This is a genomic window from Paenibacillus alvei DSM 29, from assembly GCF_000293805.1.
GTDB classification, from domain to species: domain Bacteria; phylum Bacillota; class Bacilli; order Paenibacillales; family Paenibacillaceae; genus Paenibacillus_B; species Paenibacillus_B alvei.
Genome location: NZ_AMBZ01000002.1, coordinates 373,358 through 431,028, shown reverse-complemented (window position 1 = coordinate 431,028; position 57,671 = coordinate 373,358). Strand labels below are relative to the sequence as shown.

General features: G+C 47.4%; 49 protein-coding genes (2 of these 49 running past the window's edge). 34 read left to right on the top strand and 15 right to left on the bottom strand.

Going from position 1 to position 57,671, the window contains the following annotated elements:
• A protein-coding gene (gene qoxA / locus PAV_RS08325) for a cytochrome aa3 quinol oxidase subunit II (RefSeq protein WP_005545120.1) crosses the window boundary here: on the bottom strand, positions 1 to 350 show its start. Its footprint begins 703 nt before the window's first position; the window shows 350 of its 1,053 coding nt (coding positions 1-350); the start codon lies at positions 348 to 350; its stop codon lies off the left edge, out of view.
• 617 nt (positions 351 to 967) lie between these two features.
• Between qoxA and PAV_RS08320 the strand changes: the two genes are divergently transcribed.
• Positions 968 to 1,915, top strand: coding sequence for a prenyltransferase (locus PAV_RS08320; RefSeq protein ID WP_005545118.1), 948 nt, complete (start codon positions 968 to 970; stop codon positions 1,913 to 1,915).
• A gap of 110 nt (positions 1,916 to 2,025) precedes the next feature.
• On the opposite strand, the gene PAV_RS08315 is transcribed toward PAV_RS08320, so the two are convergent.
• The 5 genes from PAV_RS08315 to PAV_RS33255 form a co-directional block, all read right to left on the bottom strand.
• Entirely contained in the window at positions 2,026 to 2,394 is a 369-nt protein-coding gene (locus PAV_RS08315; protein WP_005545117.1) for an MmcQ/YjbR family DNA-binding protein, read from the bottom strand.
• Positions 2,395 to 2,569: 175 nt separating this feature from the next.
• Entirely contained in the window at positions 2,570 to 3,778 is a 1,209-nt protein-coding gene (locus tag PAV_RS08310) for a cytochrome P450 (protein WP_005545115.1), read from the bottom strand.
• Complete coding sequence (locus tag PAV_RS08305) at positions 3,762 to 4,307, bottom strand: PadR family transcriptional regulator (RefSeq protein WP_005545112.1); 546 nt, start codon at positions 4,305 to 4,307, stop codon at positions 3,762 to 3,764. The genes PAV_RS08310 and PAV_RS08305 overlap by 17 nt, the downstream gene beginning before the upstream one ends.
• Positions 4,308 to 4,421: 114 nt before the next feature.
• Positions 4,422 to 5,135, bottom strand: coding sequence for a GNAT family N-acetyltransferase (locus PAV_RS08300; RefSeq protein WP_005545110.1), 714 nt, complete (start codon positions 5,133 to 5,135; stop codon positions 4,422 to 4,424).
• A 257-nt stretch (positions 5,136 to 5,392) separates the two neighbouring features.
• Positions 5,393 to 5,524, bottom strand: coding sequence for a DUF4023 family protein (locus PAV_RS33255; protein WP_005545108.1), 132 nt, complete (start codon positions 5,522 to 5,524; stop codon positions 5,393 to 5,395).
• 560 nt (positions 5,525 to 6,084) lie between these two features.
• Here PAV_RS33255 and PAV_RS08290 point away from each other — a divergent pair.
• Positions 6,085 to 6,651, top strand: coding sequence for a hypothetical protein (locus PAV_RS08290; protein ID WP_238555781.1), 567 nt, complete (start codon positions 6,085 to 6,087; stop codon positions 6,649 to 6,651).
• A 330-nt stretch (positions 6,652 to 6,981) separates the two neighbouring features.
• Here the strand turns inward: PAV_RS08290 and PAV_RS08285 are convergent, their stop codons facing one another.
• Complete coding sequence (locus PAV_RS08285; RefSeq protein ID WP_005545104.1) at positions 6,982 to 8,190, bottom strand: MGDG synthase family glycosyltransferase; 1,209 nt, start codon at positions 8,188 to 8,190, stop codon at positions 6,982 to 6,984.
• A 315-nt stretch (positions 8,191 to 8,505) separates the two neighbouring features.
• Here PAV_RS08285 and PAV_RS08280 point away from each other — a divergent pair, with 315 nt between their 5' ends.
• The 11 genes from PAV_RS08280 (at position 8,506) to PAV_RS08230 (ending at position 22,188) form a co-directional block, all read left to right on the top strand.
• Positions 8,506 to 9,210 (top strand): response regulator transcription factor, encoded by a 705-nt coding sequence (locus tag PAV_RS08280; protein WP_005545102.1) that lies wholly within the window; start codon positions 8,506 to 8,508, stop codon positions 9,208 to 9,210.
• Positions 9,211 to 9,219: 9 nt separating this feature from the next.
• On the top strand, positions 9,220 to 10,155 hold the full coding sequence (locus PAV_RS08275) for a sensor histidine kinase (protein ID WP_040735717.1): 936 nt from the start codon (positions 9,220 to 9,222) through the stop codon (positions 10,153 to 10,155).
• Positions 10,156 to 10,265: 110 nt separating this feature from the next.
• Positions 10,266 to 11,189, top strand: a complete 924-nt coding sequence (locus PAV_RS08270; protein ID WP_005545099.1) for an ABC transporter ATP-binding protein — start codon at positions 10,266 to 10,268, stop codon at positions 11,187 to 11,189.
• Positions 11,182 to 11,874 (top strand): ABC transporter permease, encoded by a 693-nt coding sequence (locus PAV_RS08265; RefSeq protein ID WP_005545097.1) that lies wholly within the window; start codon positions 11,182 to 11,184, stop codon positions 11,872 to 11,874. Before PAV_RS08270 ends, PAV_RS08265 begins: the two co-directional genes overlap by 8 nt.
• Positions 11,875 to 12,242: 368 nt before the next feature.
• The gene (locus PAV_RS08260) at positions 12,243 to 13,646 is read left to right on the top strand and encodes a cytochrome ubiquinol oxidase subunit I (protein WP_005545095.1); all 1,404 of its coding nucleotides are present in this window, start codon (positions 12,243 to 12,245) and stop codon (positions 13,644 to 13,646) included.
• Positions 13,633 to 14,649 (top strand): cytochrome d ubiquinol oxidase subunit II, encoded by a 1,017-nt coding sequence (gene cydB / locus PAV_RS08255; RefSeq protein WP_005545093.1) that lies wholly within the window; start codon positions 13,633 to 13,635, stop codon positions 14,647 to 14,649. The genes PAV_RS08260 and cydB overlap by 14 nt, the downstream gene beginning before the upstream one ends.
• Positions 14,649 to 16,379, top strand: coding sequence for a thiol reductant ABC exporter subunit CydD (gene cydD, locus PAV_RS08250; RefSeq protein ID WP_005545091.1), 1,731 nt, complete (start codon positions 14,649 to 14,651; stop codon positions 16,377 to 16,379). Before cydB ends, cydD begins: the two co-directional genes overlap by 1 nt.
• Entirely contained in the window at positions 16,376 to 18,142 is a 1,767-nt protein-coding gene (cydC, locus tag PAV_RS08245) for a thiol reductant ABC exporter subunit CydC (RefSeq protein ID WP_005545090.1), read from the top strand. The genes cydD and cydC overlap by 4 nt, the downstream gene beginning before the upstream one ends.
• A 459-nt stretch (positions 18,143 to 18,601) precedes the next feature.
• Positions 18,602 to 19,165 carry an alkyl hydroperoxide reductase subunit C gene (gene ahpC / locus PAV_RS08240; protein WP_005545086.1) on the top strand — a complete coding sequence of 188 codons (564 nt, stop codon included), beginning with the start codon at positions 18,602 to 18,604 and terminating at the stop codon, positions 19,163 to 19,165.
• Between the two features lie 12 nt (positions 19,166 to 19,177).
• The gene (ahpF, locus tag PAV_RS08235; RefSeq protein WP_005545084.1) at positions 19,178 to 20,707 is read left to right on the top strand and encodes an alkyl hydroperoxide reductase subunit F; all 1,530 of its coding nucleotides are present in this window, start codon (positions 19,178 to 19,180) and stop codon (positions 20,705 to 20,707) included.
• Positions 20,708 to 21,033: 326 nt separating this feature from the next.
• Positions 21,034 to 22,188, top strand: a complete 1,155-nt coding sequence (locus tag PAV_RS08230) for a multidrug effflux MFS transporter (protein ID WP_051135090.1) — start codon at positions 21,034 to 21,036, stop codon at positions 22,186 to 22,188.
• Positions 22,189 to 22,606: 418 nt separating this feature from the next.
• Here the strand turns inward: PAV_RS08230 and cobO are convergent, their stop codons facing one another.
• Positions 22,607 to 23,149: a cob(I)yrinic acid a,c-diamide adenosyltransferase gene (cobO, locus tag PAV_RS08225; protein ID WP_005545081.1), complete on the bottom strand. Its 543-nt coding sequence runs from the start codon at positions 23,147 to 23,149 to the stop codon at positions 22,607 to 22,609.
• Positions 23,150 to 23,383: 234 nt separating this feature from the next.
• On the opposite strand from cobO, the gene PAV_RS08220 reads away from it, so the two are divergent.
• The 12 genes from PAV_RS08220 (at position 23,384) to PAV_RS08160 (ending at position 38,572) form a co-directional block, all read left to right on the top strand.
• Positions 23,384 to 25,021 (top strand): spore germination protein, encoded by a 1,638-nt coding sequence (locus PAV_RS08220; RefSeq protein WP_005545079.1) that lies wholly within the window; start codon positions 23,384 to 23,386, stop codon positions 25,019 to 25,021.
• Between the two features lie 33 nt (positions 25,022 to 25,054).
• Positions 25,055 to 26,260, top strand: coding sequence for a Ger(x)C family spore germination protein (locus tag PAV_RS08215; protein ID WP_005545077.1), 1,206 nt, complete (start codon positions 25,055 to 25,057; stop codon positions 26,258 to 26,260).
• Positions 26,261 to 26,418: 158 nt separating this feature from the next.
• The gene (locus tag PAV_RS08205; RefSeq protein WP_238555780.1) at positions 26,419 to 27,795 is read left to right on the top strand and encodes a GerAB/ArcD/ProY family transporter; all 1,377 of its coding nucleotides are present in this window, start codon (positions 26,419 to 26,421) and stop codon (positions 27,793 to 27,795) included.
• A 69-nt stretch (positions 27,796 to 27,864) separates the two neighbouring features.
• A complete protein-coding gene (gene cls / locus PAV_RS08200) occupies positions 27,865 to 29,316 on the top strand; it encodes a cardiolipin synthase (RefSeq protein ID WP_005545074.1) in 1,452 nt (483 codons plus the stop codon).
• 77 nt (positions 29,317 to 29,393) lie between these two features.
• Complete coding sequence (locus PAV_RS08195; protein ID WP_005545072.1) at positions 29,394 to 29,807, top strand: BlaI/MecI/CopY family transcriptional regulator; 414 nt, start codon at positions 29,394 to 29,396, stop codon at positions 29,805 to 29,807.
• Positions 29,808 to 29,811: 4 nt separating this feature from the next.
• Positions 29,812 to 30,660 carry a M56 family metallopeptidase gene (locus tag PAV_RS08190; RefSeq protein ID WP_005545071.1) on the top strand — a complete coding sequence of 283 codons (849 nt, stop codon included), beginning with the start codon at positions 29,812 to 29,814 and terminating at the stop codon, positions 30,658 to 30,660.
• A gap of 96 nt (positions 30,661 to 30,756) precedes the next feature.
• On the top strand, positions 30,757 to 31,161 hold the full coding sequence (locus PAV_RS08185; protein ID WP_005545069.1) for a DoxX family protein: 405 nt from the start codon (positions 30,757 to 30,759) through the stop codon (positions 31,159 to 31,161).
• A gap of 129 nt (positions 31,162 to 31,290) precedes the next feature.
• Complete coding sequence (locus tag PAV_RS08180; protein ID WP_005545067.1) at positions 31,291 to 32,391, top strand: AI-2E family transporter; 1,101 nt, start codon at positions 31,291 to 31,293, stop codon at positions 32,389 to 32,391.
• Positions 32,392 to 32,649: 258 nt separating this feature from the next.
• Complete coding sequence (locus tag PAV_RS08175; RefSeq protein ID WP_005545065.1) at positions 32,650 to 33,303, top strand: hypothetical protein; 654 nt, start codon at positions 32,650 to 32,652, stop codon at positions 33,301 to 33,303.
• A 94-nt stretch (positions 33,304 to 33,397) separates the two neighbouring features.
• Positions 33,398 to 33,973, top strand: a complete 576-nt coding sequence (locus PAV_RS08170) for a putative ABC transporter permease (RefSeq protein WP_005545064.1) — start codon at positions 33,398 to 33,400, stop codon at positions 33,971 to 33,973.
• Between the two features lie 326 nt (positions 33,974 to 34,299).
• Positions 34,300 to 37,374, top strand: a complete 3,075-nt coding sequence (gene ebgA / locus PAV_RS08165) for a beta-galactosidase subunit alpha (protein ID WP_005545062.1) — start codon at positions 34,300 to 34,302, stop codon at positions 37,372 to 37,374.
• Between the two features lie 112 nt (positions 37,375 to 37,486).
• On the top strand, positions 37,487 to 38,572 hold the full coding sequence (locus PAV_RS08160; protein ID WP_005545060.1) for a LacI family DNA-binding transcriptional regulator: 1,086 nt from the start codon (positions 37,487 to 37,489) through the stop codon (positions 38,570 to 38,572).
• Between the two features lie 389 nt (positions 38,573 to 38,961).
• Here PAV_RS08160 and PAV_RS08155 read toward each other — a convergent pair whose 3' ends face one another.
• From PAV_RS08155 to PAV_RS08145, 3 genes are all read right to left on the bottom strand, one after another.
• Positions 38,962 to 39,918 (bottom strand): cation diffusion facilitator family transporter, encoded by a 957-nt coding sequence (locus PAV_RS08155; RefSeq protein ID WP_005545059.1) that lies wholly within the window; start codon positions 39,916 to 39,918, stop codon positions 38,962 to 38,964.
• Positions 39,919 to 40,126: 208 nt separating this feature from the next.
• Positions 40,127 to 41,002 carry an SDR family oxidoreductase gene (locus PAV_RS08150; RefSeq protein ID WP_005545057.1) on the bottom strand — a complete coding sequence of 292 codons (876 nt, stop codon included), beginning with the start codon at positions 41,000 to 41,002 and terminating at the stop codon, positions 40,127 to 40,129.
• Between the two features lie 210 nt (positions 41,003 to 41,212).
• The gene (locus PAV_RS08145) at positions 41,213 to 41,698 is read right to left on the bottom strand and encodes a hypothetical protein (protein WP_005545055.1); all 486 of its coding nucleotides are present in this window, start codon (positions 41,696 to 41,698) and stop codon (positions 41,213 to 41,215) included.
• 173 nt (positions 41,699 to 41,871) lie between these two features.
• Here PAV_RS08145 and PAV_RS08140 point away from each other — a divergent pair, with 173 nt between their 5' ends.
• The 3 genes from PAV_RS08140 to PAV_RS08130 all read left to right on the top strand — a co-directional run bounded on the left by PAV_RS08140 (position 41,872) and on the right by PAV_RS08130 (position 45,708).
• A complete protein-coding gene (locus PAV_RS08140) occupies positions 41,872 to 42,093 on the top strand; it encodes a YwbE family protein (RefSeq protein WP_005545053.1) in 222 nt (73 codons plus the stop codon).
• Between the two features lie 81 nt (positions 42,094 to 42,174).
• Positions 42,175 to 43,638 carry a DEAD/DEAH box helicase gene (locus PAV_RS08135; RefSeq protein WP_005545052.1) on the top strand — a complete coding sequence of 488 codons (1,464 nt, stop codon included), beginning with the start codon at positions 42,175 to 42,177 and terminating at the stop codon, positions 43,636 to 43,638.
• Between the two features lie 570 nt (positions 43,639 to 44,208).
• On the top strand, positions 44,209 to 45,708 hold the full coding sequence (locus PAV_RS08130) for a diguanylate cyclase domain-containing protein (protein ID WP_005545048.1): 1,500 nt from the start codon (positions 44,209 to 44,211) through the stop codon (positions 45,706 to 45,708).
• 135 nt (positions 45,709 to 45,843) lie between these two features.
• Here the strand turns inward: PAV_RS08130 and PAV_RS08125 are convergent, their stop codons facing one another.
• From PAV_RS08125 to PAV_RS36835, 3 genes are all read right to left on the bottom strand, one after another.
• A complete protein-coding gene (locus tag PAV_RS08125) occupies positions 45,844 to 47,280 on the bottom strand; it encodes an erythromycin esterase family protein (RefSeq protein ID WP_005545046.1) in 1,437 nt (478 codons plus the stop codon).
• A 107-nt stretch (positions 47,281 to 47,387) separates the two neighbouring features.
• The gene (locus PAV_RS36840) at positions 47,388 to 48,020 is read right to left on the bottom strand and encodes an erythromycin esterase family protein (protein WP_274517664.1); all 633 of its coding nucleotides are present in this window, start codon (positions 48,018 to 48,020) and stop codon (positions 47,388 to 47,390) included.
• Positions 47,984 to 48,823 (bottom strand): erythromycin esterase family protein, encoded by an 840-nt coding sequence (locus PAV_RS36835; protein ID WP_274517663.1) that lies wholly within the window; start codon positions 48,821 to 48,823, stop codon positions 47,984 to 47,986. The genes PAV_RS36840 and PAV_RS36835 overlap by 37 nt, the downstream gene beginning before the upstream one ends.
• 680 nt (positions 48,824 to 49,503) lie before the next feature.
• On the opposite strand from PAV_RS36835, the gene PAV_RS08115 reads away from it, so the two are divergent.
• On the top strand, positions 49,504 to 50,793 hold the full coding sequence (locus PAV_RS08115; protein ID WP_005545045.1) for an NCS2 family permease: 1,290 nt from the start codon (positions 49,504 to 49,506) through the stop codon (positions 50,791 to 50,793).
• Positions 50,794 to 51,105: 312 nt separating this feature from the next.
• On the top strand, positions 51,106 to 52,599 hold the full coding sequence (locus PAV_RS08110; RefSeq protein ID WP_005545043.1) for an amino acid permease: 1,494 nt from the start codon (positions 51,106 to 51,108) through the stop codon (positions 52,597 to 52,599).
• An 18-nt stretch (positions 52,600 to 52,617) separates the two neighbouring features.
• On the opposite strand, the gene PAV_RS08105 is transcribed toward PAV_RS08110, so the two are convergent.
• The gene (locus PAV_RS08105) at positions 52,618 to 52,962 is read right to left on the bottom strand and encodes a DUF1360 domain-containing protein (RefSeq protein WP_005545042.1); all 345 of its coding nucleotides are present in this window, start codon (positions 52,960 to 52,962) and stop codon (positions 52,618 to 52,620) included.
• Between the two features lie 103 nt (positions 52,963 to 53,065).
• Here PAV_RS08105 and PAV_RS35240 point away from each other — a divergent pair, with 103 nt between their 5' ends.
• From PAV_RS35240 to hrpB, 4 genes are all read left to right on the top strand, one after another.
• Complete coding sequence (locus PAV_RS35240) at positions 53,066 to 53,206, top strand: hypothetical protein (protein ID WP_005545040.1); 141 nt, start codon at positions 53,066 to 53,068, stop codon at positions 53,204 to 53,206.
• Positions 53,207 to 53,511: 305 nt separating this feature from the next.
• Positions 53,512 to 54,087, top strand: coding sequence for a TetR/AcrR family transcriptional regulator (locus PAV_RS08100; protein ID WP_040735708.1), 576 nt, complete (start codon positions 53,512 to 53,514; stop codon positions 54,085 to 54,087).
• A 168-nt stretch (positions 54,088 to 54,255) separates the two neighbouring features.
• Entirely contained in the window at positions 54,256 to 55,518 is a 1,263-nt protein-coding gene (locus PAV_RS08095; protein WP_005545036.1) for an MFS transporter, read from the top strand.
• Between the two features lie 123 nt (positions 55,519 to 55,641).
• Positions 55,642 to 57,671: the 5' portion of an ATP-dependent helicase HrpB gene (gene hrpB / locus PAV_RS08090; protein WP_005545035.1), read on the top strand. It continues 589 nt past the right edge of the window; only the first 2,030 of its 2,619 coding nucleotides appear in the window; the start codon lies at positions 55,642 to 55,644; the stop codon falls past the right edge of the window.

The following is a 57,671-nucleotide window of genomic DNA, read 5'->3' as shown; positions in this document are numbered from 1 at the left end:
ATAACCGGGATTAACGTCCATGTAATCTCCAGCCACTTGCTTCCTTCCTCGTGAGGAGGCTCATAATCAGGTGCTGCTTTGGAAGCGCGATACTTCGTTAACATGAAAATATAAAGTGCATACACGACGAACAAGATTCCCGCCATGACAATCATGGAGAAAATAATGACGTCGGATTGCGTCTTGGCCATCGGACCTTTCGGATTCATAACATCTAATGAATCACAACCGGTCAAGAGGACAAGAAGAGCTGCGAATAAGGTGAATAACAACCCTTTCTTTTCATCAAGGTACCCCTTTCTCTGTTGGTTGGCTTTATATATGGAAGGAAATCGGGATATTGTAATCATGCTATATCTTATTAGGAAGCTCTCAGAATTACAAATGACATAGTGCTCCTTTGTTTACATTGATATCCAAATTAGGGTTTAGTTTTCCTGTCTGAAATGTGCCCAAAATCCGAAAAAGTGATAAATATCATTGAATTTCCGCCAAAATCGCCGTTTTTGAAATTTGTTCATAATTGCCCCTAAGACCATCAAGTGTACCAATACTGTCACAATTGAGAGGCCGATTACAGCCCGAAAACCCACATTATTCCTCAATTTTTAAGGGTTTGTGTACAGTGGAAGCGATCGATCGTACATAATTGAACAAGCGCTTCATTTTGCCTTGCAGTAACAATCAGGTCCCGATTTCTCGCTCTAGCGCACGCTCACTCCATTTTGTATAAACCGCATTTCGAAGGCGGAGAATAACCAATCATATCGATTGTTAGGAAATAATTCTAGTTTTAAGTTGAATATTGACCTTCTTGCTTGCATTTCCTCTTAATTGCGCCGGATTTGGCGGAATTACAATTTCCCCTACTACCCGAATAAGCAGGATTTTGATATATTTTACGAAGTATCGGGAACTCTGTCGGTACATAGACCAACCCATTGGGACATGTAAAGGATGTCATAACGTGAAAGTCGGACAATTTCTGAAGCTGGTCGAAATTCAAACGAAGGTCGCAAGCATGATTCCGTTCTTTATTGGGACATTGTACGCGTTGTTTCGATTCCATGAATTCCGGCCGGTTCATTTCCTACTTATGTTCGTCTCCCTATTGTCCTTTGACATGGCGACGACGGCCATCAACAACTATATTGATTACAAAAAGGCAATTAAAACGCACGGATATGGCTACGAGATTCATAATGCGATTGTTTCCTATGGGCTGAAGGAATCAACAGTAGTATGGGCGATTGCATCGCTGCTTGTGGCGGCCATCAGTTCTGGAATCGCGTTGGTGCTGCAGACTGATATTCTGATTCTCGGGTTAGGGGGCTTATCTTTCCTTGTCGGGTTTCTGTATTCGCTTGGACCGATTGCAATATCGCGCATGCCGCTAGGTGAGCTGTTCTCGGGATTATTTATGGGGTTCGTGATCATTTTTATTTCTGCATACATTCATGTGGATAAAGAGCAGCTTGTCTCATTGACACTGGATCTTCGGATGGCGCATCTCGACATTAATATCATGGAGGTCCTGCTTGTATTTGTGATATCTATTCCAGCAATTCTAGGTATCGCCAATATTATGCTGGCGAACAACATCTGTGACATTGAGGATGACTTGGTGAATAAGCGGTATACCTTGCCTGTATATATTGGGAAGCCAAGTGCGCTAGTGTTGTTTCAATGGCTGTATGCGGCGGCGTACCTGGATGTCATTGTCCTCTATATCATTGGGGTGCATCCAGTGCTGCTGCTACTAATTGCAGCGACATTCGTTCCCGTGAGTAAAAATATGAAGGGGTTCATACAGGAGCAGACGAAGGAACGCACCTTCGTATTGGCAGTGAAGAACTTCGTTCTGATGAATGTGACTCGCATACTTGTGTTCGGGCTGGCTATTTTATTTGCCTGAAATAAGACAAGGGATGTGCCGCTTGGCACATCCCTTGTCTTATTGTCCGCAAAAAGACGTCATCCATGTAGGACATTGACGTCCTCCGAACCGTAAAGGTGATTGCTCACCTACACTCGCCCCATTAATTGATTCGCGGTAATGATTGCTTTCTCTTCCCTCGTCAATGACTTATAAACGAGATCATAAGAATGGTCAATGAGCATCTTAATATCCTGCTCACTCAAGCTGCCATTGAGCGCCACCGTGTTCCAATGCCGTTTGTTCATGTGATAACCCGGTGTAATCTCGGCGAATTGCTCGCGCAGGGACTCGGCACGGAAGGGGTCACACTTCAACGTAACACTTGGAGAACCGTCCGTTTCACGGAACAAAGCAAACATTTTGCCGCCTACGCGAAATACGGGAACTTCGTCACCGAACGGGTAGGTTAGACGAGCGCCTTGTTTGTCAAAACAATAGTCAATCCAATCCTGCATGTCGAAACATTCCTTTTCATAGATGAAGATAGTTATCTTTAGCATATCGAAAGGTTGATAGAAATGCAACGGGGCGGATTGACTTCTGTAGGTTCATTTAAAAAAATGTCGAATTTGCTAAAAATACGGATCCTTTTGTCGGGGAAGGAAAGCCAGAGTTGAAGAAGGAAATGGGCTATTCATAAATACGAATCGGCAGGCTGGAGAGTTTGTGGCTGTGATCAGGCATATGCTCGTCAAGGCGGAAGGTCTCCGATACGGAAGCGGAAGGGAACCGTTTAAGGAAGGATGTTAGCGCATATTCTGCCTCTAGCCGGGCAAGCGGTGCACCGAGACAGAAATGATGGCCGCTGCCGAAGGTCAAATGCTTGTCGTTGCCTGTGCGATGAATATCAAATTTCTCCGGGTGGGCAAATTGTCTGTCGTCCCGATTTGCGGAACTCATCCAAGCGATCACGATCTGCCCCTTTTTCATAGGCGGGCCGAATACATTCGTATCCTGCGTAATCGTTCGATCTATGCATATGTGGAACCGGTAGCGCAGCGCTTCATCGATTGCTTGCGGGACAAGCGCGGGATGTTGGCACAGTTCTTCGAAAGCAGACGGTTGATCGTAGAGCAGGCAATAAAAGCAATTCGTGATGAGCGTAGTTGTCGTTTCATTGCCGGCACCCAGCAGGCCGATTCCGGTTCTTACAATCTCCTCATCGGTCAATCGGCTTCCTTCGTATTCTGCCATAGTCAGGTCGGATAAGATGTCGTCTTGAGGGTGAGTGCGTTTCTCCAGAACCAGGGGGCGTAAATATTCCGAGAACTCCTTCATGGCCATGTCTTTTTGAAGCTTCTGATGTTCAATGCTGCCCCGGTGATGGCCCATGAACAGAATGTTGGACCAACGCTTAATCTGAGCCCAATCGCGGGATGGCACGCCAAGCAGATCGGCAATTACCGTCACAGGCAGCGGGACAGCGTATGCCTTCACAATGTCCACCGTGCTTTGTGTTTGCATGTTGTCGAGCAATCCATCGACGATTGCCTGAATTTTCGGCTTCCAGTGCTCCAAGCTGCGTGGAACGAATGCTTTGGCAATAAGCGCTCGGCGCTTTCGATGAATCGGCGGATCCGAGAGGGTCAGGCTGATACCGCTGTTATCCCTCGGCACGGGGACGATGCTGCGCTCACGTACGCTGGAGAAGAGCTGATGATCCGAGAGAACTCGTTTTGCATCCTCATAGCGGAATACATTCCACACATCCTGCTCCGCGTCATAGTAGACCGGGTTCTTTTCACGCATATGTTGAAACCAGGCATACGGATTCCACAACTGCTCTTTCGTTTTGAACCCGGTAATCTCATGAATAAAGATTTCACCCTTTGTTTTCAATCGAATTCCCTCCTTTGTAACTGTATAGCTGGTCGTTAAGAGTTTCGATCCAGTTCAGTTCGTCTCGCAGCTTCTTGATCAAGAATTGAAATGTGCTTATGGCGAAAGGTTTGCCTTCGGTGAGCGATTGTCCTTGAGTAATGATTTCGAGTTGGCTGCGAAGATAATCGGTTCGGGCGTTCAAAATCGCCTCCTGTTCGGGAATCTGCAAATATTCGAACAAACTGACGCGAACAATGAATTCATTTTCATGAGCTGCAAATTCCGGGGGAAATTCTCGCAGCAGCTTATGGAACATCTTTTTACCTAGCTCAGCAATGGCGTACATGTGGCGGGAAGGCTTACCAGGCCGGGTGTCCACTTCTTTCGTAATGGCCCCTATTTGTTCGAACTTGCGAAGGGAGGGGTAGAGCATGTTGTTGTTCACTCGGATGGTGTCAGCGAACAGACGCTCCAACTGCTTCTTTACCTCATAGCCGTGCTTGGGCTTAATCATGAGATGATGAAGCAACAGAATATCAATATACATATGTCCTCCTGTTCGTATATAAATTAGAGCATAGGTTATTTTAACCTATGCTCAATGGATAATTGATTATATGCAGCTCAGTAATTGCGAATACATGAAAAAGATGTAAACGATTTATTTATCGGGACGATACACCATGCAATATTGTTGGGATGCGCTGTTCCCGGGCATTGGGATTGTATCCACCACTTCGAATCCATAATGTCCATACAAGGAAATGTTGCTCGGGTTATGTGTCTCCAGAGTGCAAGGGATCCCGCGCGCATTGCATTCGGTGAGCAAGGGCCTCATCAATAGGCTGACGAAACCTTGACCGCGGTATTGCGGCTGCACGACAAGCATGTCTAAATGGATATAGTCATGCTCATTTAGTTCGGATAGCCAGGCGGAGCTCATGGCGTTCAGCGTAGACAATCCGCGTATGAATTGAGAGAAGCGGATATAACGGCACATCGGAATTGATTTGATAATTGCAATAGCAATTCGGTACAGATACCTTACATGAGAGAGCTGAGACACTCCGGCCCGCTCAGAGCGGAACACGAGGGCAACCGCTTCCAGCCGTTCGGACGTTGCATACAGGTCGGCTTCCTCATAAAGCATGGTGATATAGTTGCGGAAGAAGATGGTAAGCACCTCCAGGCGGGTTGTCCGTTCTGGAAGCATGTGCTCATATAACGGGTCATCCATAAATCCTTGTGCAAGGACGGCGGCAGCTTGGCGGATATCAGTACGGCGTAGTCTTACGTGGTTAGTTTCGGCAGTTCTGTTCGTTGTATTGTTAGCGTAACTTGCTTTTGAATTACAAATGGTTCCACCCCGGATCATGATTCAGTGTACTAAGTCTGTAAGGCTCCAAATTGGACTTCCCTAGCTTGTCCATTTAGTCGGCCGAATATTGAAAGCCTCCTGTCTATCGTACTGCTGCGTGTTCGTATAAGTCAACGATGCGCCCGTCATTCCGTTTGCCATTGTGGATGAAGTTCGATGATGCAGGTTTAATGATATCCCTTATATAGTAAATAAGCCGTGCATGAATCCTTGCTGCATGAATGCGGCTCTGGATTTATGCGCGGCTATCCTTTTTATTTGTTCGTGCTGTGCTGCTTTCCTGGCAAGCTCGATCCCGGGTTACCTTCGCCATGGCGCTGCTGGTTGCGCTTTGTCTTCTGCTGATCCTCGTGCAGCTTTTCTACAAATTGCTTGGTGTCCTCCATTGCACAGATCCCTCCTCGTTTGGTATTCCATGATACTATAACCGGTTAAAGGGGAAATCATGTCCACATCGAGGGGGATTTATTGAATTACGGCTTCCGTTACTTGTTCCTCTTTACTAAATAGATAATACCCAAAATGGCGGCATAGGTATATGTGAATACCCTAGAAGTAATTTTCATGATCTCATCATCGGAAAATAGTTGAATGAAAAAATTAATGCCCAGAACGATACCGAAACCGATGTAAACTCCTCTGTAAAATTCGGAGTAAATGCCCGTCTTTTTATTCGCTCTATCTGGATGCTCCTTATCGTCCTTTATTCTTAGTAAGAGCATCATAATTGCGAAATATAAAATGCAGCCAGAAACAGCAATCTCCTTTACGAACGGATAGGGGATGAAAAAGTAAGCGAAAATAGCGAATGCTACAATGATTGCTAGAATAATATAACCTATTGTCAGTTTTTTAATTTAAATCACTCCTGTTTAATAAATCCATAATTGAAAGCATTATGCAAAATGATAACATGGAAAATGTATGATATTTTCTGTATGGAAGGGTGATTGTACCATGTTTTGGAATGAAGGCACTGTCGCTGGTCACCGCAATTACGGTCAGTGTGTTTTCGTGGGGGAGCGCGGCAAGCGCAGCGGCAAGTCAAGCGAGCCCGCCTGTCAGTACGAAAATTTCGCAAGCCAATCCGAATTTCGTTGAAGTGGAAAGAGCTCTTGCTGCAATCGAAAGAATGCCTAATGATGTTATTCAGCGCGGTCCTGATGCGATCATGGAATGGTTCAATGCGAATACGGAATTTCGCGTCTCCGAGTATGCCACGAGTGGAGCTATTGGGTGCTTGTCTGCAGTAGGATTGGCTGTGGCAGCTCTTGTTTTTGCGCCAGCTAAGATTACCAAAATAAAAGACGCCATTAAGGCAGCCGGTGGAACTGTGAAGTTCGTGACAAAAGTTCTGGAAACCTACAAAGTAGCCAAAGGAATGGGCATATCTACGACGGAGGCTATCAAAATGGGTGTACAAGATGCCGCTAACACTGCTGGCAAAGAAGTGATAAGCGCACTGATAGGGATTTTTGGTGTAGGAGAAGTCTATTCCGCGTGTTTTGAATAAATCGGACTTATACATATAGGCCTCACATGGTGAGGTCTATTTTTATTTGGTTGAATCAATCAGTCAGTACTCATAATCAGTAATATTTTGTGATTATTTCTTTTCTGTCAAATGTATGATTGCAAAAAAATGGAAACTATATTATACCTGACAAGGTTTTACCAAAATAGAAACTGATGATTATGTATTTATGATATGTGATCATGCAAAATAAAGCAAAATTGCCCGAACCAATTCCTATACAAAAAGAGCTATTCTGCTTCATACGATGTATAAAGCGAATAGCTCCCTATGTGGTAGGTGAAGATCATTTGTAAAGCAATGAATAAGTTACACAATCGTTTCGTTCAACCAATGCTCCATCTTGTGGCGCCGTGACATTGAATACTTCTGTGCGTTTACGATGGCATCGAATGCATGGAATGGGGAATGCTGATGCTCGCTTCTTGCGCGCTCGCGCATCCACTCTAATGTCTCGGGATGGCGGGAGAAGATGGAGAGTTGTGCAACCAACTCCTCTGCATCCTCAGCACGGCACGCTACTCCGCTGCGGAGCAAGTAGCGGATATTATCCTGCTCTTGGCCAGGAAGCGGCTTATACACAAGCAGCGGAAGTTGCTGAACGACAGCCTCAGTCGTTGTAACGCCACCGGACTTCGTAATCATCAGATCAGACATCGCCATATACTCATGTACCGGCTTCACATATCCCTCAACGCGAACGTGGAGCGGACTGGCTTCAGCCCAGCGCTCTAACTGAGTTCGAAGCTTATCATTACGGCCGCAGATGACGATGAACTGCATCTCTTGTGCCCAGGAAGCATGTTCAATGAGCTCCAGCATGGATGGATCCAACAATCCGCAGCCGCCGCCCATAAGAAGAACGGTCATTTTAGATGGATTAAGCTCGTATTTCTTACGCAGTTCTGTTTTCGAATAGGATTCGTAAAAATCAGGACGTACTGGAATGCCTGTCATTTCAATGCGGGATTGCGGCACTCCCTGCTCAATTAATCTCGTCTTGGCATCATGAGAGCCAACCAAATACTTATCTGTATAGGGATGAAGCCAGAAGCTGTGATCCGTATGGTCTGTAATGACCGTTACGGCCGGGCAACCGATAATGCCGCGTTCCTTCAGCTTCGAGACGGCTGCACTGGCAGCAGGGAACGTACTGACAATCACGGTAGGCTTCATCTGCTCGATCAGCTTCATCAGCGGCCGCAAGCTTGTAAAGCGAACACCCTTCAACAGTTGTGCAAGCTTCCGATCTTTGCGTGTCATGTTGAATAAGTACCCGTACATGCTAGGGAACAGCTTCACCCATTGTACGAAGCAATACGTGCCTACACTGTGCAGATGAGGAGATACTTGCTCCATATAATCAACTACGTGAACGTCTGCTTCTGTACCATACCAGCGTTCAGCGGTTTCTTTAATTGCCTGTGCAGTTTGCATATGGCCGTGGCCAATCGATCCTGATAGAACCAGCACCTTCGCCCTGTGCGGTGTGGACGGTGCTTCCATCCGTTCGAACATGTTTGATAACACTCCTTCTTCGTGTTTGAATTCTCGTCTATATATATTCGATTGATTAACTATGCCAATCGTTTCCTTGTGATCTGGTACTAATATCGTATCCGATCTCCATTTTCTATAAAATGGCCCTCAGTTCGGTTATATACTAGACCTGAGTCGGGTATTCCGACTGGACTTTCTTCCAACTATATCCGCTAATAGTCCTATCTCCGTGAATATGACTATTACAAAAAGGTATTCTCTTCAGTTGTTGAACCAGATTGGTAAAATTGTTCTATAATGAACGAGAAGGTTTGAGAAGGGTGTGAGTCTAGCATGCAGCACAAGCTGTTAATCGTAGAAGACGATGCCTCCATCGTAGAGATGGTGTCGGATTATTTGACGAGAGAAGGATTCTATGTAACGACTGCCAGCAATGGCGAAGAGGGCATGGCCATTTTCGCTTCCGATACATTTGACATGATGATTGTAGACTTAATGATGCCGAAGCTGGATGGATTTGAGCTGATTAAGCTTGTACGGGAACGTAGCGCGATCCCCATTCTTATCATGTCTGCAAAGGACAGCGATGTGGATAAGGCGCTTGGTCTTGGCTTCGGGGCGGATGATTATATTGCGAAGCCGTTCTCTATGATAGAGATTTCGGCAAGAATCAAGGCGGCAATCCGGCGGGCGACCAAGTATGTTCAGATCGAGATGTCGAAGCCCCCTGCTGAGCAGAATATCATTAAGATGGGTCATTTATTCATTGATCTCGATAACTATTTAGTACAGAAGCATGATGAAGCTATGAAATTGACTTCCAAAGAGTTCGATATTTTAAAATTATTCGTGACCAATCCAAATCGTGTGTTCACAAAAGCACAAATCTATAGTTTTGTATGGAATGATGAGTACTATGGAGATGAAAATGTTATTAACGTCCACATTCGCCGACTGCGAGAGAAGATAGAGGACGATCCGTCGAATCCAACCCATATTAAGACTTTGTGGGGGATCGGCTACAAGTGGGAAGGTTAAGCGATGATGATGACTATTCTCTTATCTATATGTATGGCGCTCCTATTGATCGTAGTCTACACGCAGTATGCGAATCGATCAAGACGAAATAAGCAATTAGTGGAAATTCGGAAGAAGTTAGAGCAAATTCATCAAGCGCAATCTGCTGAGAAGCTGTTGCTATTCACGGACGACAAACCGTTGATTGCAGTGATCGAGCAAATCAATCGCTTGCTTAATGATCATGAGAAGGCGTTGGCGGATTATGCGAGGACTGAGATGGCGATGAGGAAGATGATCTCGAACATCTCTCACGACCTCAAGACGCCGCTTACCGTAGTGCTTGGTTATTTGGAGACGCTTCGCATGAATAGTGAGCGTATGAGTGAAGAAGAGCGGAAACGCCTGTTAGCTCGGGTACACGGCAAAGCATTGGAAGTGCTGGACTTGATACATACCTTTTTTGATTTGGCGAAGCTGGAATCTGGAGATAAACATGTGGAGCTGACTCGTGTGGATATGAGTGAAATATGCCGCAAGAACATTCTTCAATTTTATGAGCGGCTAACGATGAAGGGGTTCGATGTTGATATTCAGATTCCGGAAGGCTCTCTCTATGCAAGGGGCAATGAGGATGCGCTTGATCGCATGCTGAACAATCTCATTTCCAATGCTATTCATTATGGCGGGGAGGGGCTTATGCTGGGATTGTCCTTGCGCAGTGATGATACCCATGTATTCGTCGATGTATGGGATCGCGGCAAGGGGATACCGGAAAAGCATCAAGACCGCGTATTCGAACGAATGTACACCTTGGAAGATTCCCGAAATAAAAATTATGAAGGCAGCGGCCTTGGTTTAACCATTACGAAGCGGCTTGCCGAATCGATGGGCGGATCAATATCGCTCTGGAGCAAGCCCTATGAAAAAACAATCTTTACAATTAAGCTCATGCGTATGTCTTGAGGTAAAGGTCAAACCGGATGAACGTAAGGAATTTGTAAGGGTTATATAAGAAATAAGAAATAGCTCATCTGTACAATGAGAACATCAGAAGAGATGAGAGGGGCAAGACAATGAGTTGCATTGTACGGACGCATCGAGTAACGAAGACTTATCAAGGCAGGGATGTCGTGTCAAATGTCAGCATGAATATAAAGAAGGGCGAGATATACGGATTCCTTGGTCCCAATGGCGCAGGGAAGACAACGATTATGAAAATGATGACGAACCTCATTCAGCCGACGAGCGGTGAGATTGAGATGTTTGGTGAGAAGCTGACCCCTTCGTCTTATTCTCTGCTGGCACGCATGGGAACCATTATTGAGCAGCCCATTTTCTATGACAGGCTTACTGCTCAAGAGAATCTGGAGCTTCATTGTGAATATATGGGCTATCATAACAAGAAGGCGATTGGCGAAGCGCTGGATCTCGTAGGGCTGCGCGGTATTGAACGCAAGTCCGTGAAAGATTTTTCTTTAGGAATGAAGCAGCGTCTGGGCATTGCTCGGGCTATAACGGTAAAGCCGGAGCTGCTGCTTCTCGACGAGCCTATCAACGGGTTGGATCCGATTGGCATTAAGGAAATTCGCGACCTATTCAAGAAGCTGTCGCATGAGTTCGGCATCACAATCTTGATATCCAGTCATATTTTAGGGGAAATGGAGCTGATAGCCGACACGATTGGGGTTATCAACCATGGCGTCCTGCTGGAGGAGGTATCGATGGAGCGGGTTCGTGCCCAGCAATCCGAATTCATTGAAGTTGTGACAGATCATGCGAATAAGGCAGCTTACGTGCTGGAAGAGACCATGCATATTTCAAATTTCCGTATCATCGACAATCGATTGATTCGAATTTATCAACGGGGTGTCTCTCAACAGGATATCACCAAGGCATTTGTCATGAATGACGTCTCTGTAGAGTCCGTGCATAAGAAGCACCATTCCTTGGAGGATTATTTTATGAAGTTACTGAATGGGGGGGCGCTTCATGAATAAGCTCATTCGATTGGAACTCCAGAAGTTTCGCTTCGGCACCTATATTCGTACGGCCATTTATATCACGATTGGTATTTTTCTCTTTATTATGCTAGGAATCTATGGGGCGGATGCTGGTGATAAAGCGTTCAAGGGTGTGTCAGACGTATTCAATCTCATCGATACGTTTGTAAAGATAGCCTTCATTATTACAGCTTCCGCACTGCTGAGCCGAATGGTTATTGATGAATTTAAAAGCAAGTCTATCACGGTCATGTTCATGTACCCGATTCCGCGAAAAAGAATGATAACAGCCAAGCTGATTATTGTTGTGCTATACACGTTCATATCTATGATACTGTCGAATATTGTCCTAATGTGCGGATTCCTCTTGTACAACTCCTACGCACATACAGTGGCAGGTACTGCGACGATAGGCGTTCTGACGCATCATGTGGCAAGCAGTGTCATTAGTGCCTTAGCAGCAAGCTGCTTAAGTCTCATTCCGTTATGGTTCGGTATGCGCAAATATTCATCGGTGGCGACCATTACGAGCTCTATCCTCATTGCAGCAATATTATGCTCGAATAATGGCGGGATGACGCTGTGGTCCATTCTCGCGGTACCATTCGCATTTGCGGTAATTGGTGTAGGGATAGCCTATTTGACTATTTGCAAGATCGATACGATCGACCTATACAAATAAGCCCAGAATCACTCATAACCATGATGTGGCAGCGTTGTGACACGTGATAAACCGTGACAAATTTCAGAATCGAAATGGAAAAAAGCTGCAGCACATTATAAGCTGCTTGTAAAGAGGAAAGAAGGCTCAATGCCTTTTTCTTCTTTTTTCACTTTTTTCGACAGAATTGTGAAATTTGACACAATGTTCTTATTTTGATCAAGTTATTGCTTTAAAATTGTGATTAATATCACATTTCAGCGATCCCGCATCTGACAGAATACAACTGGAACATGTAATGAACATCATTGATCCCGTGTTCAACGAGGCATTACAGCCTATTCAACATAGAAATGAGAGTATAAATAGAAAGGTGGAAGGACAACGATATGTGGGATACGATCTTATTATCGCGCATTCAGTTTGCATCGACGACAATTTTTCACTTCTTCTTCGTACCAGTATCGATTGGTCTCGCATTGCTGATCGCAATGATGGAGACGATGTATGTTGTAAAGGGAAATGAAGAATACAAGAAGATGACGAAGTTCTGGGGGAAGCTGTTCCTCATTAACTTTGGAGTTGGTGTCGTAACAGGTATTATTCAGGAATTCCAGTTCGGGATGAACTGGTCGAACTATTCTCGCTTCGTCGGGGACGTGTTCGGTGCTCCGCTTGCAATTGAAGCATTACTGGCATTCTTTATGGAGTCAACGTTCATCGGCTTATGGATATTTGGGTGGGATCGTTTATCGAAAAAGGTGCACTGCTTGTGCATCTGGTTAGTTGCCATCGGTACAACGCTGTCTGCCTTGTGGATTTTGGCGGCGAACTCTTTCATGCAGCGTCCGGTCGGTTACGCGATTAACAACGGCCGTGCAGAAATGAACGATTTCTTCGCGCTTCTGACGAACGGGCAGCTGCTTGTGGAGTTCCCACATACCGTATTCGGTGCATTCGCGACAGGCGCATTCCTGATTACAGGGGTGAGTGCTTATAAACTGCTGAAGAAGCAGGACGTTCCTTTCTTCAAAAAATCGTTCAAGATTGGTGTTATCGTGGCTACGATCTCATCCATTTTGGTTGCGGTCTTCGGTCACCAGCAGGCACAATATTTGATGCATACCCAACCAATGAAGATGGCGGCAAGCGAAGGCTTGTGGGAAACAAGTGACGACCCTGCTCCATGGACGGTATTTGCAGCAATCAATACAGATAAGCAAGAGAACAGCATGGAATTCAAAGTTCCATACTTGCTTAGCTTTCTATCTTATAGTAAATTCTCCGGTGAAGTCCGCGGGATGAAGGAATTGCAAGCGGAATATGAACAGTCGTATGGCCCAGGCAATTACATTCCACCAGTGAAGACAACATTCTGGAGTTTCCGCATCATGGTTCTTGCCGGAACATTGATGATTCTGCTTGGCATGTATGGATGGTACTTGGCAGCGCGCAAGAAGCTGGACAATCCAAATAAGTGGTTTATGCGCTTCATGCTCTATGCAATTTCGTTGCCGTTCATTGCGAATACAGCAGGCTGGATTATGACAGAAATTGGTCGCCAGCCATGGACAGTATTCGGTCTCATGCGTACAGAAGACAGTATATCGCCGAGTGTGTCGGGCGGTCAGGTGCTATTCTCGCTCATCGCGTTCTCGACAATTTATACTGTGCTTGCTATCGTGCTTGTCTATTTGTTCGTTCGTGTAATCAAAAAGGGTCCGAATGAAGTCATGAAGGACGAGCATTCGAATGATCCGTTTGATCAGGAGGGACAACATGCTATCGCTTAATGAATTATGGTTTCTACTAGTTGGAGTGTTGTTTGTCGGATTCTTCTTCCTGGAGGGCTTTGACTTCGGTGTCGGCATGTCAACGAAGTTCTTGGCTCGTACGGATGGAGAGCGTCGCGTCTTAATTAATTCGATCGGTCCATTCTGGGATGCGAATGAAGTATGGCTGCTTACAGCGGGCGGTGCGATGTTCGCTGCCTTCCCGAACTGGTATGCTACGCTATTCAGCGGGTATTATACACCGCTTGTCGTTGTACTGCTTGCTTTGATCGGGCGCGGTGTCGCATTCGAATTCCGCGGCAAGAAAGAAACGGAACGTTGGAAGAATACATGGGATTGGGCGATTTTCCTAGGCAGCCTGCTTCCTCCATTCCTGTTCGGTGTTGTATTTGCGGGTCTAATCCAAGGCTTGCCGATTGACGGACAGATGGAAATGAAGGCTGGACTGTTCGATATGGTGAATGTGTACACCTTGCTTGGCGGGGTAACGGTTACGGTTCTGTGCCTTGTGCATGGCTTGATGTTCACTACACTGCGTACAATTGGCTCCCTGCAGGAGCGTGCCCGCAAGCAAGCGAAGATGCTGCTTGTTCCTCTGGCGGTATTGCTTGTCGCGTTCGGTGCGATGACGTACTTCAAGACAGATGTATTTGAGGTTCGCGGCGGTATTTTGGCGGCTGTGGCTGTTGTTGGGGTTATTGTTTATTTGCTAGCCGGTTTCTTCATGGCGAAGAAGCGGGATGGCTGGGCATTCGGTATGACAGGCGGCGTTATCATTTTAGCGATTGCATCTGTGTTTATCGGATTGTTCCCACGTGTTATGATCAGCTCGTTAGACAAAGCATTTGATCTGACGATTCATAACGCGGCTTCAGGGCCATACTCGCTTAAGGTCATGACGATTGTAGCATTAACCTTGCTGCCGTTTGTGCTTGGTTATCAAATTTGGAGTTACTTTGTCTTTCATAAACGGGTTCACGAGAAGGAGCATTTAGAATACTAATGGATAAAAATTTGCTCAAGTATAAGGGGGCAAGGCCGGCGATGTTCATCATTGCCGCCCTTACTCTCGTGCAAACATTATCCATCATAGGTCTGGCAATCAAGCTGGCGGAGGTTATCTCCGCCCTGTTTGCCGGCGCGTCGCTGCAGGAACAAGCCGGAAATATGGGTCTGTTCCTGCTTGCGTTTACCGTCCGTCAAGTGACGACCTTACTCATGCAGAAGGTAGCCTATAACTTCGCCGAGAAGACAGGGGTAAACTTGCGGCGTCAGTTGATGGATAAGCTGTTTCAATATGGACCTCGTTTCGCCAAGTCGGAGGGAACGGGTAATCTCGTTACGCTCGTGCTTGAAGGGCTCTCTCAGTTCCGCACCTATGTGGAACTGATTCTTCCTCGGATGATCGGTACAGGCATTACACCGATCCTTATTCTGCTTTATGTACTCACGCTAGATACAGCGTCCGGCATTATCTTGATTGTGACGCTGCCGATTTTGATTGTATTTCTGATACTGGTTGGTCTTGCTGCACGCAAACAGATGGATCGGCAATGGGAATCGTACCGCATTTTATCGAATCACTTTGTCGATGCGTTGCGAGGATTGGAGACGCTCCGCTTTTTGGGGCAAAGCCGCAAACACAGTGATACGATCGGGCAAGTGAGTGACAAGTACCGCTCTGCCACAATGCGTACGCTGCGTGTTGCCTTTCTCTCTTCCTTTGCGCTTGATTTCTTTACGATGCTGTCCGTTGCCTCTGTTGCAGTTGGACTGGGGCTTCGTCTTATTAATGGAGAAATGACGTTGGTTACTGGGCTTACCGTATTGATTCTAGCTCCAGAGTACTTCCTGCCTGTTCGCATGGTTGGTGCGGATTATCATGCGACATTGAACGGGAAAGAGGCGGGCAAAGCGATTGATTCGATCATTAAGCATGAAGAGGAAGCAAGGGGTAATAACACACAGCTTCCATCTTGCATGGTTTGGACGCAGGAGAGCGCCATCTCCTTGTCAGGCATAGGTGTTAAGCACGAGGTAGAGGGGCCTTCTTCATTGGAGGACGTCTCGTGTGAGGTGAAGGGTCTTTTGAAGGTTGGCATTGTCGGGGAGAGTGGGGCAGGCAAGTCCACACTCATTGATGTGCTTGGCGGATTCCTTCGGCCGACATCAGGGAAGTTTTCATTGAATGGCGTTGACGTTCCATCACTTGATGGGGAAGCTTGGCGTCAATTGACGACCTATATTCCGCAGCATCCGTATATTTTCAATTTGTCGCTTGCGGACAACATCCGATTCTACGTCCCTGATGCCTCTGATGAAGAAGTGGATCGCGCTATTGCAGAAGCAGGCTTATCTTCGCTTGTAGCGGAATTGCCGGACGGACGTAACGAGCTTATTGGTAATGGCGGCCGCTCGCTCAGTGGGGGGCAGGAGCAGCGTGTGGCGCTTGCTCGTGCATTCCTAAGCGACAGACCCGTTATGATGCTGGATGAGCCGACAGCGCATTTGGATATCGAAACCGAATATGAACTGAAGCAGACGATGCTGTCACTATTTCAGGGCAAGTTAGTCTTCCTGGCGACACATCGATTGCATTGGATGGAAGATATGGATTGGATTATTGTTATGGATCAAGGAAGGGTGGCCGAAACGGGCACACACGAGCAACTGCTTGAACGCCAAGGCGTGTATTACAGCATGTTGATTTCGCAGCAGGAGGGGATAGCGTGACACGTGAACAGAATCAATGGCTGCGTCCTTATTTGCGGCGCTACAGTGGTCGCTTCGCGCTCATTATATTCCTTGGCATGCTGACAGTGCTGTGCGCGAGCGCGCTTATGTTTACTTCTGGATTCCTGATTTCGAAATCAGCAGCACGGCCTGAAAATATATTAATGGTATATGTGCCGATTGTACTTGTGCGCACCTTCGGAATTGGCAGAGCCGCTGTGCATTATGTAGAGCGGCTTGTAGGCCATGATGCCGTGCTTCGTATTTTGTCGAAGATGCGAGTGCGCTTGTACCGGATTTTGGAGCCGCAAGCTTTGTTCATCCGCTCCCGATTCCGTACAGGCGATGTGCTGGGCGTATTGGCGGATGATATCGAACATTTGCAAAATGTATATGTACGCACCATATTCCCGAGTATTATCGCGATTGTGATGTATGCGGCCTGCATTGCAGCGCTAGGATGGTTCGATCTTCCGTTCGCATTGCTGATGGCGCTGTACATTGCCATTCTCGTCTTCATTTTGCCATGGATATCGCTCTGGTTCACCCGGCGGAAGCATCGCCTGATGAAGCAGGAGCGCAGTGGACTATACCGGAAGCTGACAGATGCTGTCCTTGGCATGAGTGATTGGGTGATTAGCGGACGTGCGTCCCAATTTGTCGCTTCCTATGAAGCAGATGAGGCGCGTGTTGCACGCATTGATTCTGATCTGCGGGCATGGGCACGGTGGCGGACATTGATCGCCCAATCGGTCGTCGGCTTGACGGTCATTACGATGGTGTACTGGGCAGGAGGGCAAGCAGCAGATGGGAATATGGCTGCTGTCATGATCGCAGCATTCGGGCTTGTCGTCTTCCCACTCATGGATGCCTTCCTGCCGGTATCGGAAGCGGTAGAGAAGCTGCCCCAATATGAGGATTCCCTTGACCGATTATCAGGCATGGGGGAGGCCGAGGTCGAGTCATCCGCAGGCTCTGAATCGAATATTTCGTCTGAGCAGCTGCAAAAGTCGCGTGAACAAGCGCATATCCGCTTGGATGAGGTGCGCTTCCGGCATGAAGGCTCTGCATCCTTAACGATAGATGGGATTACACTCGATATTCCACAAGGCAAGAAGGTGGCGTTGATTGGCCGAAGCGGCGCCGGAAAATCTACGCTGTCGACCCTGATTCAAGGGGCAATTGTGCCGGTGTCAGGAGACGTAACGATTAACGGCATTCGTGCTGATGAATTCGGAGCGCATATTCCTGAAATTCTGTCAGTGCTCAATCAGCGTCCGCATCTGTTCGATACGACAGTAGCCAACAATATACGTTTAGGACGTCGCAATGCATCTGATGAAGAAATTCGTCAAGTTGCAGAGCGGGTTAAGCTGGATGGACTGATTGCTTCCCTACCGAAAGGGTATGATACAGCGATGATGGAGACGGGGCAGCGTTTCTCCGGTGGAGAGCGGCAGCGCATTGCGTTGGCACGCGTGCTGCTGCAGCGTACGCCAGTCGTCATTCTCGATGAGCCGACTGTCGGACTTGATCCGAAGACAGAGCGCGATTTGCTTGCGACGATGTTCGAGACAATGGAAGGCAAGTCGCTGATCTGGATTACACACCATTTGGTTGGTGTCGAGCACATGGATGAGATTGTCTTTATCGAAAATGGCCAGATTGAAATGCGCGGTACTCATGCCGAACTCATGGAACATTACCCGCGGTATCGCAACCTGTATCATCTGGATCGTCCAGGTAAAGGGCCGCTGCAGTAGAAATAGAGCTGGTGCTTCTTAACTATAAAGAGGCACATAACAACCAAGATAGCATCAGGGGGAAGCGTCCTGGTGCTATTTTTATAGGGAAATTCGTTTCTACTGTGAACGATTTGAAATGTTCTTGATGAAGAGGAAGGAAGATAGACAAATTGAGCGAATTTCTTTTAATGAAAAGAGATTGCTAACTGCTGAAAAGGGGTAATAAAGAAGAGTGGCCCACTGTAGCTTGTCCTTAAATTCGAATACTTTGCCTTCAATAGCAGCATAATGAAGAAGGTATGTATGAAGTATGTCCTAAATGAGAAAGAATATCATTTTTATTTTATAATTATTATAAAATGGGTTGACAGATTGGATCGTTTAGTTAATAATAATTATTATAAAGTGTGTAACCGAGCTTGTTGTTCTCAACACGCTCTAAATAAACTATAAATTGAAGCAGAGGAGATAGGATCTATGTCACTTATCGGTAAAGAAGTACTTCCATTCAAAGCAAATGCATTCCAAAAAGGCAAATTCCTCGAAGTTACAGAAGAGAACTTCAAAGGCAAATGGAGCGTAGTTTGCTTTTACCCGGCAGACTTCACATTCGTGTGCCCAACTGAGCTCGAAGACTTGCAAAACCAATATGAAGAGTTGAAGAAATTGGGCGTTGAAGTGTACTCCGTATCTACAGACACTCACTTCACGCACAAAGCTTGGCATGAAAGCTCCCAAGCTATCGGCAAGGTTGAATATATTATGATCGGCGACCCATCCCATATCGTGTCCCGCAACTTCGACGTATTGATCGAAGAAGCAGGTCTGGCAGACCGCGGTACGTTCATCATCGACCCAGATGGCGTTATCCAAGCGGCTGAAATTAACGCTGGCGGCATCGGCCGTGATGCAAGTGCTCTTATTAACAAAATCAAAGCGGCTCAATACGTTCGCAACAATCCAGGTGAAGTGTGCCCAGCGAAATGGCAAGAAGGCGGACAAACATTGAAGCCTAGCCTTGACCTTGTAGGTAAAATCTAAGGAGTCCTGACAATGGCATTAGATCAAGATATCAAAGCACAACTCGAACAATATCTCCAGCTTCTTGAGGGAGATATTGTTCTCAAGGTCAGTGCAGGCTCTGATGATGCGTCCTCAGAGATGCTGTCCTTGGTAGAGGAACTCGCTAACATGTCGTCTCGGATCACTGTGGAGAAGACACAGTTGTCCCGTACTCCTAGCTTTAGTGTGAACCGTGTAGGCGAAGAGACAGGCGTTACTTTTGCCGGTACTCCGCTAGGACACGAGTTTACCTCTTTGGTATTGGCTTTGCTGCAAGTGAGCGGAAGAGCTCCCAAGGTAGAGCAGAATGTTATTGATCAAATTAAAAGTATCCGCGGCGAATATAAGTTTGAAACTTATATCAGTCTGAGCTGCCATAATTGTCCGGATGTTGTGCAGGCGCTGAACTTGATGAGCATCCTCAACCCTGGCATTACGCACACGATGATTGACGGTGCTGTATTCAAGGAAGAGGTAGAGAGCAAGGACGTTATGTCTGTACCTAGCGTCTACCTGAACGGCGAATTCTTTGGTGGCGGACGCATGACCGTAGAAGAAATTTTGGCTAAGCTCGGTACTGCTCCGGATGCATCCGAGTTCGACAATAAAGAGCCATTCGATGTTCTTGTTGTCGGCGGCGGACCTTCAGGTGCAAGTGCGGCGATTTATGCTGCACGCAAAGGAATTCGCACGGGTATTGTTGCGGAGCGCTTTGGCGGTCAGGTCAATGATACACTCGGCATTGAGAACTTCATCAGTGTAAAATACACAGAAGGTCCTCAGCTCGTAGCGAATATTGAAAATCAAGTCAAAGAATACAATATCGATGTAATGAAGCTCCAGCGTGCGAAGCGCTTAGAGAAGAAGGATCTTATCGAAGTTGAACTCGAAAACGGCGCTGTACTGAAAAGTAAGACCGTAATCGTATCAACAGGTGCTCGTTGGCGGAACATCGGCGTCCCTGGTGAAGCAGAGTTCAAGAACAAAGGGGTGGCTTACTGCCCGCATTGTGACGGACCTTTATTCACAGGCAAAGATGTTGCAGTCGTTGGCGGCGGTAACTCTGGCATTGAGGCCGCAATTGATCTTGCAGGAATTGTGAGACATGTAACGGTACTTGAGTTTGCTCCAGAACTGAAAGCCGACGCTGTATTGCAAGACCGTCTATACAGCCTTCCGAATGTAACGGTATTGAAGAACGTACAAACGTCCGAAATTACCGGCACGGATAAGGTTGACGGCATCTCCTATATCGATCGCGCAACAGGAGAAACGAAGCATGTCGAGTTGCAAGGTGTATTCGTACAAATCGGTCTTGTGCCGAACACAGACTGGTTGGCTGACACGGTTGAACGCACTCGCATGGGTGAAATCGTTGTAGATAGCCATGGCGCTACTAATATACCAGGTGTATTTGCAGCCGGCGATTGCACGAATAGCCCATATAAGCAGATCATCATCTCAATGGGATCTGGTGCTACGGCAGCATTAGGTGCATTCGATTATCTCATTCGCAATTAATCGATATCGTTATGTATAAATAGGTTTCCCGTCTCTTCGGCTGTTAAGCCGGTGGCAGCCCTCATTTCGTAATGAAATGGGGGCTGTTGTTCTGTATGCCGCAGGAAATATTGAGGGGGGTTTTACATGATTTAAGCTTGATTCGCAAACTAGCTGTAACTATAATGGTTACATGTATGTAGGTTGAAATTGACATATCATAACGAGTTGGTTGCAGCCGTGATTACAAACAAGAAAGGGACTGGATACAATTTATGAGTATACCTGTACAACGCAGTAATACGGCCTCATCCATCTCTGCACCTACACGGAAGCAGAGACTGTCCATGGCCGTTATTCTAGGATCGATGACGGCGATCGGGCCGTTGTCCATTGATATGTATTTGCCTTCGCTTCCGATGTTGGCCAGCGATCTGCAAACGAGCACTTCTTTCGCTCAATTGAGCTTAACAGCCTGTCTCATGGGTTTAGCCTTCGGGCAGCTCATGCTAGGGCCTCTAAGCGACGCTAGGGGACGGCGGATGCCGCTTATTGCTTCGCTCATCATTTATGCAATTGCGTCAGTTCTTTGTGCGATTGTTCCATCCATATGGGGACTCATTGCACTTCGCTTCATTCAAGGTATGGCTGGATCTGGCGGAATCGTCATTGCACGCGCCATGGTGCGCGATATGTATTCCGGCAGTGAATTGACCAAGTTTTTCTCGCTGCTCATGCTGATAAACGGGCTGGCCCCGATATTAGCTCCGATTGCTGGAGGGCAGCTGCTGCAGTTTACGACATGGCATGGGGTATTTCTCGTGCTCGGCTTGCTCGGTTTGCTTATGATTCTCGCTGCATGGTTGGGCTTGCCAGAGACGCTTCAGCCTGAACGCCGTTCTGCCGGCGGGCTGCGCACGACGATGGCAACCTTCCGTACGCTGCTGTCTGATCGCGAATTCATGGGCTATGCCTGCACACAAGGATTCGTTTTTGCTGCGATGTTCGGTTATATATCTGGATCGCCATTCGTGCTGCAGGAAATTTACGGTGCATCCCCGCAAGCATACAGCCTGTTTTTCGCACTCAATGGCCTTGGGCTCATCATTGCGACACAAATTACGGGCCGTTTGGCGTCTCGCTTCCATGAGAAGCGGCTCTTCATTGCAGGGATTGTGCAAACCGTCAGCGGTGGTTTGCTGCTCTTAGCTGCGATACTGCTGCAGGCACCGTTAATCGCAGTTGTCATCGCCCTGTTTATTGTTGTATCAAGCACAGGGGTAGTTAATACAGCTGGCTTCTCCTTAGCGATGCAAAGCCAAGGAGAGCGTGCAGGCAGCGCATCGGCGATGCTGGGCTTGATGTCTTTCATCGCAGGTTCACTTGCTGCGCCGCTTGTCGGCATCGCCGGCAGCCATACAGCCGTTCCGATGGGGGTTGTCATCGCCTGCTGTGGCCTTGGTGCAGTGCTAAGTTACCTATTCATGATTCGCAAGCGTTAATTTGAATACCGTACGCTCAAGCTTTACACTTACAGATCGGCTACACCATACAGAAGCGCTGAAGCAAGCGAGTCATTCGCTTAATCTTCAGCGCTTCTGTGCTTTTCAGCAAGGATTCTCGGTGATTAGCATCCGTCCGATCTATACAAGGCTGCTTCCTACTGATCTTTGAGCTTTTACAATGGGCAAATGACATGCAGGAAGGTGAAGACTTGGGCAGATGATAGGAGGTAATGAGGTAAGGAGATAAGGAGTGGAGCGATGGGATAAATAATGTAATTAGAAAGGCGCTATTAGGTGCTATGAGGCTGGAAAGAAGGAAAGGCTGCTTGCCCGAGGAAAGATCAACGTGAAGACATGCAGCCTTGTGAATGAAAGAGATCTAAAGTAGAAAGATTACATAGAATAAATAGATGAATTAGAATTCAAGTCCCAGTACTGCCGGAATACCTTCCTCGTAGTAATGTTTCACAGGTTCGATTTCGGATACGAGATCTGCGATTTCAATGATTTCAGGACAAGCAGAGCGTCCTGTTATGACAATGTTCATATGTTCTGGACGATTTTTGATAGCGTCCACCACCTCTGCTTTAGGGAGTACATCATCGATCGGGAAGCTTGTTATTGCAAGTGCATTGTTCAATTCATCCAAAACGATAAGGTCATAGTCTCCAGACTGAATTTCCTGTTTCGCTATCGACCAGGCCTCCTTGAAGGCTTCACGATGCTCCTCAGGCGTCTTTAGCCAAGTAAAGCCGATACCGAGCTGTCTTACCTCCACGCCGAGCTTCTCCAACGAAGCTTGTTCCCCATATGAACGCTTTGGACTCTTGATGAATTGAAGCATAAGAACTTTGAAACCGTGACCCACTGCCCTAACACATAACCCAACTGCTGCCGTCGTTTTTCCCTTGCCATCGCCCGTGTATACGAGTGTCAATCCTTTGGTGCGAGTTGCCATAACGGTCGTCCCTCCTGTATAGCCGGCTGTGGCTATCCGGCTTGATCGCAAAATCTTGGTTGTCTCTACCCTGTTCATAGTATCACTGGGAAGTGCCTGTCGACAAATCCGGGAGGCGGTTTATCCAGTTGAACGCACGGCAATACTGAAAAGCAGAATCTATGGCTGCTGGCGAGGTGCCAAGCAGTACAACAGGCAGGCATGTGATCAACTGCAGAGTGAGGGAAGACGTCTATGGATCAACTGCAAGCAAGCTTACACAATAATCTCGATTATATTCGGATGAAACTCGGAAATAGCTCAGACATTGTAATTCGTGAACTGCGTGTCGGGGGCGATGGCGAGCAAAGAGTCGCAGTGATATATACAGATGGGATGGCTGATCAAGCGACAATTACTGACTTTATTATGGAATCGCTATTAGGTGACAGCCAAGTCCTTCGAGGAAATAAATCAAAAACCAAAACAGACTCCTCTGGTGCCGATAAAACCAAGGAAGGGCAAGGCGATCCTGATCAAATGGACGGTTCGTCTACTGCTGCCGAGGGCTCAACTGCATCTTCAAACTCGTCTGGCTCGGATGCGACTAAGGATCTGATCAAGCTGCTGCAGGAGAGGGTGCTGGCGGTAGGTCATATTCAGACAGTGTCCTGCTTGGATGATGTCCTTCAGGAGGTACTGTGCGGCAATACGGTGCTGCTGTTGGATGGGTATACAACAGGACTGGCAGCCAGCACGCAAGGTTGGAAGGATCGCGGGGTGACCGAAGCGACAACAGAACCTTCTGTCCGTGGATCGCGCGAGGCGTTCTCGGAAACGCTGCGAACGAATACATCACTGATTCGGAGAAGAATTAAGCATCAAAATTTGCGTGTGGAGACAAAGCCATTTGGTCGTCTTACGCAAACGAATGTGGCTATCATGTTCATACAGGACTTGGCAGATGATAAGGTGGTGCAGGAGGTTCGGGATCGTCTGAGCCGAATTGACATCGACGGTATTCTTGAAAGCGGCTATATTGAAGAGCTCATTCAGGACAAGACTTTTACTCCTTTTCCGACGGTATATAACTCAGAGCGGCCAGATGTCATTGCTGCCGAATTGTTGGAAGGGAAAATTGCAATTCTTGTGGATGGAACACCTTCCGTGCTAGTAGTCCCCGCACTGTTTGTATCCTTTCTGCATGCGGCAGAGGACTATTTCTTCCGTTCGGACATTAGCAGTCTTGTCCGGATTCTTCGATACATCGGAATTTTCATTGCGCTTTTAGGTCCGTCGCTGTACGTAGCCATTACGACATTCCATCAAGAGATGCTTCCGACGCAGCTATTGATCAGCCTTGCAGCACAGCGGGAAGGAATACCCTTCCCTGCTGTTCTGGAGGCCATAATGATGGAGATTTTATTCGAGTTGTTGCGGGAAGCGGGAATCCGCATGCCAAGGATGATTGGACCAGCGGTGTCTGTTGTCGGTACACTCGTTATTGGCCAGGCTGCGGTAGATGCCGGCATTGTGTCGGCGGCGATGGTTATTGTTGTATCCACTACTGCAATATGCAGCTTCGTCTTCCCTGCATACAGCATGTCGAATGCATTCCGAATGCTGCGTTTCCCATTAATGCTGCTCGCTGCATCCTTTGGATTATTTGGCGTGTGCATTGGGCTTATCGCGATCGTTCTTCATCTGTGCAGCTTGCGTTCATTTGGCGTGCCTTATATGAGCCCGCTGGCACCCATGATTATTAAGGATCAGAAGGATACGATTTTTCGGTTTCCGCAATGGGCCATGCGTACAAGGCCGAGCTTCATGAGTCCGAACAATCAGAAGCGGCAGCAGCCGCTAGACAAAGCTCATCCGAAGCCGCCTAAATAATTACATATTCAAAGGTAGAGGGGGCGAATAGCAATGAAGCGGAAAAAGATCATCCTCAGCAGTGTGCTGATCATCATGCTTAGTCTGCTTGTCTCCGGCTGTTGGAATCGACGCGAGATGAATGACCTGGCGATTGCAGTAGGCATGGGAATTGATAAGGCAGAAGATGGACAGTATGAGGTGCTTGTACAGGTCGTGGATCCAAGTGAGGTGTCGGCGCGCAAGCCGAGTGGCAATAGGGCGCCTGTAATCGTATATAGTGCGAAGGGCGGTACGGTGTTCCAAGCAATACGGCGCATGACTACGTTCACTCCGCGCAAGGTGTACTTTTCACATCTTCGCATGTTCGTGTTCGGTGAGGCGCTTGCGCGTGAAGGCATCAGCAAGCCGCTTGATTTTCTGTCGCGGGATCAGGAGTTGCGCACGGATTTTTATATCGTAGTAGGAAGAGGAACTACGGCCAGGGATATTTTGAATTTCTATACACCGCTAGATAAAATCCCTGCAAATAAAATGTACCAATCGCTGGAGGTGTCAGATCGGATGTGGGCTCCTACGGTAAGTGTGCGGCTTGATGATCTAATTACGGATTTGACCAGCTATGGAAAGGACGCTGTGCTGACAGGCATATTGATAAAAGGGGACAGTGAGGAAGGAAAGAAGAAGGAGAATGTGGAGTTGATCGAGTCTCCGGCACTGTTAAAGTATTCGGGTCTCGGCATGTTCAGCGGAGATAAATTGGTTGGCTGGATGAATGAAACGGAGAGCAAAGGCTTCAGCTATTTGACGGATAAGTTGGAGAACACTTATATTCAATTGCCATGCAAGTCTGGCGGAAAGGCTGGAGTCGAGGTGATTCGCTCTAAGACAAAGGTGAAGGCGAAGCTGAATCAAGATCGTCCTTCTATCGACGTTTCCTTGCGGACAGAAGCTAATATTGCCGATGTTGAATGTAATATGGATACCAATCAGCAGTCGACTCTTCGTGAGTTGGAACAGACAACCGGTCAGATTATGGTTCACAATGCAAAGAAAGCTTTGGAGCGAGCACAGGCGGAAGGAACCGATGTATTTGGATTCGGAGAGGCTGTTCATCGTGCTTATCCGAGCTATTGGAACCGTCACAAGAAAGAGTGGCCGCAATTGTTCAAGGAGCTGCAGGTGAATGTTCAAGTTGATTTCAATATAAGACGGACAGGAACAATTGGGAACTCGTTCCTCAGTGATGTGAAGGGGTAGAACAGCGTGTGGGCGAGTATAGGATGTGTAATTATTGCGTCAGCCATCTTTTTGTTCCAATCTCCTCGTATGAAGCAGCGGCAATTAGTTAAGGAACGATGGGTACTGTTGACAATGCTGATCATCGCTGCAGGGTTCGGGGTGGTGGTGGGGATGAATTGGAAGATACCGAATCCCATGGATTTGCTGATGCTCATATTCAAGCCTATGCGAAAATTTTTGTAGCGGAAAATGACGAGTCTCACTGTTGCGACAGGGCACAAGGAAGTGATAAAGCGATGAAGGATAAATCCATAATTAGTATGCGTCAACTGACCATCTTGACGGCACTGTTCATTATCGGGAGCGCGATCTTGATTATTCCCTCGAACTTGGCAGAGGAAGCGAAGCAAGACGCGTGGTTGTCCGCCTTAGTATCCTTGGGCCTCGGCCTGCTCGTTATTCCCATTTATTCTGCGCTATGTCGAAGATATCCGAATCAATCCTTAGCGGAGTATTGCGAATCCATTCTTGGCAAGATACTGGGGAAGACGGTTGCGCTCTGCTTCATTATCGGATTTGCGCTCACAACAGCCGCACTCACATTGCGGGATATCGGGGACTTCATTACGATGCAAATTATGCCGGAAACGCCGATAGAGGCAATCCATATCTTTTTTATGCTCGTCATTATATTCGGAGCCAGTCTTGGCGTTGAAGTATTTGCGCGTGGAGCCGAAGTTTTTTTCCCTTGGGTGCTGCTGCTCTTTATTTGCTTTGTCTTGTTCGTAGTGCCGCAAATCGAAGTAAAGCAGCTTCTGCCGGTATTGGAACGTGGAATGATCCCAGTTCTTCGCGGGGGACTAACCTTCTTCAGCTTTCCCTTTCTGGATCTGGCTGTATTTCTGCTCATTCTTCCCTCAGTGAAGCGGAAGGATAAGGTGACGAGTGCGCTCCTATGGGGGTGCATCATTGGCGGCACCTTCTTAATGATTACGACGCTGCTGTCCATCCTTGTGATTGGGGCGGATAATACGGCCCGGCATATGTATCCAAGCTATGCCCTCGCTAAAAAGATTAGTCTCGGCAATTTTCTGGAGCGGCTTGAAGCGGTAATGGCTGTCATCTGGTTTCTGACAACCTACTTTCGTCTCGTGCTCCTGCTGTACGCATCGGCAATTGGACTTGCTCATTCGCTTCGCTTATCTGAGCATCGATTCCTTATCTTCCCTTTAGGAATGATCGTTGTAGCATGGTCGATCCTGTTCATTCCCAATACGGCCTACTTGGACAAGCTGCTTGATCATTGGGCGACCTATGCTGTGCTGCCAGGACTTGTGTTTCCTATAATTTTGCTAGTGGCAGATAGTTATCGATCCAATTCGAAGCAGCCGAACGACAATCTATCGCTGAACGATGATGGCTCTCAACAAGCTTCGGGTGCTGCGGATGCTTCAAATTCATCTTTATTGGGTGGGGCAGGCGTTATACCGATGGATGATGATCCTACCTCTGTACTTCCAAGCAGCGGACAGACTACGCCTCCCGAACGTTAACGGTATGAATGGCGCATCGCTGCTCGTGGTACAATGGAGTCATCATCATGGACAGGAGCGGCTTAATCTATGTGGTCACATCTTTTAGAGTTAGCTGGACATTGGATACCGATTATCAACTTGTTGTTTGCGGCTGTCGTGATTTTCTTGGAGAGGCGCAACGTAGGGGGGACCTGGGCATGGCTTATGCTGTTACTGCTGCTTCCGTTTATCGGCTTTATCTTCTATATTCTGTTCGGCCAGAACTTGGCTCGGAGGAAGGTATATCGGATTAAGCCGCGAACGGAACGACTTGTGCGGAACGAAATTGCCTCTCAGGTTCGTTGCATTGAGGAAGGGACATTTGCCTATGCGAATGAGGTCGTGCAACACTATGAACCCCTTATTTATATGAATCTGGTCAGCAGTTACTCTCCCTTGACACAGAACAACGAAGTGACAGTCATTGCGGATGGCCGCGACATGATGGATCGATTGGTCGAGCGGATCCAAAGTGCTTCTAATCATGTCCATTTGCTGTATTACAAGCTGGCTGGGGATGCAACTGGACGGAGAATTATTGATGCCCTGACGGAATGTGCTGCGAATGGAGTAGAGGTACGACTATTGTATGATGACATCGGATCGCCCGCGTTGAAGGATGAGGCGCTTGCTGATTTGCGTGCCGCAGGAGCACAGATTTATCGCTTTTTCCCTTCTCGTATTCCCTATGTCAATTTACGTGTCAATTACCGCAATCACCGGAAAATTGCCGTTATTGACGGGCAGGTCGGATTCGTTGGCGGATTTAATATCGGCGATGAATATGTTAGTCTTGATCCAAAAATCGGACATTGGCGGGATACGCATCTCGAGCTGCAAGGCGGAGCCGTTCATCGGCTTCAGGGACAGTTCCTGCTCGATTGGTCCACAGCCTCAGGGCAGTATATTCATTTTTGCGAGCAATACTTCCCGACACCAATGCATACAGGGAATACACCTGTACAGATTGTGTCCAGCGGTCCAGATTCAGACAAGCAGCAAATTCGCAATGCCTTGCTTAAGCTGATTTTTGAAGCCAAGGAGCGAATTTATGTACAAACCCCCTATTTAGTGCCTGACGACAGTGTGCTTATTGCACTTAAAGTTGCTGTGCAGTCCGGGGTCGATGTGCGCATTATGATTCCGAAGAAGGGGGACAGCCGTTTTGTGCAATGGGCATCGAATTCTTATGTTGGAGAACTGCTTCGTGCAGGAGCCAAGTGTTATTGGTATGAGAAGGGCTTCCTCCATGCTAAAACGATGGTTGTAGATGGACAGGCCGCTACCGTAGGTACTGCGAATTTGGATCATCGCAGCTTCAGCTTGAACTTCGAAATTAATGCATTTCTCTATGACAGAGCTACAGCAGAGCAGCTAGATAAGCTGTACGAGCAGGATATGAAGGAATCGGTGAAACTGCATTGGAATACATATCGGAAGCGCCCAATTCGTTACCGATTTGTAGAGTCGCTTGCACGATTAGTGTCGCCTATTTTGTAATTTGGGATACCTAATTATGGACATACTTGACATTAGGCTGATATCACACTACAATTCGTAGTGGGAGGAATTCCACGATGAAAATTCATAATTTCAAATTCCATGAGAGTGGACTGAATCGCTTCTTCGGGCCGCTTGAAGCCAAAGTCATGACTGTCTTATGGGAAGGTTCGGAAATGACGATTAAGGATGTGCAAAAGAAGCTTGAGGCTGAGAAATGCATCAACTTTAACACAGTCATGACCGTCATGAACCGACTTGTAGACAAAGGGATATTGGTCAAGCGCACGGAGGGACGGACTTCCTTATTCCGACCGGTGCTGTCACGGGATGTTTTTCTCGACACGCAATCCAAGGAGCTAACGCATGAACTGATGGATGAATTCGGCCCATTGGTTGTAAACCACATGCTTGATGCCCTGGAGGATGTAGACGAGGGACTGCTCGACAAGCTGGAACAAAAAATCAAGCAATTGAAAAAGGATAAATAAAACAATGTGGAAAAATCGATCTACATTCATTTTCAGTTCGATGCTTCTAATTGCAGCCGTGTTGTTCTGCCAAATGGTCATGTATGCGATGAAGGTGCTTGCGGGATGGGAACTGCATTTCAATCTCGTAGAGGCGTGCTCTACGCTTATGCAGAACTACGGTTTGTCCAAGTTCATTTATGTGCTTGATGCCTATGTGTTCTGTACGCTGATCAGTGTCCCGTTCCTGTTCGTCCGACAAATGTTGCTTTCCCGCAACGCGTATCGGAAGCTGCTCGGGCGTCGAAATAATGAGCTTACGCAGCAGATGAATGCCCGGTTCAATGAGGGCCAGAAACGAATGATGATCATCGAGCATACTTCGCCTATCGCTTTCACGATGGGGATGTGGTCGCCGCTCGTTATTGTATCGACTGGCTTGATGGAACTGCTTGATGAGGATGAGCTAGAGGCGGTTGTCCACCACGAGGCCTTCCATCAAATGCATCGAGATCCATTGCGGATGTTCGTGCTGTCTCTTCTCGCTTCGGTCATGTGGTACATGCCGATTATGAGATGGTCGAAGCAGCAGTATAACATCATTCGCGAGGTGTTGGCAGACCACTATGCGATTCAGCGTCTAGGAACAGCAGCTCATTTAGGGAGTGCGCTTCTCAAGATGTTGAAGCAAGGGAAGACGCCGCGCATGCCATTCGCTTATGTTTCATTTGCAGATACATCCATTAATTATCGAATTCGCCAGCTGCTCGAACCAGAGACAGATATTCCGATGAAGCTGCCGTTTACGCCTGCAATTGTGTCCCTGCAAGTGTTACTTGCTTTATGTTTATTATTTTTTGCTGCTATGCCCTAATTTTTTTACATTTTTACACTACACAACGTAGTTTTTGTTTTCTTTCATATTCATGTTAATAATAATCCATTCTAATCTTATAGGAGGCGTTGTATGATGTCAGCATTAAATCAAGGGGTAGGTTCACTTATTATCAGGCTTGCACTGGGGCTCATTTTCTTTATTCATGGGCTGCAAAAATTCCAGGGAGGTCTGGACAACACGGCAGGTTTTTTTGAGAGCTTGGGTATTCCGGGGATTATGGGTTATGTCGTGGCAACCATTGAGCTGGTAGGAGGCATTTTACTCATCGTTGGTCTTGGAACGAGATGGATTGGTGCAGCATTCACGGTAATTATGCTCGTGGCAATCTTCACTGTGAAGCTGCAAATGGGCTTTGCAGGCGGCTATGAGTTCGAAATCGCTCTTGCAGCGATGTCGTTGTACTTGGTTGTCAGCGGCGGTGCCGATTATTCTCTTGATCGCATTCTGTTCCGTCGTGGAAGAGCAGCACAACAATAAGCATTTGCAGCATGCAAAGCATCCTCTAATCGTGGATTAGGGGATGCTTTTTTCCATATTTATTTCATTTCTCGTGAAATTCGCTATACTAAGTCTATACGTGTATGAATTAGCAACCAGGGGGATGTCATGCTCAAAAATCGAAGAACACTGCGCTATTTGGGGCTATTCACCATTGCAGTGCTGGTGTACAAGCTCATTGACAATATGGGTTATGTTCTCAGTGGAGTTGTAGCTTTATTGTCTATGCTTACGCCATTTTTTATTGCTTGCTTTATTGCCTATCTTCTACGTCCGCTTGTTAATATTTTGGAGAAGCGGCTGTTGGCTAGAACAAAAATGAAGCGATTTATTAGCATCATAGCCGTGTATACGTTATTTTTCGGAATTATTGTGCTGCTCATAACGGTTATTACACCGAGGGTGATAGAGAGTGTAAGCACGCTGTTGGCGGATATGCCAATCTATATGGAAGGCACGAAGCTGTGGCTGCAGGCAAATGTCTTGAGTAAAGAATGGTTCATTCAATCTGGAATATCGAGCAGCATCAGTGAGCATTTTAGCTCGCTATCCAGTCAAATAAGCGACTTTCTGAAGCTGATGCTGAACAACTTGCTGTCCAGTCTGTTTACCTTCACGTCTGCGCTGTTGAATCTCGTTATCGGATTCATTGTGTCGATTTACCTGCTGAAGGACAAGGAGAAGATTGGGACAGGCGCGAAGCGTACCCTGCATGGCCTGCTCAAGAAGGAACGGGCTGAAGGCGTCATTGATTTTGTAAGAAAAATGGACATGATCTTCTCGCAATACTTTGTAGGCGTCATTTTGGATGCAACCGTCGTAGGCAGTATCGTATTCATCGGGCTTCTTATCATTCAAGCGCCGTATGCGCTGTTGTCCAGCTTGATCGTTGCTGTAACGAATGTTATTCCTTATTTTGGTCCGTTTATGGGGATGGTGTTTGTTGGGATTATTACACTGTTCGTATCGCCTGAGCAGACGCTTTGGATAACGTTGTTTATTTTCATTGTTCAACAGTTCGATGGGTATTATATTGGTCCGAAAATCGTAGGGAACAAAGTGGGGATAGGACCCATCTGGATTATTTTTGCCATCATTATAGGCGGCGGTCTGTGCGGCATACTAGGAATGTTCATTGCCGTTCCAGTTATTGCGGTTATTAAGGCGGCGGTAGATTCCTTCGTTCAACGTCGTATAGAGGAACAGTAGCTGTAAAGCAAGGGTGCCCGAGAGAGCAGATAGATGCTCTTACGCGGGTACCTTTTTTATTAGTGGTTGGCAGGTTTTTTGGGGTTTTTAGTATCTATACGATACATGTATCTTTGATTACATACTCAAAATATTTTTTTTATGCAACATTATGCATACCTCCTCCGTCTATGAAGACAAACCGAATAATCTTACAGGCATCAAGAAGCTGGTACATAGGTGTGCCCAAAACAACAAGAGATTAGAGGAGGAATTGCAATGAAAAAATGGAACAAAGGCTTGGCAATTGCATCGATTATGGCGGTGCTGAGCGTACCGTTCGCTGGAGCAGCAGCTGCAGAGACTATTCAAGGTTATGTTGTGTCATCTCATCCAATAGAGGAGGGCTCGACATTGCCGAAAGAGCATGTGACATCACAAGGTATTATTGAGTCGGGGGACGGCCATAGATTCGTTCTTCGTGGACAGCAATATTTGAATATTAATGTACACGACAATACTGTTATCGTGAACGATAAAGGCCAGCCGGTCAGCAAGGATGTGCTGAAAGAAGGAGCTGTCGTAGAGGTTCAGTATGGTCCGGTTATGATGATGAGCTTCCCGGGCACAGTAGGTGCAGAGAAGATTGTTGTCAAAGGTGAAACGGCAGTCAAGACGGGCAAAGTGCTCAAAGTAACGAACACTGAGGGTGAAGTGAATGCCCGAATTCATGTTGATGTAGAAGCTGATGGCAACATCAACAATGATGTAATTTTAAATGTAACGAAAGATACGTTCATTACGGACAAGCAGGGGGTTGTCTTGAAGGCTTCTGAGCTGAAGGAAGGACAGCAAGTGAAGGTATTCCACTCTCTTGTGATGACTTTTTCCCTTCCTGGTCAGTCACACGCTAGCCTCATCATAGCTGAATAATCAAGGCAATAGGGAATAAGTGGTGCGGAATACAACCATACTACGGGTAGCTTGAAATATGCCGCTAGAAGCAGGCATAAGGAGGTTATGCGTTATGGCGGCTCAATTGCCAATTCCGCTGCAGTATACAGGAACGGCGGCCAATGATGCATTGGCTGTCGTTTTTTATTTTATGGTCTATTCCTTTGGAGGATGGCTGCTTGAGAACCTATACAGTAAGGTCACAACAGGACGCTTCTGGAAGGATGGTTTTCTCCAAGGGCCCTTTAAGCCGATGTATGGCATTGCCCCCCTTCTCCTGCTCCCTTATGCTGAACAAGGAACCCATTTGGGACTCCTTCTGCTGCTATGCCTCCTTATCCCGACTTTTGTCGAATACGTTAGCGGTTGGCTGCTGGAGAAGGTGTTCTATCGCAAATGGTGGGACTACTCTTCTTATCGCCTGCAGCTTCATGGACATGTTTGTTTCTCCTTCTCCATATGCTGGATGTTCCTATCCCTCGCTGTTGTGTACGGATTGCATCCCTTGCTGAAAATAAGCTATATCCATGTTGCGGCAATTTGGAATATGGTATGCCCCATGTTCGTCATTTATTTCTGGGTAGATATGGCTTGGACTGTATGGTCAAGGAGACGTGAGGGCAAAGCAATGGAAAGCAGTCGCAGCTAAGTAAAAATTTAGGCAAAAACTAGATGGAATGCAAACTCAGAGCGGAGACAAATCGTCTTCGCTCTTATTTTTGTTGATATCATCCAATTTTCAGGAAAATCATGTATTTACTAAAAGTTTTACTAGCACGTCGAAGTGATTAGTAAAAAATAAAAGTGGGAGTAAAATATTTTACTAAAATGATTGTTTGTTTTACTTGAATCAAGTAAAATTTTATCAAGAAAGTGAGGGTGCAATTATTCCGAATCTCAGTCTGAACGAATGGTAAAGTGGATTGAATGGAATGTCGTTCGTCTGAGGAATCCCCGTGGTCAGGAGGACGTACTATGCGTGTAATGAAGCAGTGGGAAAATGTGGATGCTACGAATTGTAACCGTATGAAGGGGAGAGCGTATTTTCGGTCGTATCCGAATCGACAGCTGGCATTATTAGACGAGCCTAAGTATGCACATCAATGGAAGAGCTTGAATGGAACATGGAAGTTTGTTTATTTGGAAGCGCCTGAGTATTCACCGCCGGGATTTGAGCAGCCAACATTTGATTGTTCGAACTGGGATGACATTATGGTGCCAAGTAATTGGCAGCTTGAAGGTTATGGGAAAATGCATTATTCAGATCTGTGGTACAACTTCCCGATTAATCCGCCTTATGTACCGACTGATAACCCGACAGGCATTTATAAGCGAACCTTTGCGATCGGTTCACAATGGTTGGACAATCAACAAGTGATTTTGCGCTTCCATGGCGTTGATTCCGCATTTCATGTGTGGGTGAACGGTCAGGAAGTGGGTTACAGCAAGGGAGCCAGACTGCTGAGCGAATTTGATATCACAAGCTATGTGGAAGCTGGGCAGAACGAGGTGTGTGTTCGGGTTTATCAATGGTCAGACGGCACTTATTTGGAAGACCAGGACATGTGGTGGTTGAGCGGCATATTCCGTGATGTAGAATTGTATGTCCAGCCCCTTGCGGGGATTGAAGACTTTACGGTGGTAACAGAGCTGGACTCCGCTTATACGAATGCGATTTTGCGAATAAGCGCGGATATTCGTGGCACGAAGCAGGGGCATACGCTTGCTTATGAATTGTTGGATGCCGCAGGGCAGCAGGTAGCATTCGACGAAATGCCTGGTGGCGAACGCGTCACTGCAGCGGTTCCGATTGCGGCTCCAATGCTGTGGAGTGCAGAGACACCATACCTATATACGCTTCTCTTCACGTTGAAGAATGGGGATGACGTAATTGAAGTTATTCCACAGCAGGTCGGCTTCCGTATAGTTGAATTGAAGGGCGACACATTCACGGTCAACGGAGTGGCGATTAAGCTGAAGGGTGTAAATCGCCATGATGCGCATCCGATCACAGGTCGTGTCGTATCGCGTGATGATATTGAGAAGGATATCCGCCTAATGAAGCAGCACAATATTAATGCGATTCGAACGGCGCATTATCCGAATTCACCTTGCCTTTATGAGTTGTGCAATGTATACGGAATGTATGTGATCGACGAAACGGACTTGGAGTGCCATGGCTTTGAGCTGACAGGCAACTTCAATTGGATTACGGATGATCCGGCATGGGAGAGGGCCTACGTCGATCGTATAGAACGAATGATTGAACGGGATAAAAACCATCCTTGTATCATTATGTGGTCATTAGGCAACGAGTCGGGCTACGGCCGTAACTTCAGAGCGATGGGACTTCGTGCGAAGGAAATGGATCCAACACGCCTTGTTCACTATGAAGGGGACAGAGATATGGACATTGCGGATGTATATTCGACGATGTATACGTGGCTCGAGCATCCGGAGCGCAAGACAATGCAGCATATTATTGATCATTCCACGAAGCCGCATATTCTGTGTGAATATGCTCATGCGATGGGCAATGGACCAGGCAGCATGCAGGAGTATCAGGATTTATTCTATGCCCATGACAAGCTGCAGGGCGGATTCGTCTGGGAATGGTGCGATCACGGCATTCGTACGGAAGATGAGCAAGGACGTGTCTATTATCGCTACGGCGGGGACTTTGGCGATGACCCGACGAATGGAGCATTTTGTATCGACGGGCTTGTGATGCCAGATCGCACACCTTCTCCAGGGTTGCTGGAATATAAGAAAGTGATTGAGCCAGTTCATACGCACGAGATTGACTTGCAGCGCGGTTTAATCCAAGTAAGCAACAAGTATGACTTTGCATCGCTCGATCAATTGGCATTGCGCTATTCAGTCATGAAGGATGACTGTATTTTGCAAACAGGCGAGGCAGACATTACTGGTATCGCTGCACGTACGAGCAAGGAAGTGGAGCTGGGATACTTGCTTGATTTCGCGCCGGAGCCGGGCACGGATTACTATGTGAATCTTTCTTATACGTTGAAGGGAGACTGTGCTTGGGCACAAGCGGGACATGAGCTGGCTACGGCGCAATTCCGCTTGCCGCTTGCTGCGGAATTGCTGTATATTGAGCCGAGCGGCACGCTTACGATGGAAGAGGGACATTGTGAACTCATTGTACGCGGTGAAGACTTCAGCATTGGCTTTGATACGGTCAAGGGCCGCATGACTTCATGGACTTATCATGGCACTACCGTTGTGGAGCAGGGGCCGAAACTGCAATTCTGGCGTGCGCCAATCGACAATGATATGTATGTAGTGGATGATTATCGGAACAAGTCATTTATGCATGTAATGCATGAAATTGTAGAGGGATTTACTTATACACAGGAGGGCGAAATCGTTCGCGTGAAGGTGTCTGTGCTGAATGGGACAACGAATGCTGCATGGCATTACCGTTCCTGCTATGATTATCGCATTTATCCGAACGGCGATGTGCTGCTCGATGTAAGCGGCCAGCCGGGGGGCGTGAAGGAGCAGGCGCCGGAGATGATTCCACGTGTTGGCGTGGAGCTTCGCGTACGCGCTGCTTGTGAGAACGGCAAATGGTATGGTAGGGGTCCGGGAGAGTCGTATGCGGATTCCAAACAGGCGAGCCTGTTCGGCATCTACGAGCGGACGGTGGATGAGATGTTCACGAATTATGTGCACCCACAGGAAAACGGAAATCATACCGACTGCCGCTGGGTACGCTTAGCAGATCGCTATGGAGTAGGTTTGCTGGCGGTTGCGTATCCGAAGATGGATTTCAGCGCTTCCTATTATGAAGTTCAGGATTTGGATGCAGCTAAGCATCCGATTGACTTGCAGAAGAGGGATTACATCGTGCTTCATCTCGACGCGAAGCAGAATGGGCTCGGTTCGAATTCTTGCGGCCAGCGCCAGCTAAGCCAATACCGCAATGGATTTGAGCCGTTCGAGCTGAATCTCAAGCTGTCTGTGTACTCGAATAAGGAAATATCAGATGTGATGAAGGCGAAGGAAACACTGCGCCGGAACTAGCAGACGGCGGGCGTTCCTCTATGCTTTTGGGCAAGAATACAGTACAATCGTAAGGACATGCAACAACAAAACGGATGACGATTGCAGCGACGCATAACGATTGGAGGGCGAAATGGCTACCCTTAAACAAATCGCGGAGCGGGCGGGTGTGTCGATATCCACGGTGTCTCGCGTGCTCAACTTCGATGAGACGTTGTCGGTATCCGACGAGACTCGGCGCCGCATTATGGAAACGACAGAAGAACTCGGCTATAACAAGTACAAGCGGAAGAAGCGGACGATGGAGGCGCCGGAGCCAGAGATATGGATGCCTACACCTACACCGATAGCGGAACCGCCTGCTCCTGTGCAAGTCAGGGCAAGTCAACAGACGATCGGAATTGTCATGACCTATGACAAGAGTGAGGAGCTTAACGATCCATATTATTTAACGGTACGGCTCGCAATAGAAGAAGCAGCTCGGGAAAGAGGCGTCCAGCTTATAGAGGTTGGCAAGAAGGGAGAACACTCCCATCCTGCTGCAACCGCATCAGGATACATTGTGGTAGGCCCAATTGGATCTGGACAACTCCATGAACTTCAGCGGTCTGCTTCACCTATCGTATATGTGGATGATGTCCCTTGGGATCGCAAGTCGGACATTGTCACGGTTGATCTGCATGATGCGGTAGAACAGGCACTGTCTCATATTCGTGCATTGGGTCATGAACGAATCGCTTACGTAGGCGGAAGAGATGTGCTTGATGGAGCTTCGACTGCCGATCGGCGCGAGACAGCCTACGAACAATGGATGAGGGAAGCTGGAATCTTCGACTCGTCCTTGGTGCGTGTCGGGACTTTCTCAGCAGAAGATGGGTACCGATTGACGAAGGAACTGATCGTTTCTTCTGGACGGGGCTGTACGGCAGTTCTGGCTGCGAATGATTCGATGGCAATTGGCGCGATTCGGGCGATTCAGGAGCAGGGATTACGGGTTCCTGAGGATATTAGTGTGGTTGGTTTCAACGATATTGCGGTTGCCCAATTCATGACCCCTGCGCTTACAACGGTCAGACTGCACAGTGACTGTATCGGAGATACGGCGCTTGAGCTGATGATGGAGCGTTTGGAGAAGCAGCGGAGTATTGGCAAGAAGGTTATGATACCGACTGAGCTTATCGTACGGGAGAGCTGTGGGCCTGCTTCCAGACTGCGCTAAGCGAATACATGATATGAATACTGCGAGTTCAGAAGCAGTTGTAGCATTACCCTGAAAAATATGGGGTCTATCTATATGGAGTAGTCGTTGACGTACCGCAAGAAGCCGCTGGGCAGGAGGCGGAATGGCTGTCTGAATTTACGGATAAGTGCGCAGAAGAGCTGGATTTGCCGGGGGCTTATGTGTACATGATCGATCAAGCAACCTATTATAATATTATCGAACAGATGAAGTTGATTCCTGGTTCGTTTATTTATCATTCTCGTTATACAGCTAACGAATAAGTTAGCTGATCATTATCTTATGATCATAAAGCTGCTGAGCAAAGGCTCAGCAGCTTTTTTTAACCAAGCTATGGATGTTGGGATGTCCCGAATGAAATGGCGGTGTCATACCGATTTAACAGAAGCTGACTCAATATGCTGTAAAAATTGCTTGCCATATTCCCCATGATCATGCATGGCTGGATGTTCGATTTGGATCGTCGTATGTTCGATGCCATAATTCGCTTTGAGCATATGATTAATGGCCAAGATGACGCAGAATGGCTGAATATCCTCACGAATGAAAACATGCGCAGTTAGTGAGTAGTGATCGGTGGATACAGCCCAAAGATGCAGTTCATGGACATCTTCCACTCCCTCCACTTGGTTCATTTCCGCTCGAATTTGCTCTAAATCATATTTGTCGGGCACGGCCTCCATTAACACGAGGAGGGATTCTCGAATGATTTTGGCGCCGCCTGTACAAATAATAGCCCCGATTACCATGCTAATGAGTGGGTCGAAAATATATAGCCCTGTGAAATGGATGAGAATAGCGGATAAAATGACACCGACCGAACTAAGCAAATCGCCGATGAAGTGCCACAAGGCGCTCTTTACATTCAAGTTCTCCTCTTCTTTCATGCTGTGGCTCAACACAAGTGTAAGGACAATGTTCACGACCAGTCCGATGGTCGCGATAATAAGCATCAATTGCAAATCGACATCTTGTGGATGGATCATCCGCTTGATCCCTTCAATAACAATTCCGATGGCTATGACAATAAGGGCCAACCCATTTAGGAAGGATGCGATAATTTCAAATCGGAGGTAGCCGAAGGTATATCGCTGATTCGGCTCGCGTGTGGCCATATAAATCGCCGCCATACTGAGTCCTAATGCGATGACATCAGATATCATATGGGCCGAGTCCGATAGGAGTGCGAGTGAATTGGACAGAAGCCCGCCCACGATTTCAACAATGGTGAAAAACAAGGTCAAAGCCAACGTGATCCATAAAGTACGCTTCGACGTTAGTTGTTCCTTAACATGATTGAGATGGTGGTAGTCGTGATGATTCATAAGGGACCTTCCTTTTGTTAGAATAAATAGATGTGCCTATCGATTTAGGCAAGATGTATTGTATCCATTTCTACCTTCATTCTCAAATGGACGTTTTATGGATAATACAATTGATATTCATTATTACTGTAAATCCTTGTTTTCATGCTTAGGGAAGGTGTTAACAGCGTTGAGCTTCAAAAGCGTGTTAACGGCGTTAGATACGCCTTTATCGATGCAGCATCCAAATGATTAGGCGCTCATACCATTTCCAAGGCATTGCTCGAAGCAGCCCCATTCCTGCACGGCTCCAGCCGGGTGTGTATCGAAGCCGCGGCTTCGGATCATTGGCTATTGAGGCTATGAGACGCGCTACCTCATGAGGTGGCGGGGCTTTTTCCGCATTCTTCTCGGAGTATTGGAGAATATGCTTTAAGTAGCTCTGATAGGGGGAGTTTTCTCGAGATGAAATCGAGTTGAATCCCTTTGACCATATATCTGTCCGATAGGAGCCGGGCTCAACAAGAACGGCATATATACCGTAAGGGAGCATTTCCATACGAAGTGATTCGGTGAATCCTTCAACAGCAAACTTGGAAGCGGCGTATGGAGCATACCCGGGGAAAGCACATCGACCACTGATGCTGCTCACATTGATGATAGTTCCGCTTCCTTGCTGTCTCATATAAGGAAGCAGAGCTCGGGTTACCTCTACCGTACCAAAGAAGTTGGTATTGAGTTGGGCGCGCCATTCATCCATACTGATTTCCTCGATGAAGCCGCCTATCGCGAATCCTGCATTGTTCACGAGAACGTGAACGCCTCCATATGCTGACAGGATATATTGTGCAGCGGATGCGATGCTATGCGTATCTGTCACATCGAGCGCTTGTACATCGATTCTATCCTTCACGCCCTGTGTCTCCGCTTCTTGCAGCAGGCGGGAGGACTGCTGCGGATTGCGCATGGTCGCCACCACGAGATACCCAGAACGGGCCAGTTCAATGCACGTATGCAGGCCAAATCCGCTCGAAGATCCAGTAACAACGGCTACTGCTTGCTTGCCTTGCTTAAGAATTGGCTCCGAATAATGGGGAGAAGTCATGAATCAATGCTCCTTATTATTAAAAATGACTTACGATAATACCTATATGGGCAGATCGTGTGTTTTACGCTTATTTTAATCTAGGAATGTAAGTAGAAGAGATGTGTCGGTGGAGGCAATGCACGATTGTAATGCTAAGGGCATGAGGGATAAAGGAAAGGGAAAGCTGCTGCCCGATTAGTGCGGCACTGCTTTCCCACTTACTGGCTGCTATGAATTTGCAGGTGAGAAGCCTTCCTCCAGCAAATATTCTTCAGCTTCCTCGCGTGTTTCGAAGGTCATTTCCAGACTTTCGCCCGCATAAATGTTCCACAATTCAAAGTCATATTCAAGCCACAATGTCTCGTTGTTGTCATTGATATAGCGTTCTTTCTTGACTTCTGTTGTTTCTTCCTCGGCAATGTCTGCCTCAAGAGGAGCTGGCGACATGGAATCAATAGAAGCCTGAATCAGCTTGCGAAGCTCCTCTTCAGAGTATTCGCGGATGTTGACCATGCCTTTGGCATCCGTATCATAACCAGATACATAGCCGGCATAGACAAAGCCGTTGCCGTTCGGATGCAGGTGATAGACAACAGTTTTCTTTTCCACAACGCTGTCTTCATAGTGGAAATTCACTCGTCCCAATGACACGTTATTGCGCTGCAGCTCTGGGAACGATTCGATAACCGCTAGTTTCTGTTCAAACGTCAGCATGTTACCTCCTGAATTATACGATGGAATCGATATTGATGGTCCATTATACCATAGGGACGTTTCCGTGTATAATATGTGGATACCGCAGTCATTCGATTGAAGCGAGGATGGCGAAGCAATCGGGTCAATTGCGAGGAAGCATGAAGGATAAGGAAGTTAGGAGCAGTGACTTGATGGAACAGAATGGACAGCATCGGAAGCATATACATGCGGGCCTTGAAGTGGATATTGTGCTGAAGCAGGATCAGCGTTCAGGCAAGACGACTAGAGGTATCGTAAAGGATATCCTGACGAATTCGCCATTCCATCCGCACGGCATTAAAGTGCGCCTGCAGGATGGACAAGTTGGCCGGGTGAAATCGATCATTCATACATCATTACAGGGCGAAGGCTAGTCCTGACTATACAGAAATGGGGTGGCCTGTCTGACGGGCTTAAATCAACGAGGATTCGCGCAATTAGGAATCACGAAACAATTGGTACACACATTGAATCAAAATGGGATTGCAGTGCCGACACCAGTTCAAGCAGAAACGATTCCGGTCGTTCTATCCGGCGAGGATGTCGTATCGCAGGCACAGACGGGAACGGGCAAGACGCTCGCTTTCCTGCTGCCGATCATTCAGCGCATTGATGCAGGTTCCACACATGTGCAGGCACTTATCGTTGCACCGACACGCGAACTCGCTTTGCAAATTACGGCTGAAGCGAAGAAGCTGATCGGAGCATATGAGGGCGTGAACGTACTCGCGGTGTATGGAGGGCAGGATGTCGAGCGGCAGATGCGCAAGCTGCAGGGTGGTCGCCAGCTTGTGATCGGGACGCCGGGAAGGTTGCTCGATCATCTGAGACGCGGGACGATTTCGTTATCCAAGGTAAAGACATTGGTGCTGGATGAAGCGGATCAAATGCTTCATATGGGCTTCTTGGGCGAAGTTGAAGAAATTATTCGCCAAACGCCTACAAATCGCCAGACCTTGCTATTCTCCGCGACAATGCCAGCGAATGTACGTCGCTTAGCTGAACGCTTCATGCGCAGTCCTATCGACATACATGTGCAAAGTGAGCGCATCACAGTGAAGAATGTGAAGCAGATTGTCGTGCAAACGACGGATCGTGCTAAGCAGGCGACATTGTGCAAGCTCATTGATGAGCACCGCCCGTACCAAGCAATCATTTTCTGCCGTACGAAGCGCAGGGCAAGCAAGCTGAATGAGGAATTGCTTGAGCTGGGCTACGATTCGGACGAGCTGCATGGCGATTTGTCGCAGTCGAAGCGGGAGCAAGTAATGGAACGTTTCCGCAATGTGAAGATGCAGCTGCTGGTTGCGACGGATGTTGCGGCACGCGGATTGGACGTAGAAGGCATTACGCATGTGTTTAACTATGATGTTCCGCAGGATGCAAAGAGCTATATTCACCGTATTGGGCGTACAGGACGTGCCGGTGCACAGGGGATCGCCATTACGTTTGCATCACCTAGAGACCGAATGGCTGTAGAACTGATTGAACGCGGCATTGGGCAGAAGCTGGAGCGCCGTGACCAGAATGGTGAACAGGCCGCTGGCGGCGGTGACGCTCGTTCGGGTCGCAGCAAGCAGGAAGATAGCGGTCGCAGTTCTAAACATGGCGGTCGTGGCGCTGGCCGTGGAGCTCGCAGCGACAAGCAGGATTCTCGCGGCCAAGGTGCAGGTCGAGGCGGCCGCAATGCTTCTCGAGGCAAGCAAGGAAATGATGTTGGTGGCCGCGGTTCACGCCGAGAAGCTGGAAATGGCGGTCAGAGCGGTCGCAACAGTTCGCGTGACGGACGCGGAAAGGGACGTAATTCTCAGTCGGGCCAGAGTACTGGGAGACAGGAGCGGGGAGGCCAAGCGGGTGCGCGCTCCGGAAAAGGTGGTGGCCGCTCGTCCGGTCGCTCTGGCGGTCGTCGCTCTCGATAGAGCCGCGATAATGAACTGCTCGGTTCAGAACAGTTGCGATAAGAAAGGCTGCCTCCTAAGAGGGGCAGCCTTTTTTTGGCTGTGAAGAGATATGTTTCAACAGCAGGCCAATCTTGTTATATAGTAACAAAGACACAAATCATAATCATATTGGGCGTTAAGGATGCTGAATTTCCTTTTATTTGTAAGGAATTGAGTCAGCCTTCCTACAGAAATATGTTACTATGGTAATAATAATGAGACATGATGAGACAAGCGATAGGCGGAAAGGTTGAGAGCATCAATGCATCGCATACGAGACCCACTGACAAGCTTAATTAGTACACCGACCGTGCCCAAACAGAAACGGATAGCCTTGACTATCGGCTTGGTTGCGCTGGTTAGCACTCTTGTGGTCATACCGTATGCATCAACGCCACTATGGGGAATAACTTCCTTTTTCCCAATCTTTATAGCATGGAACATGTTCGGTGATTTCATGACTTCGCATTTGCTTTACATTCAATTTCGTGCAACTGGCTATAAGCCGATCTTGATCTTATCGGGAACGTTTTTTTCACGGGTCTTATCATGATTCCGCATCTTTTGACTTTCCCAGGCGTATTCAGTGACAAAGGGCTCCTGTACGATGCCACTCAGGCTTCGGTATGGTTCTGGGGTTGTTGGCATGCGGGGTTTCCAGTGGGGATTCTGCTGTATACATTAAGTATACGAAAGGGATACTGTTCGTCATCGGAACACAAGGATAGGATCGCTTCCATTATGACGTTTATTTTTGTGGTGCTGGTTGTTGGAGGCATTACTTATATATTGACAAGAGAGCGTGAATGGATGCCCGCGCTTAGTATGGAAAGTGGTTATGATCGTCTCCTTTCAACAGGGGTAGGCCCCATTGTGTGGATAATTAATCTTGTATCTTTTGTGTATCTGTATGTTGTAACACGTGGAAAGAGATTGCTGCACCTATGGTTGCTTGTATCCATGTTCACTTTCTTTTTGGATGTGACGATCACTTTGTTGGCAGAGGAGAGATACACGCTCGGCTGGTATACAGCATGCGTGAACTCGTTACTGTCAGCAACGGTCGTCCTGTTTGTCTTTTTCTATCAGATGAATCAGCTTAATGTGAAGCTCCATCATTCTCAGCGGGCACTGCGCAAGTCACAGGAACAAATTGCAGTCATTCTCGACAGCATTACCGATGCTTTTCTTGCCGTGGACAAGCAGTGGTGCTATACGTATTTGAATAAGGAAGCAGAGAAGTATTTGGGGTTCTCATTTGAAGTCGTGAAAGGACGTTCCATTTGGGCTATCAATCCCTACTTGATGCAGACGAAGCTATACGAGCTGTGTCAGCAAGTGATGGAACAGGGGGAACCTGCGGAGTTTACGGAGCTCGACAAGCTTCATGGAAGCTGGCTGGAGTATCGCGTATTTCCATCTCGTAATGGGATATCGGTGTATTTCCGTGATGTAACAGAACGGATTGTAGCGGAAGAGCAGTTGAAAGAAGCGAACAAGAAGCTGCAAATGGCGAATCGACTTTTAACGGACTTTTCCTATACAGATGGACTGACTGGAGTGTATAATCGCCGTTACTTCGATCAGATGATGATCCAGGAGTGGGAACGAGTGAAGCGAGCGAAGAGTCCGCTTGCACTGATCATGCTGGACGTTGATTATTTCAAAAGTTATAACGATACGTACGGTCATCTAGCTGGGGATGAATGCTTGCAGAAGGTAACCCGGGCGATTCAGGAAGCGGTTACGCCGCCGCTCGCGGTTGTAGCTCGATATGGCGGGGAGGAATTCGGTGTCATATTGCCAATGACTGAACTTCGCAAGGCAGAGTTTATTGGGGAGCAAATTCGAAGGCGTGTAGAGCTGCTCGCGATTCCTCATGCGGCCTCTTCGGTGAGCCGTGTTGTCACTTGTTCGCTTGGGGTTGCGATATGCAGTATTGACGATGTACATGATTCTGATCCGCATATGCTAGTGGCAAAAGCGGATACTGAGCTGTACCGTGCCAAGCAATTGGGACGGAATCGCCTTCTTTCCGCAACACCATAGTAATAGAAAAAATAATGAAGAGGACGCGAAAGCGTCCTCTTTTTGCTATCAAAAAGTTAAATCAGTACTTTATGTTTTGAGCTTCAAAAGGGGGATCAGTGTCTTCTTATAAGGTTTGAGACTCTAACTCTAATTTTACTTTTCTAAATAAGTTGGAGGTGTTACCTCATTGATGAACAATATACCGTCATACTGCTCGCGCGGAATGCTGCTTATTGGCGAAATGCCGGTTACGTACGAGGTCAGCGGCTGTAACATCCAAGTCGTGCCTGGAACTGCTGGCGCATGACTCATATCGATGAAGGAAAACGATTTGCCAAAGCTGCTCATGATTTCTTCTACAGAGTGCGGCATAGGCGGCAGCACGTCGAAGATCTCGCGCGTGACATGTGCATTCTTCCCTTTGCCCAAGAATAAGCCCATTACATATCCTTGGTCTTTGTACTTGGTTGTCTGCATAATCTCGCCCATATTGCGAAGCGGCAGTGTAATACCGAACTCTTTCGAATGTGCTTTGCTAATATGTCCGTTATGGGCCCATACGATGATTTTTTCATTTTTATATACATGGTCAGCAAGCCATACCAAATTTTCGGCCATCATCTGATCGCGATACTCCCATGATTGAATCATGGACATGTAATCAAGAGACTTGCCTTCCATATATGGGTTTGCTTTAATCGTCAACTCCATATATTCGCGAACAATTTGGATCCGATTATCAATTGCGCGTTCTACAAGCTGTACGATATGCGGATTGTCCGGGAATTGCTTGCGCAGCGCCTGTTCGCGCTTCGGTATCGCAGTCTTCACTTGCTCATACAGCTTCAGGTAGCGAGGCTTCACCTTCTGATAGCCTTCAAGATCTAAACTCTTTGCCCATTCGCTTAGTGCCAATTCGGTCTCCCGAAACTGCTTGGCGAGCTTCACATTACCCAGCCAGTCAGCAGAGAACATGATACCTTGTGCCTGCATATCGAAGCCAGCCAGCGTAAGCGGCTTCTTTGTGCGCTTCGTCTCTTGGATGTACTGGAACAGCGGCACTGTTTCTTGTGCACGCCAGATGCGGAAAATAGAGTCCTTCATCGTGGAAATTGGCGATTGCGAGCTGACGTTGCCATAAGCGCCAGCAGCATTGCCCAAATTCGTTTCGAAGGCAATGACGTTAAAGCCAAGCTCCTGATGCAAATATTGAATGAGGCGTGTTTTGGCAGAGTTATATTGTGCGGCCCCGTGTGAGCTTTCACCTAAATAAACGATCCGCTTGTCCTGCAATAACGGCCTCAATGCTTCAAGATCGTTAAACTTCTCAGGCACAATATATGCGTCCAATCCAGTCTGTTCAGGTTGAATCGATTGAATAGAGAAGGCATTGTCATTCAGCCACTTCTTCCAATCGTCACGTGTTTGTGAACTGGTGCGTGCTTGATCCAATTGCGCATCTTGCTTGTCAGCCGAAGCTTGCCCATATACAGGTACTACTCCGAAAGAAAGCAGTGTGCTGAGTGCAATAACGGAAGCGAGAGCCAAGGACATGCTCTGGCGTTTCCAGTTTAATTTTTGCGATTTCATGTAATTTGACCTCCAGATTTTATGTGTCGCAGCGGCGTTGTCTGCAATCGTCCGTTTAACGGCTGCTGTTTATTTACGAATCCAAGTTAATAATTTATAAGTTGCATTTAGTTAGTTGTTGTTGGCGGTTGCACCTTGTCAATGTAAAGGATGCCGTCGTACTGCTCGCGCGGAACGAATACCTCTGGCAATAACCCGAAGTAGAGGGCGGTACGCGGCTCGTCCATCCACGATGTCCCTGAACCTTTCATTGCATAGCGCAAATCAACGAAGGAATATGGCCGATTGGCCGCTTTCATAATGGACTCGATCGAGCTTGCCGGCAGAGGCTGAATTGCCAACGGCTCGCCAATATTATCATGCGTAGTTCCGCTTCCTGCATAAAGGCCGATCGTATAGCTGTAAGGTCCATTAATCGAATCCTGCATGATTTCACCCATAAAACGGCCTGCCACAGGCATGAATGATTGCTCCATTTTAGATTCCGCCTTGCTGATATGGGCATTGTGGCCCCAGACGATGATTTTTTCCATTGGGTAAATTTCGGTTGCGAGCCAGAGCAGGTTATCGGCCATCGCTTTATCGCGCCATTCCATCATCTTCGTCATTACCGCATAGTCGCCTGCTTGCGCAGCCACATTCGCCTTAATGGACAACTCAATATACTCATCCACAACGCGAAGGCGATCATCCAATGTCCGGTTTACCATCGCGACGATGTGCGGGTTGTCAGGATACATTTTTTCAATTGGTTCTCATTCGTTGCAATTTTTCCTTTAACGTCCTTATAGAGTTTCTGTAAGTCAGGTTTAATTGCCGAATACGCTGCGAGGTCTTCGGTATTTCCCCATTGGAACAGCTTCTTCTCTGTTTCTGCTAAACGTTTCGCCAGGTCTTGATCTTTCAACACTTCACCGTTCAAGAAAGGGCCCAAAGACTGCATATCGAATCCAGTAAGCTGAATTGGATTGTCAGTCGACTGCGACTCCTGAATGTATTGGAACAATGGGGTCGTTTCCTTGGCCCACCATTGCGGGAACACTGATTTCTTCATCAGTTGATTAGCCGTGCTTGTCTTTGCACTGCCGAAGGCGGTTGCTGCATTGCCAAGCGGAGATTCGAAGGCGACGACATTGAAGCCGAGTTCTTGGTGAAGAAATTGAATAAGCCGTGCTTTGACAGAGTTGAATTCTCCGACGCCATGCGAGCTTTCTCCCAAATATACAATGCGCTTATCCGACAGCAGCGGCTTCAGCATGTCCAGGTCTTTGAAGCGGTCACTAGCAATGAGGCCGTTTTTGGTTTGCTCAGGCAGTATGGACTCTAGTGCGTATGCGTTATTTTTGATCCATTGATGCCATTCTTCTGTAAATTGATTGGAGGTTGAACCAGAAATTGTTTTGTTTTGCGCATCCATGGACGCCGCCGGTGCTGATTGTCCATACGCGACAGGCTGCCAACTGAGCATCGTTCCTAGAGCAATGACAGAGGCGAAAAGGACGTGAATGCTTTTCCGTTTCCAGTTAGTTGTAAATGTTCTCATTAATTTCTCTCCTCATAATTTAGATGAAATGCATATGTGAATTGATATTATTTTCCGGGAAATAGGACAAACTCGTAGTTCAACTGGGTTAAGTCATATGCTTGATTATATATACGGCAAGCAAGGCTTCGCTAAAGAACAGCAGTGCTTGCAATCCCATCTTTGCTGTTTGTTCATCCGTTTGAACTCCTCTCGTATCGGTGATGTTCCTATCCTATCTCAGGCGAATGAAGCTTGCCTTATATTTAGGTTGAAAAGCGTTCCCTTTCTGGCGAATGGAGCAAATAGGCGGTTGAATGGTGTCAATGAAAGCAAATTTTGTCGGATGATTTCTGAAAAAACAACATTCGAAGAATGCGGAACCTTCCATTATAGGCATACTAACCATTAGGAAATATTGATCTACCTAGCATATATCGCTGAGGGAAGAGGCGGGGTATAGAAAGCAGTCCATGGTGTAGAAATGGTTGATAAAAATGGGGATACCGGCATGGCAGGGATAACAGTTATGCCGTGAATGTTCGTGTTTTGTGCAGAAAATTTAGGGAGTACGTGGGTGATCTAGGAGTAAATGTGACCCAAAAACGAATAAATGGAGAATTTCATTGACAAAAAATCGCCTTTCTAATAAGATGCCTAAGTGAAAGTTTTGTTGCTTATGAAAGGAGCAGCTTGATCCAATGGAAAAATGGTTTAAATTGAAGGAAAATGGAACGAACGCACGCACAGAGCTTACGGCGGGTATTACAACGTTCTTAACGATGGTTTATATCGTTGTCGTGAATCCAGCGATATTGTCGAGTGCTGGAGTTCCCTTCCAGCAAGTGTTTACTGCAACAGTGATCTCGGCTATTATCGGTACGTTATATATGGCTTTGTTCGCAAATCATCCGATTGCTGTAGCACCGGGAATGGGGATGAATGCATACTTCGCTTCTGTAGTAGCTTCACAAGGCGTCAGCTACCAGGTCGTATTTGGGGCAGTGTTCTTAGCTGGTATTATCTTCTTGCTGTTAACGTTTACGAAGCTGCGGGAAACACTCATCCAGTCGATTCCAAGTTCACTGAAGTTCGGCATTACCGCAGGGATTGGTCTCTTTATCGCGTTCATAGGCTTGAAATCGTCCGGTATTGTAGTGCCGAATGAAGCGACTATGGTTGCCTTCGGAGATTTGCATAAACCAGTAACCGTGCTGACCTTAGCGGGGTTGTTTATCACGCTAATCCTAATGGCTCGCAAAGTACAGGGAGCTTTGTTCATCGGTATGGCAGCTACAGCGATCATCGGCTATTTTATGGGTTTGATGAAGTTTGACGGGTTTGTTGCTCTTCCTACTGCACCAGTGCTGTTCGATCTGGATATTATAGGGGTATTCACTCACGGTCTTTATACGGTTGTATTTGCCTTCTTGCTCGTTACGATCTTCGATACAACGGGTACGATGATAGGGGTAGCGGAGCAGGCAGGTCTGATGAAGAATAATCAATTTCCCCGTGCAAAGCAGGCTTTGATGGCAGATGCACTTGCGACTACAGCCGGTTCCTTGATGGGGACAACACCGTCCAGTGCGTACATTGAATCCTCGGCTGGTGTTGCAGCGGGCGGTCGTACAGGCTTGACTTCCGCTGTTGTAGCAGGATTGTTCTTCTTGTCATTATTCTTCTCGCCGATTATTGCAGGGATTTCATCCTTGCCGGCGATTACCGCACCGGTGCTTATTATTGTTGGCTGCTTCATGATGGACGGATTAGCGCGTATTGAATGGAAGCATTTCGATGAGGCGTTCCCGGCATTTGCCATTCTGATCAGCATGCCGCTGACATCCAGCATTGCTACAGGTATTGCGATTGGCTTTATTACGTATCCGCTTATGAAGCTGTTCAGCGGCAAGGGTAAGGAAGTTCATCCGATCTTATACGTTTTTGGCGTTATCTTCGCCATCCAAATGGTTTTCTTCCCAGCCCACTAAGGCGGTTGGCGAGAACAGAATATAATGAATGGACAAGCCTCGGAGTAACGATTCCGGGGCTTTTTGTTATGCCGTTCCATTATTCCTAAAAAGCAAGTACGTTTTTAATGAAGGAGATGTGCACTGGGGAGGCATAGCATGTGGGGGAAAGGGTCATTTTATAGAGAATACATATAACCTAATATGAACCAACAGATGAAAAAACTTCTCCATGAATCCAAATCTTTATAATTGTATACTAGTAAAGTAGTAAAGTGTCTGGTGACATTTGATGAATATATTTACAGAAATAGTGAGAGGAGCTTTTATAGCATGAACCACAACGACGATAACAAAAAGCTTCGATGGTATAATATTGCCTTGATAGCATTCGTCTCCGTGTGGGGGTTTGGCAACGTTGTTAATAACTATGCGAACCAAGGATTGACAGTTGTAACTTCTTGGGTACTTATTATCGCGCTTTATTTCGTGCCTTACGCACTCATGGTTGGACAAATGGGTTCAACATTTAAAAATGACCAAGGCGGCGTAAGCTCTTGGGTCAAAGAAACAATGGGTCCTACAGTCGCTTATTTGGCTGCGTGGACGTACTGGGTTGTTCACGTCCCGTACTTGGCACAGAAGCCGCAAGCGATCCTTATCTCTCTAGGCTGGACAGTAACAGGAAGCGGGAACTTTATTAAGCAATTTTCTACATTGACACTGCAACTTATCTGCTTGGCAGTATTTTTGGTGTTCCTGTGGGTTGCATCCCGCGGCATCTCTTCTCTAAAGAAAATTGGTACGATTGCAGGTATGTCGATATTTATTATGTCCCTCCTGTACATTGTGCTTGCGGTAACAGCACCTGCGCTGACAGGGGCAACGATTGCGACGGCGGATATGTCGGTGAGCTCGTTCATCCCAGACTTCAACTTTGCCTACTTTACGACATTGTCTATGCTCGTATTTGCTGTAGGTGGAGCGGAAAAAATATCGCCTTACGTGAATAACACAAACAATCCATCGAAAGAATTTCCACGTGGGATGCTTATCCTAGCAGGCATGGTTGCTGTGTGTGCCTTACTAGGATCTTTCGCCATGGGTATGATGTTCGACTCGAACAATATTCCTGCAGATTTGAAAATGAACGGTCAATACTATGCGTTTAAGATGCTAGGCGAATATTATGGAATCGGCATTACATTCTTAGTGCTGTACGCGATTGCGAACACACTTGCGCAAATTTCAGCATTGGCCTTCTCCATCGATGCGCCGCTAAAAGTATTGCTGCTTGATGCTGATAAGAAGTTCGTGCCTCAGAAGCTGATGAAGACAAACGAACACAATACGCCAGTAAATGGTTACATTATGACGGCCGTGCTTGTTGGGATTTTGATTGTCATTCCGGCTCTTGGTATCGGCAATATGAACTCACTGTTCAACTGGCTGCTTGATTTGAATTCCATCGTGATGCCGCTTCGATACCTATGGGTATTTGCAGCCTTCATGGCTCTTATGAAGCTATCAGACAAGTTCCAATCAGACTATCAATTTGTAAAAAATCGTAAGGTTGGTTTTATGATTGGTCTGTGGTGTTTCATCTTTACAGCATTCGCCTGTATCATGGGGATGTTCCCTAAGGTTGAAGCCTTTACGACGGAATGGTACTTCCAGCTGATGTTGAACGTGCTGACACCATTTATCTTGCTCGGTCTTGGCTTAATCCTGCCATTGATCGCCAGACTCAATAAAAAAATCGATAAAGATATACAGGTATACAACAAGGAGCTCCAAGCAAAGCTTGGGCTCCTTTTTTGTGCTTAAAGGAGGCAATGCATATGATTACATCTTTCTCAACAAGTAGGTCTCAATAAGAGCAGCAATTCCAGCGACAGCTAATAGAACGATAAATGGATACAAGACGGGGACATAGAATTGAAGGGCGGTCAGCAGGGTGGCACACCAAATGCCTGTACACCAATGGCAGCTTATTAGCGAGCCCAGCCAAAAACGGAGCCCTGTCCCCTTTGGCTCCGTAATCCGAGACACATTGCCATTCTCATCTGTCTCAAATGTGACAGACAAAAAAGGCTTGCGCAGCCATTCCATAATGTCGTCATAGACGAGTAGATGCGTAAGGCGAAAGGAAGCCAGCGACAAGATGAACAGCTCAATCCAACTAATCATTTCTCAGTTCTCCTTTCCGCTCAGCGGATGTCGACATGTCCAATCCATCTAGCGAAAGACTGCATATGCTAGAAATGGATATAGGAAAGGGAGGTGACAGACGATGTGCTTCTGTAACCAGATGAATAAGGTCAGCAGCCCAGTCAAGGTCATCCAGAGCGATGCGAAGCCGCAACCTTCGCACGGTATTCAGATGACTGCACGAAAAGTTGAGGCGGTATCGGCAATAAAGCCGATCAGATAATTCGTGTAGCTGGTAGGATATACTCCAACATATGCGTTGGACCACTGTAAGGTGATTCAGATTTAGTTCATTGAATGGCTCCTGCTCCTAACTTGAGGCCTGTCCCGTCGTGAGACGAGCAGGCCTATTTTGTTGTCAAAAAACCACATCGAAAATAGTTCCATTGAATGGTTAATTGTTGCTTTTCAATAGAGAGGCTGCTCTACGGTTGCTTGTTGGCTAATTGATGAGATATAATGATGACATTAACTAAGGAAACTGTTTTTGTTTTTGTAGTTTTCAATCGGCGTGAATGGGGGGATTTCATGCGCGAACGGATTATGAAGGCATTTATCGAGGAGCTTCAGGATAAAGGAATTAAGTTCACGATGGACGATTTGGCGCGACGGCTTGGGATGAGCAAGCGTACCTTGTATGAACATTTTTCCTCCAAAGCGGAGTTGCTAGATACGATTATCGAGCAGACCCTGCACGAAAGTGATGCGAAGACAGCAGAGATTATGAAGGACAATACCTTGTCGCTTCTCGATAAAATGAAGGCAGTCATGACCGTGCTGCCAAATCATTTCGAGCTGTATGATAATCGGATTCTTGAGCAGATGAAGCGAGCATACCCAGAGCAGTGGCTGAAAATCGACAACGCCCTGCGGGATGAATGGGAGATACTGCGCAATTTATTGGAACAAGGGATGGATGAAGGCATCATCCTGAGGCATAATGCTGCCTTCATCGTGAAGGTGATTACAGATGCATTCAATTCGACCTTGGATCAGCGATTTTTTGCGAAGCAGAACATTTCGCTGCCAGATGCTTTGCAATCCATAGCAGATATGGTGTTATACGGGCTTGTGACAAGAGATGCCTCTCAGGAGCAGGCTTAATTGTGGATGATTCAACACAACTAGGAGTTCAACTTGTGATGAAGTCTAGATAAACGCGCAACAGGCTTGCGGTTTGTCATATATGAACAGTTGTTAGGACTGATCCAATTGGCTCAGTCTTTCGACTAAGAAAACTTATAAAAACAAATTAGTTTTAGGAGTGGGATTATGTCTTTCATGAGGCAGATTAGTCGTACACAGTGGATTGGCCTCGTGCTCGTTATCGGCATTTTATTTATCGACATGTTATTGTACAGTTTGTTCATTCCGGTTGTACCTTATTTTACAGAACAGTATTCGATGTCGTCGACGACACTTGGCATACTATTTGGCAGTTATGCGGCCGCGTTATTTCTTACGACTCCCTTTTTCGGCCGCATCGCAGATCGATTCGGCAGACGCAAGACGATCATTATGGGCTTGCTGTTCATGATGATGTCTACCTTGCTGTTCGTATTTTCTCAAACGACCGCGATGCTTATTATGGCACGCTTCCTGCAAGGCTTGGCTGCAGCAGCTTCTTGGACGGCAGCAATGGCGCTGCTGGCCGACCTGTTCCCGGGGCCGGTTCGAGGTGCAGCGATGGGCTTCGCCATGACAGGAATATCATCGGGCTCTTTGCTTGGAGCTCCAATTGGGGGCTGGTTATTCGAGGTTGGCGACCATCATACGCCATTCTGGTTCGCTGCCGCGTTGACTGCCGTCATCTCGATTACTGTGTTGCTCTTGCTGCGTGAGCCAGTAAGGGAAGAACGCTCTGCTGAGGGAGGGGGAACCTTCTCTTTGCTGCGGCACCGTACGATTCTGTTTGTTGCCTTCGTTATTTTGTTGGCTGAGACAACACTGACGATGTTGGAGCCACTGCTGCCGGTATATGTGACCGAGCGCTTCCAGATGTCTCCGCTCGCACTTGGCATGCTGTTCGGCGTGATGACACTAAGCTATGGATTAATAGCGCCAATAGCAGGAACACTTGCAGGTAAGCATAACCCATTTCGCTTGATGTTAATTGGACTGATCGGACTGGCATTTACGCTTCCTCTTATCGCTTTTGCAGGCAGTGTCCCTTTGCTTATGGGGGCAGGATGTCTAATTGGAGCGGCGATCGGATTCACGTTATCTCCAACCTTGCCTACACTCGGAGCGATCGTGGATGGGGACTCATCCGGCGGTGATTACGGGGTTGCTTATGCGCTGTTCAACATGATTCATGCGGCAGGAATGATGCTCGGTCCGCTTGCAGGCGGAGTACTGACAGATGCATTGCCTGTGATGGCTTCGCTCATTGTCATTAGCTTGCTCATTGTTTCTGTCACATTCGGCTTGTCTATGATGAAGCGTCGGCATACGCACACGTTTTCGCTAAAAATGAGTGCTGAACAACCTGTGGGTGTAACCGTCTCTGCTGGTGAAAGTGTCTATAATCGTTGATATGACGATATCACTAGATCGGGTGTTCGGAGCATGATTTGATAATTGTTGAAGTTGGAAAGCTGTCTCGTCTATGATGGATGAGACAGCTTTTTTGATGGTATGGAGGGCGTGAAGGACGGAATGAAAGAAAACCATTTGCCGATAGATGAGGTATTGCCAAAATTAAAGTCAGCGTTAAGCAGCCATACAGGGGCAGTATTGGTTGCAGAGCCGGGAGCAGGGAAGACCACCCGTGTGCCGCTTGCGCTGTTGGATGAACCGTGGCTTCAGGGACAGCGGATTCTGATGCTGGAGCCGCGGCGCATTGCTGCTCGCTCTGCTGCACGTTATATGGCTCGTTCCTTAGGAGAGCAGGCCGGAGAGACGATAGGCTATCGCGTTCGTCTCGACACATGCATTAGCGAGAAGACAAGAATTGAGGTTATTACAGAAGGGATTCTGACTCGTATGCTTCAGGAAGATCCCTCCTTGGAAGGTGTAGGACTCGTGATATTCGATGAGTTCCACGAGAGGCATTTGCATACGGATTTGGGTCTGACTCTTGCGATAGAGTCACAGACGGTACTGCGCGAGGATCTGCGCATTCTCGTCATGTCGGCGACGATTGAAGCAGAGCCCGTCGCGGCGATGCTGAATGAGGCTCCTGTGGTTGCCAGCAAGGGGCGCAGCTATCCGGTTAAGACGATATATGCCGAGCGACGGGAGGATGCACCACTTGAGCAGCGTGTTGTGCGCACGATAATGGCTGCCCTCCATCGTGAAGAGGGGGACATGATGGTGTTCCTGCCGGGAGCAGGGGAAATTCGGCGTGTACAAGCAAGGTTGGAGCAAGAGCTTGTTAGGCTTGCAATGGTTGAACGTGTAAATGTTGCTCCATTGTACGGACAACTGTCGGCGGCTGTACAGGACGCCGCCATTGCTCCATCACAGAATGGAATTCGTAAAATCGTGTTGGCTACTGCAATCGCGGAGACGAGCTTGACAGTGGAAGGGGTTCGCATTGTCATCGACAGCGGACTAATGCGTGTACCTTGCTTTTCGCCGCGAACAGGTCTTACTAGACTGGAGACGCTGCCTGTCTCGCGCGCATCTGCTGATCAACGGCGCGGCCGGGCAGGTCGTCTTGGTCCGGGCATCTGTTACCGTCTTTGGACGCTGGATGAAGAGAGACAGCTTTCAGCCCATCATATGCCGGAGATTCTTGCCGCTGATTTGGCTCCGCTTGCCTTGGAGCTGGCGGCATGGGGGGCGGAAGCCGCTGATCTGAGGTGGCTGACACAGCCGCCAGCCGCTGCATTGCGCCAAGCAGAAGAGCTGCTCGTTCAATTGGGTGCACTATCTGAGGCAAGGGCATTGACACCACATGGACGGATACTGGCGAAGTCAGGTTTGCATCCGCGTTTCGCTCACATGATTACCAAGGGTATGGAGCTTGGGTTAGAAGAAGATGCATGTATGCTGGCGGCACTGCTCGGAGAGCGGGATATTATCCGCCACAGCAGCAGTCCCGGTGTATTGAGCGAGCATGAAGGAGCAGGACAGCGAGCAGCAGCGCCCAATCCGGACTTATGCTTTCGTATGGAACTGCTGGCTGATGAAGGACGTTCGCAATCTCGTCCTCATCGCCATGCTGAGGTGGATGAGAGTGTGCGTCGGCGGATACGCGAGCAAGCGAAGCAGTATCAGCATGCCTTCTGCGTCCAGGTGGATCATAAGCGATCGCTAGCTTTTAAAAATGGTGATATGAGTAAAGAAGATGCATGGAGCTTGCTTGCTGCATTTGCCTATCCGGATCGGATTGCCGAGCGTCGTCCAGATGGGCGCTACCTGCTTCGGAACGGTCGCGGTGCGGCCTTTACTCAAGCTGTTGCAAACGGAACCCTGCTGGCACAGTCACCATACATCGTTGCTGTGCAGCTTGATGATGCGGGCGCCGATGGCCGCATTCTGCTGGCAGCCTCGCTTAGTAAAGCCATGCTTGAACGCCACTTTGCTGTTGAATTAACGCGGGAAGCTCATATTGCTTGGGATCGGACAACACAATCTGTCCGTACCCGAGAGCGCATTCGCTTAGGAGCGCTTACGCTCAAGGATATTCCGCACAGTGCTCCAGACGCAGACGAAGTGCTGCACGCGTTGCTGGATGGCAT

Coding starts and splice junctions, on each gene's coding strand:
- PAV_RS08315 (WP_005545117.1), bottom strand. CDS start 2,394: ATGCAGGATTGGATTGACTATTGTTTTGACAAACAAGGCGCTCGTCTA.
- PAV_RS08305 (WP_005545112.1), bottom strand. CDS start 4,307: ATGTATATTGATATTCTGTTGCTTCATCATCTCATGATTAAGCCCAAG.
- PAV_RS08300 (WP_005545110.1), bottom strand. CDS start 5,135: ATGATCCGGGGTGGAACCATTTGTAATTCAAAAGCAAGTTACGCTAAC.
- PAV_RS33255 (WP_005545108.1), bottom strand. CDS start 5,524: ATGGAGGACACCAAGCAATTTGTAGAAAAGCTGCACGAGGATCAGCAG.
- PAV_RS08285 (WP_005545104.1), bottom strand. CDS start 8,190: ATGTTCGAACGGATGGAAGCACCGTCCACACCGCACAGGGCGAAGGTG.
- PAV_RS08280 (WP_005545102.1), top strand. CDS start 8,506: ATGCAGCACAAGCTGTTAATCGTAGAAGACGATGCCTCCATCGTAGAG.
- PAV_RS08275 (WP_040735717.1), top strand. CDS start 9,220: ATGACTATTCTCTTATCTATATGTATGGCGCTCCTATTGATCGTAGTC.
- PAV_RS08270 (WP_005545099.1), top strand. CDS start 10,266: ATGAGTTGCATTGTACGGACGCATCGAGTAACGAAGACTTATCAAGGC.
- PAV_RS08265 (WP_005545097.1), top strand. CDS start 11,182: ATGAATAAGCTCATTCGATTGGAACTCCAGAAGTTTCGCTTCGGCACC.
- PAV_RS08260 (WP_005545095.1), top strand. CDS start 12,243: ATGTGGGATACGATCTTATTATCGCGCATTCAGTTTGCATCGACGACA.
- cydB (WP_005545093.1), top strand. CDS start 13,633: ATGCTATCGCTTAATGAATTATGGTTTCTACTAGTTGGAGTGTTGTTT.
- cydD (WP_005545091.1), top strand. CDS start 14,649: ATGGATAAAAATTTGCTCAAGTATAAGGGGGCAAGGCCGGCGATGTTC.
- ahpC (WP_005545086.1), top strand. CDS start 18,602: ATGTCACTTATCGGTAAAGAAGTACTTCCATTCAAAGCAAATGCATTC.
- ahpF (WP_005545084.1), top strand. CDS start 19,178: ATGGCATTAGATCAAGATATCAAAGCACAACTCGAACAATATCTCCAG.
- PAV_RS08230 (WP_051135090.1), top strand. CDS start 21,034: ATGGCCGTTATTCTAGGATCGATGACGGCGATCGGGCCGTTGTCCATT.
- cobO (WP_005545081.1), bottom strand. CDS start 23,149: ATGGCAACTCGCACCAAAGGATTGACACTCGTATACACGGGCGATGGC.
- PAV_RS08220 (WP_005545079.1), top strand. CDS start 23,384: ATGGATCAACTGCAAGCAAGCTTACACAATAATCTCGATTATATTCGG.
- PAV_RS08215 (WP_005545077.1), top strand. CDS start 25,055: ATGAAGCGGAAAAAGATCATCCTCAGCAGTGTGCTGATCATCATGCTT.
- cls (WP_005545074.1), top strand. CDS start 27,865: ATGTGGTCACATCTTTTAGAGTTAGCTGGACATTGGATACCGATTATC.
- PAV_RS08195 (WP_005545072.1), top strand. CDS start 29,394: ATGAAAATTCATAATTTCAAATTCCATGAGAGTGGACTGAATCGCTTC.
- PAV_RS08190 (WP_005545071.1), top strand. CDS start 29,812: ATGTGGAAAAATCGATCTACATTCATTTTCAGTTCGATGCTTCTAATT.
- PAV_RS08185 (WP_005545069.1), top strand. CDS start 30,757: ATGTCAGCATTAAATCAAGGGGTAGGTTCACTTATTATCAGGCTTGCA.
- PAV_RS08180 (WP_005545067.1), top strand. CDS start 31,291: ATGCTCAAAAATCGAAGAACACTGCGCTATTTGGGGCTATTCACCATT.
- PAV_RS08175 (WP_005545065.1), top strand. CDS start 32,650: ATGAAAAAATGGAACAAAGGCTTGGCAATTGCATCGATTATGGCGGTG.
- PAV_RS08170 (WP_005545064.1), top strand. CDS start 33,398: ATGGCGGCTCAATTGCCAATTCCGCTGCAGTATACAGGAACGGCGGCC.
- ebgA (WP_005545062.1), top strand. CDS start 34,300: ATGCGTGTAATGAAGCAGTGGGAAAATGTGGATGCTACGAATTGTAAC.
- PAV_RS08160 (WP_005545060.1), top strand. CDS start 37,487: ATGGCTACCCTTAAACAAATCGCGGAGCGGGCGGGTGTGTCGATATCC.
- PAV_RS08155 (WP_005545059.1), bottom strand. CDS start 39,918: ATGAATCATCACGACTACCACCATCTCAATCATGTTAAGGAACAACTA.
- PAV_RS08150 (WP_005545057.1), bottom strand. CDS start 41,002: ATGACTTCTCCCCATTATTCGGAGCCAATTCTTAAGCAAGGCAAGCAA.
- PAV_RS08145 (WP_005545055.1), bottom strand. CDS start 41,698: ATGCTGACGTTTGAACAGAAACTAGCGGTTATCGAATCGTTCCCAGAG.
- PAV_RS08140 (WP_005545053.1), top strand. CDS start 41,872: ATGGAACAGAATGGACAGCATCGGAAGCATATACATGCGGGCCTTGAA.
- PAV_RS08130 (WP_005545048.1), top strand. CDS start 44,209: ATGATTCCGCATCTTTTGACTTTCCCAGGCGTATTCAGTGACAAAGGG.
- PAV_RS08125 (WP_005545046.1), bottom strand. CDS start 47,280: ATGAAATCGCAAAAATTAAACTGGAAACGCCAGAGCATGTCCTTGGCT.
- PAV_RS36840 (WP_274517664.1), bottom strand. CDS start 48,020: ATGTATCCTGACAACCCGCACATCGTCGCGATGGTAAACCGGACATTG.
- PAV_RS36835 (WP_274517663.1), bottom strand. CDS start 48,823: ATGAGAACATTTACAACTAACTGGAAACGGAAAAGCATTCACGTCCTT.
- PAV_RS08115 (WP_005545045.1), top strand. CDS start 49,504: ATGGAAAAATGGTTTAAATTGAAGGAAAATGGAACGAACGCACGCACA.
- PAV_RS08110 (WP_005545043.1), top strand. CDS start 51,106: ATGAACCACAACGACGATAACAAAAAGCTTCGATGGTATAATATTGCC.
- PAV_RS08105 (WP_005545042.1), bottom strand. CDS start 52,962: ATGATTAGTTGGATTGAGCTGTTCATCTTGTCGCTGGCTTCCTTTCGC.
- PAV_RS35240 (WP_005545040.1), top strand. CDS start 53,066: ATGTGCTTCTGTAACCAGATGAATAAGGTCAGCAGCCCAGTCAAGGTC.
- PAV_RS08100 (WP_040735708.1), top strand. CDS start 53,512: ATGCGCGAACGGATTATGAAGGCATTTATCGAGGAGCTTCAGGATAAA.
- PAV_RS08095 (WP_005545036.1), top strand. CDS start 54,256: ATGTCTTTCATGAGGCAGATTAGTCGTACACAGTGGATTGGCCTCGTG.